At 37.2% G+C, this 57,671-nt stretch carries 52 protein-coding genes (2 of these 52 cut by a window edge); 31 read left to right on the top strand and 21 right to left on the bottom strand.

The features are described from left to right. Positions 1–1,725, bottom strand: the 5' portion of a protein-coding gene (gene leuS / locus M030_RS0122445) for a leucine--tRNA ligase (protein ID WP_027375463.1). It extends 1,089 nt beyond the left edge of the window; the window shows 1,725 of its 2,814 coding nt (coding positions 1–1,725); its start codon is at positions 1,723–1,725; its stop codon lies beyond the left edge, outside the window. Positions 1,726–1,906: 181 nt separating this feature from the next. Then, positions 1,907–2,389 carry a lipocalin family protein gene (locus M030_RS0122440; protein ID WP_027375462.1) on the bottom strand — a complete coding sequence of 161 codons (483 nt, stop codon included), beginning with the start codon at positions 2,387–2,389 and terminating at the stop codon, positions 1,907–1,909. Positions 2,390–2,587: 198 nt separating this feature from the next. On the opposite strand from M030_RS0122440, the gene M030_RS0122435 reads away from it, so the two are divergent. From M030_RS0122435 to M030_RS0122425, 3 genes are read left to right on the top strand one after another with little or no spacing between them, the layout of a single operon-like run. Then, positions 2,588–3,565 (top strand): acyltransferase family protein, encoded by a 978-nt coding sequence (locus tag M030_RS0122435; protein WP_027375461.1) that lies wholly within the window; start codon positions 2,588–2,590, stop codon positions 3,563–3,565. A 24-nt stretch (positions 3,566–3,589) separates the two neighbouring features. Then, positions 3,590–4,345, top strand: a complete 756-nt coding sequence (locus M030_RS0122430) for a glycosyltransferase family 2 protein (RefSeq protein WP_027375460.1) — start codon at positions 3,590–3,592, stop codon at positions 4,343–4,345. Beyond that, positions 4,345–4,971: a hypothetical protein gene (locus M030_RS0122425; protein WP_027375459.1), complete on the top strand. Its 627-nt coding sequence runs from the start codon at positions 4,345–4,347 to the stop codon at positions 4,969–4,971. Before M030_RS0122430 ends, M030_RS0122425 begins: the two co-directional genes overlap by 1 nt. Here M030_RS0122425 and M030_RS0122420 read toward each other — a convergent pair. The 5 genes from M030_RS0122420 to M030_RS0122400 form a co-directional block, all read right to left on the bottom strand. Then, complete coding sequence (locus M030_RS0122420) at positions 4,963–6,201, bottom strand: 3-deoxy-D-manno-octulosonic acid transferase (protein WP_027375458.1); 1,239 nt, start codon at positions 6,199–6,201, stop codon at positions 4,963–4,965. The two genes, M030_RS0122425 and M030_RS0122420, sit on opposite strands and share 9 nt — an antisense overlap. A gap of 22 nt (positions 6,202–6,223) precedes the next feature. Beyond that, positions 6,224–6,940, bottom strand: a complete 717-nt coding sequence (locus M030_RS0122415) for a C40 family peptidase (RefSeq protein WP_027375457.1) — start codon at positions 6,938–6,940, stop codon at positions 6,224–6,226. An 89-nt stretch (positions 6,941–7,029) separates the two neighbouring features. Continuing rightward, positions 7,030–7,677, bottom strand: a complete 648-nt coding sequence (locus M030_RS0122410; protein WP_027375456.1) for an O-methyltransferase — start codon at positions 7,675–7,677, stop codon at positions 7,030–7,032. Between the two features lie 137 nt (positions 7,678–7,814). Continuing rightward, on the bottom strand, positions 7,815–7,967 hold the full coding sequence (locus M030_RS25680) for a CCPGW family putative bacteriocin (protein ID WP_155857886.1): 153 nt from the start codon (positions 7,965–7,967) through the stop codon (positions 7,815–7,817). A 685-nt stretch (positions 7,968–8,652) separates the two neighbouring features. Beyond that, positions 8,653–9,486 (bottom strand): OmpA family protein, encoded by an 834-nt coding sequence (locus tag M030_RS0122400; RefSeq protein ID WP_027375455.1) that lies wholly within the window; start codon positions 9,484–9,486, stop codon positions 8,653–8,655. A gap of 87 nt (positions 9,487–9,573) precedes the next feature. Between M030_RS0122400 and tilS the strand changes: the two genes are divergently transcribed. The 6 genes from tilS (at position 9,574) to M030_RS0122370 (ending at position 16,340) form a co-directional block, all read left to right on the top strand. Further along, a complete protein-coding gene (tilS, locus tag M030_RS0122395) occupies positions 9,574–10,917 on the top strand; it encodes a tRNA lysidine(34) synthetase TilS (RefSeq protein ID WP_027375454.1) in 1,344 nt (447 codons plus the stop codon). Further along, a complete protein-coding gene (locus tag M030_RS0122390) occupies positions 10,914–12,983 on the top strand; it encodes a protein-disulfide reductase DsbD family protein (protein ID WP_027375453.1) in 2,070 nt (689 codons plus the stop codon). The genes tilS and M030_RS0122390 overlap by 4 nt, the downstream gene beginning before the upstream one ends. Positions 12,984–13,198: 215 nt before the next feature. Beyond that, positions 13,199–13,723, top strand: a complete 525-nt coding sequence (locus tag M030_RS0122385) for a biopolymer transporter ExbD (RefSeq protein WP_027375452.1) — start codon at positions 13,199–13,201, stop codon at positions 13,721–13,723. Between the two features lie 150 nt (positions 13,724–13,873). Beyond that, the gene (locus M030_RS0122380; protein ID WP_027375451.1) at positions 13,874–14,656 is read left to right on the top strand and encodes an alpha/beta fold hydrolase; all 783 of its coding nucleotides are present in this window, start codon (positions 13,874–13,876) and stop codon (positions 14,654–14,656) included. A 6-nt stretch (positions 14,657–14,662) separates the two neighbouring features. Then, complete coding sequence (locus tag M030_RS0122375; protein WP_027375450.1) at positions 14,663–15,478, top strand: hypothetical protein; 816 nt, start codon at positions 14,663–14,665, stop codon at positions 15,476–15,478. 46 nt (positions 15,479–15,524) lie between these two features. Beyond that, entirely contained in the window at positions 15,525–16,340 is an 816-nt protein-coding gene (locus tag M030_RS0122370) for a patatin-like phospholipase family protein (RefSeq protein ID WP_027375449.1), read from the top strand. Positions 16,341–16,381: 41 nt separating this feature from the next. Here the strand turns inward: M030_RS0122370 and M030_RS0122365 are convergent, their stop codons facing one another. Next, entirely contained in the window at positions 16,382–17,386 is a 1,005-nt protein-coding gene (locus M030_RS0122365) for a DHH family phosphoesterase (RefSeq protein ID WP_027375448.1), read from the bottom strand. 234 nt (positions 17,387–17,620) lie between these two features. Between M030_RS0122365 and rpmH the strand changes: the two genes are divergently transcribed. Both rpmH and M030_RS0122360 read left to right on the top strand, forming a co-directional pair. Next, positions 17,621–17,779: a 50S ribosomal protein L34 gene (rpmH, locus tag M030_RS25335; protein WP_034681061.1), complete on the top strand. Its 159-nt coding sequence runs from the start codon at positions 17,621–17,623 to the stop codon at positions 17,777–17,779. Between the two features lie 154 nt (positions 17,780–17,933). Then, positions 17,934–18,644, top strand: coding sequence for a cell division ATP-binding protein FtsE (locus M030_RS0122360; protein WP_027375447.1), 711 nt, complete (start codon positions 17,934–17,936; stop codon positions 18,642–18,644). A 27-nt stretch (positions 18,645–18,671) separates the two neighbouring features. Here the strand turns inward: M030_RS0122360 and M030_RS0122355 are convergent, their stop codons facing one another. From M030_RS0122355 to M030_RS0122345, 3 genes are read right to left on the bottom strand one after another with little or no spacing between them, the layout of a single operon-like run. Beyond that, positions 18,672–19,364 (bottom strand): tRNA1(Val) (adenine(37)-N6)-methyltransferase, encoded by a 693-nt coding sequence (locus M030_RS0122355; protein ID WP_027375446.1) that lies wholly within the window; start codon positions 19,362–19,364, stop codon positions 18,672–18,674. Then, entirely contained in the window at positions 19,364–20,818 is a 1,455-nt protein-coding gene (locus M030_RS0122350; protein ID WP_027375445.1) for a sensor histidine kinase, read from the bottom strand. The genes M030_RS0122355 and M030_RS0122350 overlap by 1 nt, the downstream gene beginning before the upstream one ends. Before the next feature lies 1 nt (position 20,819). After that, a complete protein-coding gene (locus M030_RS0122345) occupies positions 20,820–21,404 on the bottom strand; it encodes a riboflavin synthase (RefSeq protein WP_027375444.1) in 585 nt (194 codons plus the stop codon). Positions 21,405–21,452: 48 nt separating this feature from the next. Between M030_RS0122345 and pdxA the strand changes: the two genes are divergently transcribed. The 7 genes from pdxA to rocD all read left to right on the top strand — a co-directional run bounded on the left by pdxA (position 21,453) and on the right by rocD (position 28,193). Next, positions 21,453–22,544: a 4-hydroxythreonine-4-phosphate dehydrogenase PdxA gene (gene pdxA / locus M030_RS0122340; protein ID WP_027375443.1), complete on the top strand. Its 1,092-nt coding sequence runs from the start codon at positions 21,453–21,455 to the stop codon at positions 22,542–22,544. An 84-nt stretch (positions 22,545–22,628) separates the two neighbouring features. Next, a complete protein-coding gene (locus M030_RS0122335) occupies positions 22,629–23,159 on the top strand; it encodes a YceD family protein (protein ID WP_027375442.1) in 531 nt (176 codons plus the stop codon). 67 nt (positions 23,160–23,226) lie between these two features. After that, positions 23,227–23,430: a 50S ribosomal protein L32 gene (gene rpmF, locus M030_RS0122330; RefSeq protein WP_007843326.1), complete on the top strand. Its 204-nt coding sequence runs from the start codon at positions 23,227–23,229 to the stop codon at positions 23,428–23,430. A gap of 125 nt (positions 23,431–23,555) precedes the next feature. Beyond that, entirely contained in the window at positions 23,556–24,038 is a 483-nt protein-coding gene (gene accB / locus M030_RS0122325) for an acetyl-CoA carboxylase biotin carboxyl carrier protein (protein WP_027375441.1), read from the top strand. Between the two features lie 98 nt (positions 24,039–24,136). Continuing rightward, entirely contained in the window at positions 24,137–25,492 is a 1,356-nt protein-coding gene (accC, locus tag M030_RS0122320) for an acetyl-CoA carboxylase biotin carboxylase subunit (protein WP_027375440.1), read from the top strand. Positions 25,493–25,658: 166 nt separating this feature from the next. After that, complete coding sequence (locus M030_RS0122310; RefSeq protein ID WP_027375439.1) at positions 25,659–26,681, top strand: MAC/perforin domain-containing protein; 1,023 nt, start codon at positions 25,659–25,661, stop codon at positions 26,679–26,681. Positions 26,682–26,942: 261 nt separating this feature from the next. Beyond that, complete coding sequence (gene rocD / locus M030_RS0122305; RefSeq protein ID WP_027375438.1) at positions 26,943–28,193, top strand: ornithine--oxo-acid transaminase; 1,251 nt, start codon at positions 26,943–26,945, stop codon at positions 28,191–28,193. Here the strand turns inward: rocD and M030_RS0122300 are convergent. The 5 genes from M030_RS0122300 to M030_RS0122280 all read right to left on the bottom strand — a co-directional run bounded on the left by M030_RS0122300 (position 28,190) and on the right by M030_RS0122280 (position 34,603). Further along, positions 28,190–29,272: a glycosyltransferase family 4 protein gene (locus tag M030_RS0122300; RefSeq protein WP_027375437.1), complete on the bottom strand. Its 1,083-nt coding sequence runs from the start codon at positions 29,270–29,272 to the stop codon at positions 28,190–28,192. The genes rocD and M030_RS0122300 overlap by 4 nt on opposite strands. 20 nt (positions 29,273–29,292) lie before the next feature. Continuing rightward, positions 29,293–30,450 carry a glycosyltransferase gene (locus tag M030_RS0122295; protein WP_027375436.1) on the bottom strand — a complete coding sequence of 386 codons (1,158 nt, stop codon included), beginning with the start codon at positions 30,448–30,450 and terminating at the stop codon, positions 29,293–29,295. 463 nt (positions 30,451–30,913) lie between these two features. Continuing rightward, entirely contained in the window at positions 30,914–32,122 is a 1,209-nt protein-coding gene (locus M030_RS0122290; RefSeq protein ID WP_088585078.1) for a hypothetical protein, read from the bottom strand. A gap of 396 nt (positions 32,123–32,518) precedes the next feature. Continuing rightward, positions 32,519–33,742: a glycosyltransferase family 4 protein gene (locus M030_RS24745; protein WP_051585217.1), complete on the bottom strand. Its 1,224-nt coding sequence runs from the start codon at positions 33,740–33,742 to the stop codon at positions 32,519–32,521. 36 nt (positions 33,743–33,778) lie between these two features. Further along, positions 33,779–34,603 carry a DUF6492 family protein gene (locus tag M030_RS0122280; RefSeq protein ID WP_027375434.1) on the bottom strand — a complete coding sequence of 275 codons (825 nt, stop codon included), beginning with the start codon at positions 34,601–34,603 and terminating at the stop codon, positions 33,779–33,781. Between the two features lie 214 nt (positions 34,604–34,817). Between M030_RS0122280 and gltX the strand changes: the two genes are divergently transcribed. Both gltX and M030_RS0122270 read left to right on the top strand, forming a co-directional pair. Further along, a complete protein-coding gene (gene gltX, locus M030_RS0122275; protein WP_027375433.1) occupies positions 34,818–36,326 on the top strand; it encodes a glutamate--tRNA ligase in 1,509 nt (502 codons plus the stop codon). A 49-nt stretch (positions 36,327–36,375) separates the two neighbouring features. Continuing rightward, the gene (locus tag M030_RS0122270; protein WP_027375432.1) at positions 36,376–37,332 is read left to right on the top strand and encodes an acetyl-CoA carboxylase carboxyltransferase subunit alpha; all 957 of its coding nucleotides are present in this window, start codon (positions 36,376–36,378) and stop codon (positions 37,330–37,332) included. Positions 37,333–37,388: 56 nt separating this feature from the next. Here the strand turns inward: M030_RS0122270 and M030_RS0122265 are convergent, their stop codons facing one another. Continuing rightward, positions 37,389–38,144, bottom strand: a complete 756-nt coding sequence (locus M030_RS0122265; protein ID WP_027375431.1) for a DUF6759 domain-containing protein — start codon at positions 38,142–38,144, stop codon at positions 37,389–37,391. A 144-nt stretch (positions 38,145–38,288) separates the two neighbouring features. On the opposite strand from M030_RS0122265, the gene tsf reads away from it, so the two are divergent. From tsf to M030_RS0122220, 9 genes are all read left to right on the top strand, one after another. Further along, complete coding sequence (gene tsf / locus M030_RS0122260; RefSeq protein WP_027375430.1) at positions 38,289–39,116, top strand: translation elongation factor Ts; 828 nt, start codon at positions 38,289–38,291, stop codon at positions 39,114–39,116. A 312-nt stretch (positions 39,117–39,428) separates the two neighbouring features. Next, a complete protein-coding gene (locus tag M030_RS0122255; RefSeq protein ID WP_027375429.1) occupies positions 39,429–42,287 on the top strand; it encodes a gliding motility-associated C-terminal domain-containing protein in 2,859 nt (952 codons plus the stop codon). Positions 42,288–42,424: 137 nt separating this feature from the next. After that, a complete protein-coding gene (locus M030_RS0122250) occupies positions 42,425–45,277 on the top strand; it encodes a T9SS type B sorting domain-containing protein (protein WP_027375428.1) in 2,853 nt (950 codons plus the stop codon). Positions 45,278–45,389: 112 nt separating this feature from the next. Continuing rightward, positions 45,390–48,788: a T9SS type B sorting domain-containing protein gene (locus tag M030_RS0122245; protein ID WP_027375427.1), complete on the top strand. Its 3,399-nt coding sequence runs from the start codon at positions 45,390–45,392 to the stop codon at positions 48,786–48,788. 217 nt (positions 48,789–49,005) lie between these two features. Then, positions 49,006–49,797, top strand: a complete 792-nt coding sequence (locus tag M030_RS0122240; RefSeq protein WP_027375426.1) for a hypothetical protein — start codon at positions 49,006–49,008, stop codon at positions 49,795–49,797. A gap of 273 nt (positions 49,798–50,070) precedes the next feature. After that, positions 50,071–50,844 (top strand): DUF6759 domain-containing protein, encoded by a 774-nt coding sequence (locus M030_RS0122235; RefSeq protein ID WP_027375425.1) that lies wholly within the window; start codon positions 50,071–50,073, stop codon positions 50,842–50,844. A gap of 97 nt (positions 50,845–50,941) precedes the next feature. Beyond that, a complete protein-coding gene (gene trmB / locus M030_RS0122230; RefSeq protein WP_027375424.1) occupies positions 50,942–51,619 on the top strand; it encodes a tRNA (guanosine(46)-N7)-methyltransferase TrmB in 678 nt (225 codons plus the stop codon). Between the two features lie 17 nt (positions 51,620–51,636). Continuing rightward, a complete protein-coding gene (locus M030_RS0122225; RefSeq protein ID WP_027375423.1) occupies positions 51,637–52,326 on the top strand; it encodes a DUF6759 domain-containing protein in 690 nt (229 codons plus the stop codon). Positions 52,327–52,333: 7 nt separating this feature from the next. Further along, positions 52,334–52,768, top strand: coding sequence for a DUF6759 domain-containing protein (locus tag M030_RS0122220; RefSeq protein ID WP_027375422.1), 435 nt, complete (start codon positions 52,334–52,336; stop codon positions 52,766–52,768). A 160-nt stretch (positions 52,769–52,928) separates the two neighbouring features. Here M030_RS0122220 and rpsB read toward each other — a convergent pair whose 3' ends face one another. The 3 genes from rpsB to rplM all read right to left on the bottom strand — a co-directional run bounded on the left by rpsB (position 52,929) and on the right by rplM (position 54,724). Next, positions 52,929–53,690, bottom strand: a complete 762-nt coding sequence (gene rpsB / locus M030_RS0122215; RefSeq protein ID WP_027375421.1) for a 30S ribosomal protein S2 — start codon at positions 53,688–53,690, stop codon at positions 52,929–52,931. Between the two features lie 185 nt (positions 53,691–53,875). Further along, the gene (rpsI, locus tag M030_RS0122210; protein WP_007843277.1) at positions 53,876–54,262 is read right to left on the bottom strand and encodes a 30S ribosomal protein S9; all 387 of its coding nucleotides are present in this window, start codon (positions 54,260–54,262) and stop codon (positions 53,876–53,878) included. A gap of 6 nt (positions 54,263–54,268) precedes the next feature. After that, entirely contained in the window at positions 54,269–54,724 is a 456-nt protein-coding gene (gene rplM, locus M030_RS0122205; RefSeq protein ID WP_027375420.1) for a 50S ribosomal protein L13, read from the bottom strand. 347 nt (positions 54,725–55,071) lie between these two features. On the opposite strand from rplM, the gene M030_RS0122200 reads away from it, so the two are divergent. After that, positions 55,072–56,175: a DUF3667 domain-containing protein gene (locus tag M030_RS0122200; RefSeq protein ID WP_027375419.1), complete on the top strand. Its 1,104-nt coding sequence runs from the start codon at positions 55,072–55,074 to the stop codon at positions 56,173–56,175. Between the two features lie 38 nt (positions 56,176–56,213). On the opposite strand, the gene M030_RS0122195 is transcribed toward M030_RS0122200, so the two are convergent. Further along, entirely contained in the window at positions 56,214–56,546 is a 333-nt protein-coding gene (locus M030_RS0122195) for a hypothetical protein (protein WP_027375418.1), read from the bottom strand. A gap of 255 nt (positions 56,547–56,801) precedes the next feature. Between M030_RS0122195 and M030_RS0122190 the strand changes: the two genes are divergently transcribed. Further along, a protein-coding gene (locus M030_RS0122190) for a methylmalonyl-CoA mutase family protein (protein ID WP_027375417.1) crosses the window boundary here: on the top strand, positions 56,802–57,671 show its 5' portion. The gene runs 2,478 nt beyond the window's last position; 870 of the gene's 3,348 nt are visible here — the first part of the coding sequence; the start codon lies at positions 56,802–56,804; its stop codon lies off the right edge, out of view.

The raw sequence follows: 57,671 nt of genomic DNA, 5'->3' as shown, positions 1-57,671 counted from the left end.
ATTATGGGGATCCATATATCTAAGGAAATACCATGAGCTTCCGGCCCATCCTGGCATTGTAGACAATTCCAATGGGAATATGGTCTGGTCATCAATTAAATCTGTAGCCACTACTTTTTGATTCGCTTCATCCCATGCAAATGTTTTTGCATTTCCTAATGGCGGATCTCCATCTTCTGTTGGCAGATATTTTTCAACTTCCGGAAGTTCCAATGGCAACGCAGAAGTTGGTAATGTGTATGGCATCCCATCCTTATAATATATAGGAACAGGTTCTCCCCAATATCTTTGTCTTGAGAAAATCGCATCACGTTGTCTGTAGTTCGTCGTTCCGTGTCCAATACCTTTGGTTTCGATCTCGGAAATTATTTTTGATTTTGCATCGTTATAATTTAATCCGTTTAAGAAATCAGAATTTACACAAACAGAATCTTTAGAATCAAAAGATTTTTCCTGAACATCTTCTTCGGTTTCTACTACTTTTTTAATTTCTAAATTAAATTTCTTCGCAAATCTATGATCACGCTCGTCATGTGCCGGAACAGCCATCACAGCTCCTGTTCCGTATCCCATCAACACATAGTCTGAAATATAGATTGGCATTTTCTCACCACTGAACGGATTGATTGCATAGCTTCCGGTGAACGCTCCGCTCACGTTTTTCACGTCGGACATTCTGTCTCTTTCGGTTTTTTTGGAAGTTTCTTCTATATATGTATCGACTTCTGCCTTTTGGGCATCTGTAGTGATTGTATCTACCAAAGGGTTTTCAGGAGCCAGTACCATAAATGTAGCTCCAAAAATAGTATCAGGTCTTGTGGTAAATACTTCAACGATTTCGTCATGTCCTTCTACGTCGAACTGAACCTGTGCTCCCTGAGATTTTCCGATCCAATACTCCTGAGAATCTTTCAAAGGCTGTGGCCAATCCAGTGTAGCAAGTCCCTGTAATAATCTTTCTGAATAAGCAGAGATTCTCATGCTCCACTGCATCATTTTTTTCTGAAATACAGGAAATCCTCCTCTTTCAGATTTCCCGTCTTTTACCTCATCATTGGCTAATACAGTTCCTAATGCAGGGCACCAGTTTACGGTAGTTTCGGCTCTGTAGGCAAGACGGTAATTCAATAAGATATCTTCTTTATCAATTTCGGAAGCACTTTTCCACTCTTCAGCGGTAAAGTTTAATTCGTCATTCTGATTGGCATTCAATCCTTCGGTCCCTTTTTGTTCAAAATGCTGAATCAGGGTATCGATAGGTTCTGCCTTATCCGTATTTTTATTATACCACGAATGATACAACTGAATAAAAATCCATTGTGTCCACTTGTAATAGGAAGCATCAGAAGTTCTTACTTCCCTGCTCCAGTCAAATGAAAATCCGATTTTTCTCAATTGCTCTTCGTATCTGTTGATGTTTTGCTCTGTAGTGATTGCCGGATGCTGTCCTGTCTGGATGGCATACTGCTCAGCAGGAAGTCCAAAACTGTCATATCCTACAGGGTGGAGCACGTTAAACCCCTGATGTCTTTTATATCTCGCATAAATATCTGATGCAATGTATCCCAGCGGGTGACCTACGTGAAGTCCGGCCCCGGATGGGTACGGGAACATATCGAGTACATAAAATTTAGGTTTATCGGTATTATCGGAGGTTTTATAGGTTTGATTTTCCTCCCAGTATTTCTGCCACTTTTTTTCTATCTGCTGATGATCGTAAAACACTTTATATATATGTTATATGTTAGACTTTAAATATTGGATTTTTTTATCCCGTAAACAAGATTCACAAAAATAATGATTTTAAAAGAAATAGAAATTTAAATTATGATGAATTCCAAATCTCTGGTCATAAAAAAATCTCATCCGGGGATGAGATCTGTTTTTATATCTTGAATTACACTTATTATTTCTGAGGGTTTACTCTCGTAAAAGTATATGTCCTTGTTTTAAATACAGTCGGATCCTGAGTCTCTTCTCTTACTGCCAGGTTGAGAGTCGTATCGTTCAGAGTCACCACCTTTGCTGAAACAGGTTCTACAATTCCCTGAAATTTCATGATAACCGTCTTCGCCCCTTTTTCATAGGTGTAGGTAAAGTTTTTGTCCGGCAAAATATTACATGTGCCACCAGCAGTAGTAGGCTCCGTTACATCTATTTTTTTCCCATTGGTTTCAGTGCTGAACCACCATCTGGATAGCTTCTGGCAATCGGTATAAGTAATCTGATCTGAAATCGGTTGTTCTCCCGTCTCTACTGTAGTAACCACTTCTTTTAACGGTTGCCAAAGCCCTACAAGCGGTGCTTCCCTAACATTATCATTATCGTTATTACATCCGGTAGCCACCAATAATGACACCCCTGCAAATAGTAGTAGTAATTTCTTCATAGATTAATTTTTTCAATCGCTAAAATTATAATTTTTTTGATTTATATAACGATTTTTTATCAAAAATTATTTCATCAACCTTTATTTATATATATTTAAAAACAGGAAACCTCAAAAAAGCCTTTATTTAACAAATATTGAACATGCGATAGTCTTCACGTTCTATTAAAAAAGTTATTTTTGTAAGAAAAATAGCAAATGCAGGATATAACGAAAAACAATTTTGACTTTATACGTGTTCTCCTTGCTTTCATTGTCTTCGTTGGGCATTTGGGAGCATTAAGCCAATCCGCTTCACTTAAAATCCTTGAATATAGCCCAGTAGAAGTCGCAGTTTTCTCGTTTTTCATTGTCAGTGGTTTTTTAATTGCAAGAAGCTATGAAAGATCTTCGAGCCTGAAAAGCTATGCGAAGAAGAGGTTCAACAGGATTGTTCCCGCTTATTTGTTGGTGGTTTTCCTTTGTACCATTTTATTAAGTTTGGTAAGCACTCTGTCTTTTTCTGAATATTTCGGCAACGCTCAGGTGTATAAATATGCATTCTGGAATTCTCTTTTTATGAATTTCAAAGCCCCATGGCTTCCCGGAGTATTTGGCAACCAGGCGGTAAACGGGGCACTCTGGACCCTTAAAATAGAAATGTGTTTTTATATTGCTGTTCCGTTCATGTTTTTATTGTTTGGAAAGAATAATAAGTTTAGAAATATCAGTCTCATCATATTATATTTTTTGTCATTGGTATTCCTGAATTATTTTGAGATGACGGGCAGACCTGCGATCTCAAGACAGCTTCCCGGCTCACTATGCTATTTCATCGGAGGAATGCTTATCTATTTTAATTTTAACAAATTCATTCAGTATAAAAATACGCTCTTCATCATTGCCATCCTGACAGTATGGATAGACCTTATTTTTAAAATAAAGCTTTTCTCGCCTATCATGATCAGTATTATTGTCCTGTATATTGCTTATTCTTTTAAATTTCTGAATAATTTCGGAAAATACGGAGACTTCACGTATGGAATATATATCTTCCACTTCCCTATTATCAGGGTCTTTCAGACGTTAGGCCTTTTTGAAGATTACAATCCTTATATGATGAGTATTGTTTGTATGCTTGTAGTTATCGGGGTGGGTATTACCTCATGGCATCTGTATGAAAAAAGATTTTTATAATTTTACATCTATTTTATTGCACAAATGAAAGACCTTGTCTCCATTATCACTCCCTGTTACAATTCCGCAGAATTCATTGAGGAAACGATACAATCAGTTCTTAATCAAACCAACCCGAATTGGGAATGGCTGATCACGGATGACCTTTCCAAGGATAATACTGTAGAAATTATCAGAAAGTATAATGACCCCAGAATAAAACTTCAGGTTTTAGAGAAAAACGGTGGTGCCGGCAACGCAAGAAACAACAGCCTTGAAAGAGCTCAGGGAAGGTATATAGCATTTCTTGATTCTGATGATTACTGGTATCCGGAATACCTTGAAACGATGACAGATTATATGCAGGAGCACCATGCTGAGCTCGTCTACTGCAATTATTCCAGATGTGACGAACAGCTACAGCCTATCCTCAAAGATTTCATGGCCGATACTATAGTTACTTTTTCTAATTTATTAAAGACCTGCAGACTGGCTCCGGTTTCTACGATGTACGACACCAAAAGAGTCGGAAAATTCATGTTCCCTGTAAAAAGCAAGCGTGAAGATCATGTGATGTGGCTTAACCTTTTAAAGGTTATCCCCGAAGGAATGCCTATCAACAAGACAATGGCCAAATACAGAATGCGCGAAAACAGTGTTTCCCGGAAAAAGAAAAATATCATTAAAGATCAGTATCTGGTGTATAAGGATTTCATGGGATTTTCTACCGTAAAATCATTATATTATACTGCAAACTGGGCACTAAACGGTTTTCTCAAATATTCAAAAATTTTCAACTGATGGAGTATTCGAAAGAGTTTAAAGCTGCATTGAGTGCCTTTTCCAGCCAGGAGAAAGACAAGCTTATTTTCAGATTGCTGAGAAAAGATAAATTGCTGTCAAAAAAGCTGTATTTCGAGCTAATCGATCCTGAGAACACGGATGATAAGAGAAATGCTATGGAAGAACAGGTAGAGGAAAAAATTCTTTTGGCTTCAAAATACATTGGAAATGCCAAGTACTTCCTGACCATTATCCGGAAAATAAGTGCTGAAATCACCGAACATGTTAAGATTACAACAGACAAATTCGGGGAAGTCTCGTTGAATTTACTGATGGTCAGCAAAATTTTAGATTATAACAACGATCTCAGCAGGCAAAGGTTTGACAACGTGTACAAACTGTATATTTATATAATCAATAAGGTATTCAAATCACTTGTTGTAGTCAAAAAACTGGACGAAGATTATTGGATGGAAGTTGATGAATACCTCCGCGATATCCAGACAAAAATTTCAGAAAATCATTATCTGCAGAAACTTTGTATCAATAATAATCTTGACTTTAAATGGTTTGTATGTGATGACATTCCCGACAACATAGATCAGATCATGAAAGACATAAAAAAACAGGGATTCTTAAGATAGAATTTTTTCGATGATCATTGTGGTAGAATCGGGTTTATCGCTGATAAATCTCCTGGCATTTTGAGACATCGTTTTCAATTCTTCCTGATTGTCTTCATTGGTAAGGAATAAAACAAATTCTGAAGCTCCGTATTCGTCTTTAAAAGACTTTCCTCCTTCTGCTGCAATAAGATCGTCAGCTTCAGGATTCTTTTTATAGTGATTACCAAAAATAACGGGAATCCCAAAAGTGGCCGCTTCCAGAATATTGTGTAATCCAGCATCATGAAAGCCTCCGCCCACAACTGCTACATCAGCATACGAATATAGTTTTGACAGTAGCCCGATACTGTCTATAATCAGAACCTGAGAGACAAAATCCAAATGTTGTGACTGGCTGATCTGACTGTACAATACAGCATCAGGGAAAATACTTTTCAAATGTTCTACCCTTTTCAGATCATGAGGGGCAATAATCATCTTCACTGTCCTGTTTTTCCTTGAAATCATTTCTGCCATTTTCTCTTCTGCCTGCCAGGAGCTTCCAAAAACAATTGCCTTATCATTTCCGATGAAGTCTGTAATATGGTCGACATGGTTGTCTCTTTCTCTGAGCTGTTTTACTCTGTCAAAGCGGGTATCTCCCGTTACCGAAGACTGCAACAATCCTATACTTTTTGCCAAAGCGATCGAAAACTGAGTCTGATGAAAAAACCAGTCGACATTCTTCTTAAGCTGCTTTACAAACCACTTTCCGTAAGAAGTGAAAAAGGACTGCCTTTCATAAAATAAGGCAGAAATAACATAAATCTTTGTATTCCTGTTTTTAAGAGCTGCTAGAAGATTATACCAGTAATCATACTTCACCGTAAAAAATAGTTCAGCATTGAATTGTGTTATAAATTCGTTTATTATACTCTTTTTATCAAAAGGTAAATAGCAGATAACATCTGCAATATGTTTTTTCTTAACAACATTTTCATATCCTGAAGGAGAAAAGAAAGTAACAAGAATTTTATGCTCCGGAAAATGATCTTTCAGCCTTTCCAGCACAGGTAATCCCTGCTCGTATTCTCCGAGACTGGCTGCATGCATCCAAATTACCCTGTCTTTTTGAGTAAATACTGCTTTAACCTTCTCTAAAGACCGCTCTCTCCCTTCAACTCCTTTTTTAGTTTTATCATTAAATAATGAAAAAACCTTCATCCCGAAGATAAGGAGAGTAACAAACAGATTGTAGATAAAAGCCATTGCGGGAACTATTAAATCAGAATTACAGAACGCTTTTTAACACCCTAAGCTTGTGGGTATGCTTATTCATCTCTTTGTTGAAAATACCTGTTGAATCCAGCGTATCGATTCTTACTTTTCCCGATGCATGAATAATTTTCTGATTCTCCAACATAATACCCACGTGGATAATCTTACCGTCTGCATTTTCAAAGAAAGCCAGATCTCCTGGTTTGGTTTCTTCTACAAAAGTAAGTGCCTCCCCTACCTCAGCCTGTTGAGAAGCATCTCTGGGAATTTTAATATCATGAACTTTATACACCAATTGAGTGAAACCGGAGCAGTCTACAGCAAAAAAACTTTTACCACCCCATAAATAAGGCACGTTAAGGAATTCTTTTGCAGTGAGAGCAATACTTTCACGGATATCATGACTCCTCTTCGAAGCTACGACCGGAAATTCTACTTCAGAGCCTATTGAAAGCAGGGTTTTACCGTCATTCATTAGTACTGAAGAAAAATCTTCTGTCACTACCGTTACTTTTCTCCTGGCTAGTTCTTCATCAGTTACTGGCTTCAGCTGTTTGGTATCCATCCATCCTTCATAGCCGTCATAATGCATTTTTATTTTGGTCCAGTTTTTATCTACTTCCAGAATATCTGCGCTTTCTCCAAACAATATTTCCGTAACGATTTCTGCCCGGTCAGAATTTTCTGCACGGACCGGCGCTACTGTAACTATACAAATTCCTTTATTCATCAACTCTAAATTTAATGATTGAATAATTTAAAGATTAAAAATTGAAAACTGTGAAATGCTTTCATCGTTTTAATCTCTGAATATTTTAATTACTTCCTTCGAAGGAAGTTTACTCCATCACGCAAAGGTAAAATAAGATTTTCAAAATCTTCATCTTTTGCCGCTAAATCGTTTAGCTCCTTAATCGACTGTGTAGATTTTAATTTGGGATTTTCTTCCAGTATTTTCCCATACCATAAAACATTATCAAAAAGAATCACGGATCCAGATTTTGTTCTCGGTTTTATCAGTTTGAAATATTCCGCATAATTTTCTTTATCTGCATCTACAAAAATGAGGTCAAAGAACTCATCAGTTTCTTTTAAAAATTCTTTAGCATCCTGCAACTTAAAATCAATTTGACTGGCATATTCGCTGGTCTCAAAATATTTTTTCGGAAGATAGGCGAGATCCTCATTGACGTCAAGGGTGGTAATTTTGCCGTCCTTTGATAAGCCTGAAGCAAGACATAAAGTGGCATATCCTGTAAATGTTCCTATTTCAAGAACATTTTTGGGCTGCATCATCTGGGAAATAATCGTCAGCAATCTCCCCTGCTGATATCCCGAAATCATATGGGGTTGTGTGGTTTTTTGGTAAGTTTCCCTTCTCAGCTTTTTCAGAATATCTGATTCTGAAGAAGCATGTGCTTCCAAATATCTATCCATTTCAGGATTCTTTTCTTCAAAAAAGCTCATACAATTTTAATTTAAACAAATTTACGGATTTTAAAACTTCTTTTTAAACATGCGGTTTCCGTCCTGCAATAGGATAAAAAAAAGAGAGAAATGAATCTCTCTCTTCCTGAATCTATTTATTCTGATGCAAACCATCATTATATAGCAATACAATACTGCCCTCTTCCAGGACACGCCCATCCCGGGCAACAATCAGTTCTCTTCTGACAAATAATAACGGGATTACATTCCAATGCTGCACCCTGAACATTTTTCATTGCTGTTCTGGAAAGTTTTTTTAGATTTTTCATAATTATTTTGATTTAGTATTAATTTCCTACTCTTTAAGATTTTCGGATACCTCTTTGTTGATATTTCCTTTTACGGAGACTTAAATATACACATTCTTTTATTAATCAACGAATTATATTCACAATAAACTAGCAATATAACGTACCGTATTTTCCCGATATAAAATACCGTGAAAATACGGATGGTATTTTTGTGGTATTAGGGATAATTTTGCAACAGAAACAGGGTAAAAACACTAGGAAAACTAAAATGATTGCAGGAGAAAAGCAAACTAACCGTGAGAATCAAAAAAAGAATGTACCGAAAGGTCATATACTTTCTCCTGCGCCTAAAAACAAGACAGAAATATCCAATTCATTTTTACAAAGAATTATTTCTCTCTTGAGAAAGGAAGAATTAATCTGATTAAAAATAAATCCCGAATCTCCTTGGGATTTATTTTTTTTATTCATTGAACCTCCTTTAAGCAATCTCAAGAATAGGAAGTCCGGAATATTTCTCAGGGACAGGCATTTAGATCACCTTTCGATTGGGTTTGCTTTAATGCATCTACTTCATTTTCTAAAATCTTATTAGTTCTATATTGAATATAGAGAACTTTTTCTAAAATTTACAAAACAGATCATTATAAAAAAAGATCCCGAAAAATCGGGATCTTTTCTACCATATTAAAGTATACAGTATTTATTTTTTAGGAGCAATGTCCATCAGTTTCATAAACTCATCAAGTTTAGGCATTATGATGATTTCTGTTCTTCTGTTTTCCGCTCTACCTGAAACGCTCATATTAGTCGCTTTAGGATTGTATTCTGAACGACCACCTGCTGTAATTCTCGCAGGATCTACTCCAAATTGAGTCTGAAGAACTTTAGCAACAGATGTACCTCTCAATGCAGAAAGATCCCAGTTGTCTCTCGGAAGATTTACAGAATTTAAAGGTGCGTTATCTGTGTTACCTTCAATCAATACGGAGTATTTATCGTAATCGTTGATCACTTTTGCTACTTTACCCAGAACTTCCTGAGCAGCAGGCAGGATGTTATAATCTCCGGTTTTGTACAACATTTTATCAGAAAGAGAGATCATTACCACTCCTTTTAATACTTTTATCTGTACATCCTCATCAGAGACATTATCTAAAGATCTCTTCAGCTTATTAGACAAAGCAAGATTCAAGCTATCGTTTTTAGCATTGCTGGAGATCAATTGTTTGATATATGAATTCGAAGCATTGATTTCTCCTACCAATTTATCAATATTAGCAGAACTTTTCCCCGTATTTGAAAGACAGGCATCAAGTGATGATTTTAAAGCATCGTGCTGACTTTTTAATAAATTGTTCTCACCCGCCAATGCAGAGTTTTGAGATTTCAAATCCTGGATTTCTCTTTGTCTTTCACCAATGTTTTCGATACACTGCTTATAGTTTGTGCTCAATGCATCATATTGCTTCTTGCTCACACAAGATGTCATTCCTAACGCCATTGCAGAAACTGCTAAAATTTTTAAAATCTTCATAAATAATCATTTTTAGACCAATCAAAGTTAGGAAAATTCAATTGAATTATATAGGTTATCTTTGCATAAAAGAAATTCTCAACATCGATGTTGGAAAAATCAAGCTTTATCAATCAACTAAAAAATCTCATTCACCAGCCGGAAAAACAAAGATTTCTTCTGGCGGTAAGCGGCGGGGCAGACTCTATGGTTTTAGCCTCTCTCTTTAAGGATTCAAGAGATGAAATGCAAGGTGCCGGATACGAATTTCAGGTCGCCCATATCAATTATAAACTTCGTGGCGAAGATTCGGATCTTGACCAGAAAGTTGTGGAGGATTTCTGTGAGAAAAATCATCTAAAATTTCATCTCTATGAAGTTTCAGAAAAGGATAAAAAACCGGAAAATTCCATTCAGCTCTGGGCAAGAGAACTTCGGTATGCATTTTTTAAAGAAATTCAGGAAAAGGAAAATTTGCCTTTTCTGGTTACCGCGCACCATCTCAATGACCAATTGGAAACGTTCATTATAAACTTATCCAAAGCTGCAGGAATACATGGTTTGAGTGGCATTCCTTCTCATGAAAACAATATCCTCAGACCGCTTTTGCCTTTTTCAAAGGAAGACATCTACAGGTTTGCAGAGAGTAACCAAATTCTGTTCAGAGAGGATCTTTCGAATAAAAAAAGTGATTATCTACGGAATAAGATCAGAAATGAGATCGTACCCAAGCTGCTGGAAACAAACGGTCATTTTCTGGAAAACTTTAAAAAAAGCACAGAATACCTGAATCAAACCAAAGATTTTGTTCAAAAACAAATGCTGGAAGTAGAAAAAAGGCTTACCCTATTTAACCCTGGCCATAAAATCTTATCAAAGGAAAAGCTGGATCAGGAAAGTGATTTCGTCAAATTTGAGATTTTTAAAAAATACGGGTTCAACCGGGAAGAAGAAATTCCTAAAATTTTCAAGGCTGAAAATAACAGTTCTTTTTTTTCCAAAGACTATCGATTGATTGTCAATAGGGATGAGTTAATCTTTACTGAAAGAGAAATGACTCAGAATGCGGAGAACGAAATTATTCTGATCGACCAGTTTGATTTTTCTGAGATCGGGATTAATGTCAATCTTCGAGACTCTATTGAACACATTGAAGGAATCAATAAGGAGTTTGAATGGAATTTTGATGCTGAAAAACTACACTTCCCCTTGCGTTTAAGAAAGCAACAGGATGGAGATGAATTTTATCCTGCAGGTTTTTCAGGGAAAAAGAAAGTTTCTAAGTTTTTTAGGGACGAAAAATTATCTATTTTAGCGAGGCAAAAAATCTGGATACTGTCTGACAGTCATAATTCCGTTCTTGGCGTTATCCCTCTCAGACAAGACAGAAGATATACAAAGGATGAGAAGACAAAATGGAATCTCAAAATTTTTAATGAAACGAAAAAATGAAATTTAGAAATTGGTTTTTATTAATTCTACTATTTTTAGCGACAGGAATTAATGCACAGATAAAAAATCCTGTAAAATTTAAATTCACGGTGAACGACCTGGGAAACAACCAGTATGAAGCTGTTTTGAATGCCACCATGGAAAGCGGCTGGCATATTTATTCTAAAGATCTTCCGGAAGATACAGGAATCCCTACGGAATATAAAGTTTCCGGGAAAAATATTGAACTGATCGGAAAGTTTACAGAGGTTGGTAAAAAACATGAGGAATTTTCCGAAGCATTTGGAGGAACCATTGTTTTCTATTCTAATACGGCAGGCTTTAAACAAAAATTCAAACTAAAAGATCCGACAAAACCTGCGGACGTCACTTCTGAAATCACCTACCAGACCTGTGATGACAGAGTATGCCTGGCTCCCAATACACTGGAGTTCAATCAAAAAGTGACGCCAAAAGGGGCTACAGAAGAAGCCACGACTGATGAAAAAACAGAACCTGCAAAGGATTCTGCTAAAGCCGTTGAAACTGTTAGCGAAAATCCTGTAAAGCAAGAAATTACAGTAGCAGAAGGATCAAAACTTGACCCTAAACAACTGAAAATTCAAACGATAGATTTCAAAAACCCGTTAACCGACTGTGGTACCGCTTCTGCTAAAGTGGAAGAAAACTACTGGACCTACTTGTTTTTAGGTTTTATCGGAGGGCTGATCGCCTTATTAACACCTTGCGTTTTCCCGATGATTCCGTTAACGGTTTCTTTCTTTACCAAAGGAAGTAAAGACAAGGCAAAAGGAAAGAGAGATGCTCTTATCTATGGCTTCTTCATCCTTCTTATTTTCGTTCTGCTAAGTATTCCGTTCCACATTATTGACGGGATTGCCGGAAATATTTTCAACGAGATTTCCACCAGTGTCTGGCTGAATATTGCTTTCTTTATCATATTCATTTTCTTCGCCGGAAGTTTCTTCGGATATTACGATATTACACTCCCCAGTTCAATTGCCAATAAATCCTCAAAAGCAGAGGAAGCAGGCGGGATCATCGGAATCTTCTTTATGGCATTGACTCTGGTAATCGTTTCCTTCTCTTGTACGGGGCCTATCCTGGGAAGTTTATTAGGAAGTGCTGTTACTGGATCATCCAATGTTCCGATGTTATTAACGTTTGCTTTAGCAGGTTTCGGGTTGGCATGGGCAATTGTTTTCGGACTTTTGGCATTATTCCCTCAGGCGCTACAGAGTCTTCCAAAATCAGGAGGATGGATGAATACGGTAAAAGTTGTATTAGGGTTCGTGGAATTGGCACTAGCCTTAAAATTCTTATCAAAAGCAGATCTTGTATCAAAAACATTCTTCTTAAAAAGAGAGCTTTTCATTGCAATCTGGATCATTATTGCACTGGGATTGGCTTTATACTTATTCGGGGTGATCAGATTCCCGCATGATGATAAAAAACCTAAAATTTCAATCACCAGAAAAATACTGGGTGTACTTGGATTTGGTTTTGTGATTTATCTGATTCAGGGATTAATTCCTTCAGACCGTCCGAAACTTCAGTTACTAAGCGGAATTCTCCCTCCTTTGAACGTAAGTTATTTCCATGATGAGAAAGACGGTATTCTCGGAATGCATCCTGAGCACGATTTCTTCACAGCGATTGAGCTGGCAAAAAAAGAAAACAAACCTATTCTTATCGACTTTACGGGGTACGGGTGTGAAAACTGCAGAAAGATGGAAGAATTTGTATGGAGCGAAGCGGATATCCTGCCGATTCTTCAGAATGACATTGTATTAGCTTCCTTATATGTAGATGACAAGGAAGAGCTTCCGGAAGATCAGAAAACAAAAATAGACCTTGGGGAAGGACAGATTAAAAAGGTTAAAACGATTGGTGACCGATGGAGTTTATTCCAACAGGTTAACTTTAACAATAACTCACAACCTCACTATGTTTTAATAACTCCGGATGGAAAAGTAATCAATACACCGGTTTCCGGCTACATGCCTAAAGAGGATTTCAAAAAATTCTTAGAATGTGGTGTGAATTATTACAAGAAAAACAAATAAAATATTTACTTCAAAATAAGAAAGCCTTATCACTCAGTTGATAAGGCTTTTTTCTTATAGCTATTTAACACTATTTAAGGTTAACGTAATAATAAAAACAACAAATTATTACCATTTAACAACTTTAGGTACAAACTTTGTATCAATTCCTCAAAACTGCGATCGGGTTTTTATATTTTCATCGAATACCGTTTAACCATTTAAAAACATTAATCATGGCAGAAGTAATTGCACAAGAAAAGCAAGGGGGCAGACAAAAAAAGAAACTTATCAGAATCGATATGACCCCTATGGTAGACCTGGGATTTCTACTTATCACTTTCTTTATGTTTACCACTAATTTTACAAAACCTAATGTAATGGACCTAGGGCTTCCGGCAAAAAATCCCGACTCTAAAGTAATTAATGAAAACGTCATTAAGGATAAAAACCAGGTAACCTTTATCCTGGGAAAAGACAATCGTATATTTTATCATCAAAGCAACGCTAAAGATTTAAATACAGGCAATCTCAACGAAACTGATTTCAGTGGGATAAAAGTTTCCAAAATCATTTCTGAAGCCTACCAAAATGCTCCGAACAAGGAAATTTTCACAATAATCATTAAACCTACAGATGAATCCAACTACAAAAATTTTGTGGATATGCTGGATGATATAGCGATTGCCAAAAAGGAACGCTATGGAGTCACTGATATCAAACCCTGGGAAACAAAAATTTATAAAGAGTTAGTTCAATAAAGGAAGGCCTTCTCAATTTTGAGAGGGCTTTTTTGTATAATTTTCCTGCTGGGAAGTATTCCTCTTTTTTGTTTACATTTGAAAGGAGAATTCCGGACATCTTATTTTATTGGTACGGGATTCTCTTAACCTTCTATAAAAATTGAAATTATGCTAAATTTTGAGAGAACAGGAAACGGACGAGAAACATTGGTATTGCTTCATGGTTTTATGGAAAACCTATCCATCTGGAGTGATATGGAACATCATCTTTCCAAAGATTTTAGCCTTTTAAAAATTGACCTTCCCGGTCATGGTCAATCTGAAATTTTCGGAGAAGTTCATACCATGGAACTGATGGCAGAAGAAGTTAAAAAAGTTTTAGACAGCCAACATTTGCAAAAAATACATCTGCTGGGCCATTCTATGGGAGGCTACGTATCCCTGGCATTTGCTGAAAAATATCCTGATACGTTAAAAAGCCTTACCTTATTTTTCTCAACCTATTTTCCGGATGATGAGGAAAAGAAGCAGCAACGTATCAAAAGCTACAGAATCATCAAAGATGCTTTTGCCCACTATGCCAGAGCCGGAATTCCCAACCTATTTAACCCCAACGAAAGAGATATCCTGGAAGGAAAAATTGAAACAGCACTGGAAACAGCACTTTCCACAAACAATATGGGAGCATTAGCTTGTGTAAAAGGAATGGTAGAAAGAACTGACAAGCAGCATATCATGCAAAATCTGGAAGCTAAGATTTTAGTAATGGCAGGAAAACACGATAATGCAGTGAAAACAGATGTCACGATCAAAAATTTACCAGACAGAACAAACATCAAATCATATATTTTAGACTGCGGACATAACGGGCATTGGGAAAAACCGGGCATCTGTGCCGAAATTATCAACACTGAGCTTTTGCATAATCTCCCTAAAAAACTGGTACTTTAGAAAATTATGAGAATTACGATATCTTCACTACTATTACTCGCGTTTCTAAGCTGTAAGAAAGAAAGTAATCCGACAGCCGGTTCGATCCAGACAGATACGGTTGCCTCAAAAGCAATCGTAACGGCGGATACTGTGAAATCCAATACTCCTAAAGAAGAGATATTTCATTTTGTTACGGAGCTGTGCGATAACAAAGGGCATTATGATGCCAATACATATTCAAGAGAAGAAATTGAAGGCACTTATGCTCTCTGGTATACTCTGAGTGGCACTTTACTGGATACCCCTTCCGTTTTTGATCTTAATAACTTACAGTTGGTAAGACGTGATAAAGACAAAATCCTTGCAAAACTTGATAAAGATTTCAGCGATAAGAAAAAGCTTATTCAGAACCTGAAGGTAGTAAATGTTCCGTACTGGCAAAATATAAAAAAGATGAAGTACGAAGCCCTCCTCCAGCAATATGCCATGGAAAAAATGCAGGTTTCAGCTTATTCCGATCCTGCTGTGCTTCTTACAGGCAAAAACTGCCAGAACTTTTCGAAGGCTTTAAATTCAGGTGACGATGAGATGGTTCGAGAATGGAGAAAGCTCCGGGAGGAAATGAGCAGACAAAATTCTAATCCGCAACGTATTATGAATGAATTTAACAATCATTTGAATTCGCCGGATAAAAGAGACTATGCCATTATTGACCTTATTACTTTTGGCTGGGGAAATTGTGCCAATGACGAGATTCCCAATCCTCTTCACGATGAAAAGATGAGCAAGGAATTTGAAAACCTTTTCTTAAAAATCGATGCTGAATGTGATGAGCCATAGCCGTTTGTAACAAATCCAGTATATTAGTCAAGGATTATTTTAAAAAATGGGTTTATTTTCGTTCAAAAAAAAGCAACCAAAGGTTATCGGGCTGACACTTTCAGGCGGAGGAATGCGTGGAATTGCCCATATTGCTGTACTGAAAGCTTTGGAGGAATATAATCTTAAGCCTCAGATTATTTCAGGAACAAGCGCAGGTTCTATTATTGGCGCTTTCTATTCGTTTGGGAAAACGCCGGATGAAATGATGGAAATCGTGAAGGAAACTTCTTTTTTCTCAAGATCAGCATTAAAATTATCCAAAAACGGAATTTTCAGCTCCAGTTTTATTTTAAAACTTTTCAAAGACTATTTTCCTGAGGATAATTTTAATATTCTTAAAATCCCTGTTTACGTAACGGCCACGGAAATGACGCATGGTATTGTAGATTTCTTTTCCGAGGGCGAACTTTTTGCCCCATTACTGGCATCATCAAGTGTTCCATTCATTCTTCCTCCGGTAAGGATGGGAGACAAAATATATGTAGACGGAGGTGTTTTAGATAATTTACCCATTGAGCCTATCATTGACAAATGTGATTTCCTGATCGCATCTCATGTCAATTCCATCAGTTATGATGAATTAAACAAAATGAGCCTGATGAAGGAATTCGACAGAATCCTCCACTTGGCGATTGCAAAATCAGTATATTCAAAAGTAAAATACTGCGATCTGTTTCTTGATCCGCCAAAAATGACCAAATTCAGCCTTTTCAACAAGAAATACATGGACGAGATGTTTCAGCAGGTGTATGAGTACACTTGTGCAGAGCTGGAGCATAAAGGATATCGTAGAAGTTCCGGAACTGAAGCCTCAGAGTAGTAAAATCAATGTACAAAACATCAATTCAATCTCATTTGCTTTTATAATTTTTCGTCAGCTAATCTGTTTTTGAAAACTTCGATAGTTCCCGTCAAAGAATCATTGGATTTTCCTCCTGCCGCATTGATGTGGCCTCCTCCGTTAAAATATTTTCTGGAGAATTGGTTTACATCCACATCATCTTTACTTCTGAACGAAATTTTAACAAAATCTTCATACAGATCTTCCATAAAGAAGGCAGACATTTTGACTCCCGCAATACTCAAACCATAATTGACAAAGCCTTCTGTATCTCCTTTCTGGAAACCAAACTCTTTAAGTTCATTCCTTGTGAGGCTTAATATCGCTACCGTCCCCTCATTCACCACTTCAATTCTTCCCAACACTAAGGCCAGAAGATGAAGTCTTGAAACAGTATTGGTATCCCAGGTATTGGAAGTGATCATGGCAGGATCAGCTCCATTTTCAATAAGGTTGGCAATTATTCTGTGGGTAGTGGCACTGGTAGAACGAAAACGGAAACCTCCGGTATCTGTCATAATACCGGTATAAAGACATTCTGCAATATCCTGATTTACCAATTTTTCATCTTCCAACGCTTCAATGAAATGGTATATCATCTGCGATGTAGCAGGAATTACCGTATCGGAATACACAAAATCAAATTTTTCCGGCTGCTGATGGTGATCAATAAGAATTTTCTTCCCTGATGCCTTTACCAACCAGTCTCCCAACAATCCGATCCTTGACGGAGAATTAAAATCCAAACAGAAAATCACATCTGCAGCAGCAATCATATCGGCAGCCAGCTTTCTTTTGTATTCGGCAATGATTACCTTTTTAGATTCCGGCATCCATTTCAGAAATTTAGGAAAATCATTCGGGACAATGACTTCTGCAAAGATTCCTTTTGCTTTCAGATAATGTTTTAATCCCAGACTGGAACCGATAGCATCCCCATCCGGATTATAATGGGTAAGAATAACTATTTTGTTTTCCGGTGTAAGTAATGTATTGATATCTAAAAGTTCTGCTGGTGTAAACATCTTGTGTTCCTTTTCGTTAAAATTTAAGTTTTCAAAGATAGAGCTTTTATATAAATCATTTACATATTATTTTTGCACAGAGAATTGGGTTTCTCATCAGGGTTTTAAAATGTTTGGTTAAAAAACATTTCAAATATTTTCAAAAAAAGATAATTAAAGTTTGTATCTTATAAAAAATTCTATATCTTTGCAACCTGAAAATTAATAGATTAATTACGATTTAAACATATAGTAATGAGTAAAAGAACATTCCAGCCATCAGAAAGAAAGAGAAGAAACAAACACGGTTTCAGAGAAAGAATGTCTACGCCAAATGGAAGAAGAGTTTTGGCTGCGAGAAGAGCTAAAGGCAGAAAGAGTTTAACTATTAGTGCAGCACGCGCTAAGAGATAATCTTTTTATTATCATATACAAATCATGCTTGAGAAGTTGCTTTTCAAGCATTTTTTGTTGTTAAAATTTACTAAAATTTAGGTTGTATAGGCATCTTTTTTCTATTTTTAAAATTTGAAAAATTTTTGTTAGAAACAGCCTTTAAAATTAAATTATGCCACATACAAATATCTCCGGTGACAATATTATAAGTTTACAACACGCTAAAATTGCACAAAAAAACTTTACTGTTCTTTCTGATGTGAATCTAAATATTAAAAAAGGTAGATTCTGCTATCTTATCGGAAAAACAGGTTCCGGAAAAAGCTCCCTTCTGAAGACGCTTTACGGGCATATTCCTTTAGCATCAGGACATGGAGCCGTTGTAGGGTTTGACCTGGCAAAACTTAAACCTTCGGATATTCCCAATCTCCGAAGAAAACTGGGGATTGTATTTCAGGATTTCCAGTTGCTTTCAGACAGAACTGTTGAAAAAAACCTAAAGTTTGTGCTTGAAGCAACCGGATGGAGCGACAAAGTGAAAATGGAAGACCGCATCAATGAAGTTCTGGGAAGTGTGAACATGAAAAGCAAAAAGCACAAAATGCCGCACGAACTTTCAGGGGGAGAACAACAGCGTATTGCCATCGCAAGAGCACTGCTTAATCATCCTGACCTTATTCTGGCAGATGAGCCGACAGGAAATCTTGACCCTGAAACATCCAACGAAATTATGACGCTATTAAAGCAGGTTGCCCTTGAAAACGGAGCTGCAGTAGTAATGGCAACACATGATTATCACATGATTCAAAATTTCCCGGGGGAAGCGATCAGATGTGAGGATGGAAAGGTATCTGTGCTGGATACTGCCGAACTATTTGAATAAAAAAGTGACCTAAAACTGATCACCTGTCTATTTAAAAACATGAAACTCTTTTGTGAGTTCAAGATATGGGTCCGAGTATTGTCTCGGACTTTTTTCTATAATAAACTCAGCTTCTTCCAACATTCTTTCTTTCAACGAAAATTCCAGAACAAGTCTTTTAACCTTAGAGTTTTCAATTCCGGTGATATTAATTCTGCGATGTAAAAACAGGCCGTGTTTTTCAGCCAACGAAATAAAGACCTCTCCGGCTTCAGCCGGAATAATAACGGAAAGAATTCCTTTTACTGATAAAAACCGGACAGCCGTGCTTATTAACTGCTCGAAATTGAGCTCTACAGTCTGCCTGGCCACTTTATCTTTTTCAGAGCCCGATTCTTCAAAATAAGGAGGATTGGAAACAATCACATCAAACCTTTCTTCAGTTGTAAAAGTTTTAAAATCCTGAAAGATATTTTTCAGCCTGCTATGAAACGGTGAATTTTCGAAATTAACTTTAGTAAGAGCTACAGCTTCCTCATTAATATCCAATCCTAAAAAGTCAGCACGAGAATTCCGCTGCGCCAGCATCAATGAAATCAATCCTGTTCCGGTACCCACTTCCAATACTTTAAAAGCTTCGGATACATCACACATTGCACCAAGCAATACCCCGTCTGTTCCTACCCGGAAGACGTCTTTAGACTGCCGGATTTCGAATTGTTTAAATGTAAAAGGTTTCACTATAAATTGGTGGGTAATGTAATGATAAATGTGGATCCCTTCCCCAGTTCTGATTTCACAGAAATTTCCCCTTTATAATCTTCAATCATTTTTCTTACCATGGATAATCCAAGGCCCATCCCACTGTTTTTGGAGGTAAAATTGGGTTCAAAGATTCTTTCGTACATATTTTCAGCAATACCGATACCGTTGTCCTGAACAGAGATAATCACCCTTCTCTGATGTTGTTCCACATCTACATTGATGATCAGTTTTCTTTCATCGCTTTCTGCCTGCTTAGCATTGGTCACAAGATTAGTAATGATTCTGGAGAGATAAATCCTATCCATATTAATCATAATATTGCTCTTGTTAGCATGCATAAAAATACTGTCATCATTAAAAACGCGCAGAATATCCTCAACCTCTGTATTCAGGTTAATCACTTCGTTATTTTTTTCAGTAAGCTTTGCAAATTCTGAAAACGCCGAGGCTACGGTGGCAATCAGATCAATCTGGTCTACCATTGTTTTACTCATCAGCTTAACTCTTTCTTTGATATTCGGATCTTCGGGATCAAATTTCCTTTCAAAGTTCTGAATCGTCAGCTTCATAGGAGTAAGTGGATTTTTCACCTCGTGGGCAACCTGTTTGGCCATTTCTCTCCAGGCTTCTTCCGACGCTTTAAACCTAAGTCTTTCTTTCTGATCCTGAATCTGAAGAATCATTCGGTTGTAAGCTCTTGCCAGAGCATTCAGCTCGTCATTCTTATAATATCTGATCGGACGCATTTCATTTTCAAATAATGTAATACGGGTTATCATATCAGAAAATTTGGTAATAGTTTTTGCCAGGCTGTTCGAGGTTACCCAACTGATCCAGACACTGAATAGAATAAGGAATATATCAACTAACAGAATATATTTAACATACTGATGAAGAACCTCCAAATAAGCAGATTCGTTATGATATAAAGGAATATAAACAACTCCTATCGGCTCGAGCTCATTATTTTTCAAAAGCAGATAAGAGGAAGTAAGTTTGGCATCTTTACGAGCATCATACCGGGTCATATCTACCCTTGCATCGGTAGCCAGAATCCTGTTGATAATATCTAAAGGGATTGTTTTCTGATCAATGAGACTCTCATCTTTATTAGAAAGAAGGTAATTCCCTTTTAAATCATAAATGACAATATCATGCTGGTTGATATCTGCTATTTCGAAAATTTTATTTCCCAAAACTTTCGGCAGGTCTTCTGTTTTCACCAATGTACGGCTGACTGCATAATCCAGATACCTCATAACGGCATTGGTTTTTTCCTGCATTTCGATATTGCTTTGCTGTAGTGAATTGTTCCTCAAAACAAAATAAGGAACAAGCGATGTGGCAACAACACTCAAAAAGCAAACTAACAGAAAGCCAAAAAAGACGCGGTTTCTTAAACTATATCCTTTATATTTATTAATCGACATCCTACTTTTTAATTAACCTAGCAATATACTTACCAATGATGTCAAATTCTAAATTTACTTTATCACCAATTTTCAAATGTTTCATATTGGTAAATTCCCATGTATAAGGAATGATTGCCACTGAAAACTGAGCGTCTTCGCTTTTCGCCACTGTAAGGCTGATTCCGTTTACGGTAATTGATCCCTGAGGAACGGTCACAAAATTGCCGTCAGCTTCATATTTCATGGTAATAAAATAGCTTCCGTCTTTATTTTCAATCCCAACAACCTCTCCGGTCTTATCAACATGTCCCTGAACGATATGGCCATCTAATCTTCCATCCATTTTCATACAACGCTCAAGATTTACAACGCTACCCAACTCCCATTTTCCGAGATTTGTTTTTTCTAACGTTTCATTGATCGCCGTCACTACATATTGGTTTTCTTTAATCTCAACAACAGTAAGACAACAACCGTTGTGGGCAAGGCTCTGATCAATTTTTAGTTCGTTGGTAAAAGGGCATGTTAAGGTAAAATCTATATTGCTTCCTTTCTCTTCAATCTTCTCAATAACGCCAACTGCTTCAATAATTCCTGTGAACATATTATTTTTTGCTAAATTTGTAAATTATAATCTTCAAAGATAATCAAAATGAGCCCAAAAAACCATAAAGTACGAGTAGGAATTTCAATTGGTGATTTCAATGGCATCGGTCCGGAGATCATTATGAAGTCTCTGAAAGACAAAACTATTACGGATTTTTTCACGCCTGTAATTTTTGGTTCGGGAAAGTTATTCACTTATCAGAAAAATATTTTCAAACTGAATCTTAACTTCAACTACGTTAACGAGGCTTCGCAAGCGCAGGCAGGAAAGCTTAATATGGTGAACCTTACTAAAGAAAACGTTAATGTAGAACTGGGAGTTCCTACGGAAGAATCTACAAAAATGGCGATTGATTCTCTGGAAGCTGCTACAGAAGCTTTAATAAAAGGAGATATTGATGTTCTTGTAACCGCACCCATCAATAAAGATGAAATGGTAAAAATGGGATTCAAACATGCAGGACACACCGGCTATTTTGAAGAAAAGTTCAATAAAAAAGGATTGATGTTCCTGGTAACTGAAGAACTTAAGGTGGCCGTTTCTACTCATCATATCCCTATTGCACAGGTTGCAGAAAATATTTCTAAAGAAAAGATCAAGAAACAGATCAGGGTACTGAATCAGACTCTAATTGAAGATTTCTGTATTCAAAAACCCAAGATAGCCGTATTGGGATTAAATCCACACGCAGGAGACGGTGGAGTAATCGGAAATGAAGAAATTGAAATTATTTCTCCGGCTATTAAAGAGCTTTCCGACAACGGGATCCTGACTTTCGGGCCATTCCCGGCAGATAGTTTCTTCCAACCGGGTAAGTATAAAAATTTCGATGCTGTATTGGCGATGTACCATGACCAGGGATTGGCACCATTCAAAACACTGGCTTATGAAGAAGGAGTAAATTATACAGCAGGACTTCCTTTTATCAGAACTTCTCCGGATCACGGAGTTGCCTATGACATTGCGGGGAAAAACATTGCTGATGAGCAGAGTTTTACAGAAGCTATTTTCACGGCTATTAAAGTTTTCAGAAACAGAAGTGAATATAACGATCTGATGATCAATCGTCTTCAACCAAGAAAAATGGCTGTAGACAACGGAATAGATGAAGATCTACCGGAGGAAACTGAAGCATAAATCTTTAAAACAAATTTAAATTTAATTTGTTGCAGATTTTATTTGTTATTATAAAAAAAATGCATATTTTTGCACACTCATTTTATGGACAAGTTAAGAAACTATGACGTAAGCTTTTCCGGACTTAAAAACGGAAAACACGAGTTCAAGTTTGAGATAGATAAAACGTTCTTTCAATTATTTGACACTGAGCAGGAATTTACAAATCCTAGAATAGAAGTGGCTGTTTTACTTGATAAACACACTACGTTCTTAGAATTTGAGATTAAAATAAAAGGAGATGTTGAATTGGTTTGTGATATTACAAATGAAAACTTCGACTATCCTATTGAGAATGAAATTAAGATTCTGGTGAATTTCGGGGAAGAATATGATGACAGCAATGAAGATGTTATTACGATTCCGACCAGTGATCACGCTTTCAATGTGGCCCATTTGATTTATGAGAATGTAATGCTATCCATTCCCATGAAAAAGATTTCACCGAATGTAAGCGATGAAGATCTTAAAATCCTTGATCAGTTCAGCCCTCAGGAAATTGAGGAAGAGGAAGAAAGAGAACATGAAAGTGACCCGAGATGGGATGCTTTGAGAAAATTAAAAGACAATAATTAAATAAAATAATTTAAATATGATGAGATGATGAATCTCATCGCTCATCAATTAAAAAAGTTATTACAAAATGGCACATCCAAAGAGAAGACAGTCGTCTACAAGAAGAGATAAGAGAAGAACTCACTACAAAGCTGTAGTTCCTCAATTAGCTAAAGATGCAACAACTGGTGAACTTCACCTTTACCACAGAGCTCACTGGCATGAAGGAAAACTTTACTACAGAGGTAAAGTAGTATTGGAAAAAGAAGTAGCAACTACTGAAGAAAACTAAGCGAGGAATTTTCAAAAAAACCTCATTTTAATACAAAAACCGTCCAAAATTGTTAAATTTGGACGGTTTTTTATTGTTTTTTACGTTTTTTTGGTATCTTTGACCCAAAATCAAATATCAAATTTATGGACATTAAAGACATACAAAATCTTATTAAGTTTGTATCTAAGGCTGAAGTATCAGAGGTGAAGTACAAAACTAAAGATTTCGAAATCACTATTAAAACTCCATTAGCTGGAAGCGATGCTGTTTACGCACAACCTGCAGTATACCACACTGCTCCTCAGGCAGCTGCTGCTCCGGCACCTGTTGCTACTCCTGCAGCTGTACCTGCTGAAAAGGCTGAAGCAGCATCTGATGATAGCAAATATGTAACTATCAAATCACCAATGATCGGTACTTTCTACAGAAAGCCATCTCCGGACAAGGATGTATTTGTAAATGTAGGGGACGAAGTTTCAGTAGGCAAAGTAGTTTGCGTAATTGAAGCGATGAAATTATTCAACCAGATTGAATCTGAAATCAGCGGAAAAATCGTTAAAATTTTAGTGGACGATGCTACTCCTGTAGAATACGACCAACCATTATTCTTAGTAGATCCATCTTAATTTAGAAGTTAGATGTTAGACATTAGATGTTAGATTAAATTCTACATTAAAATAACATTATCTAATTTTCAAATTATCTAATTTTCAAATTGAAGAAGATGTTCAAAAAAATATTAATAGCCAATCGTGGCGAAATTGCAATGCGTATTTTACGTACTTGTAAAGAAATGGGAATCAAAACCGTTGCGGTATATTCTACTGCAGATAAAGACAGTCTTCATGTAAGATTTGCTGATGAGGCGGTTTGTATTGGTCCTGCTATGAGTAAAGACTCATACCTTAAAATTCCTAACATTATTGCTGCTGCAGAAATCACCAATGCTGATGCCATTCACCCTGGTTACGGATTCTTATCTGAGAATGCTAATTTCTCAAGAATCTGCCAGAAAAACGGGATCAAATTTATCGGTGCTTCTCCTGAGCAGATCGAAAAAATGGGAGACAAGGCCAATGCCAAAGCTACCATGAAAGCAGCAGGAGTACCTTGCGTACCGGGTTCTGACGGGTTGATCGAATCTTACGAACATGCAGTAAAAGTTGCTGAAGAAACCGGATATCCGGTAATGATTAAGGCAACTGCCGGTGGTGGTGGTAAAGGGATGAGAGCAGTTTGGAAAGCTGAAGACCTTAAAGACCACTGGGAGTCTGCTATCCAGGAAGCCGTAGCTGCCTTTGGGAACGGAGGTATGTATATGGAAAAACTGATTGAAGAACCAAGACACATCGAGATTCAGGTTGCCGGTGACCAATTCGGTAAAGCCTGCCACCTTTCTGAAAGAGACTGTTCTGTACAGAGAAGAAATCAGAAATTAACCGAAGAAACACCTTCTCCTTTCATGACAGATGAACTTCGTGAAAAAATGGGTGAAGCAGCTGTAAAAGCAGCAGAATTCATTGGATACGAAGGTGTAGGAACGATCGAATTCCTTGTAGACAAGCACAGAAATTTCTATTTCATGGAAATGAATACAAGAATCCAGGTAGAGCACCCTATTACTGAGCAGGTAATTGATTATGACCTGATCAGAGAACAAATTCTTCTTGCTGCGGGAACTCCTATTTCAGGAATCAACTATTACCCGAAATTACATTCAATCGAGTGTAGAATCAATGCAGAAGATCCTTATGCAGACTTCAGACCGTCTCCGGGAAAAATCACAGGATTAAATATCCCTGGAGGACACGGAATCAGAGTAGATACTCACGTTTATTCCGGATATACAATCCCTTCCAACTACGACTCTATGATTGCTAAGCTTATCACTACGGCCCAGACCCGTGAGGAAGCCATTGCAAAAATGAGACGTGCGCTTGAGGAATTTTATATTGAAGGAGTAAAAACTACTATTCCTTTCCACAGACAACTGATGGATAATGAAGATTATCTTGCAGGAAACTACACTACAAAATTCATGGAGGATTTTGTAATGGACAGAAAATATGATAATCACTAGAATTATCCTTAAAAATACCATTAAAACTGCTTCAGCAATGAAGCAGTTTTTTTTTGCCATACCATAGCACCCGCACAGTAACTCTGATTTTTATCACATCTCTTTACTTTCACGGTTTTTGATTTAATATTATTTTTAATCATTATTTCGAAAAACTAATAAACCTATGAAAAAACAAGTTTTGTTAGGCATGAGTGCCGTACTTATGATTTCTATGTCTTCATGCTCAAATGATGACACCCTGGATCCTCCAGCACCTGAAACTGAAAATCCCATACAACCTGAAACGAACAGAGAATTCGGGACTTATAACGCATTAGGATACGGATACGATGTGACCGGAGAATATGCCAACGCCAACTATGCAGGATCTAAGGTTATTAATATTGATAAATTTAAAACGGAAAACAGTTCAAGACTATTGGATGAAACCGTTGGTTCTTATGAAAACATCGAGGAATACGGTGCAGATGCTGCCGCCTATTCAAAGGTGCTGTCAGGAAAGGTTAATACCGGTTATGAGTCTCCATTGTATGGTAAAACGATATCAAATCCTTTCAAAGGATCACTTGCCGCAAATACGAATGCTTTCGACTCTCAATATATTTATGGGAGCTACAATACAATCATCAAGCAGAAAAGATACAGAGTGAACGCAACCTCAGAGTTGCTGGCCAACTATTTGACTCCTGAGTTTATAAAGGATATAGAGACCAGAAGTCCTCAACAAATTGTAGAGAACTATGGTACCCACGTTGCTAAAGATATTTACATCGGAGCCAAAATAGATGTTGTATTCCAGGCTAAAACTACAAATAATGATCGTCAGCTTGCTGCAAGAGTGGGTGTTATAACTGCTGTCAATACTTTAAGCTCGCAGGTATCAAGTGAGGAAGATCTTAAAGAAGCGACAAAAAATTATGACAAAAAATTATTCTACAGAACGATAGGAGGTGATAAATCAAAAGGTTTTGCTCAAATCATTAACCTTGAAAACACTTCACCAAAGGCCAACATCGGCGCCTGGCAAAGTACCGTCACTAAGGACAATTCCGTTTTAGTAGATTTTGGCCCTAACGGTTTGATGCTCATTTATGATCTGGTAAATGATCCTGCTAAAAAAGCTGAGCTTAAAGCTTATGTTGATCAGTATATCAACACGCATAAAGTAGTTTTGGCTTCCAACTGATTGTATATACATCTTCATTTACATAAAATTCCGTCTTGCGTAAAGGCGGATTTTTTATGCAAAAAAATAATGAAAAGTTAATCCGGAGAAAAACTTTTCCATAAAGATATATTACCTATAACGCTTCATTAACAAAGAAAATATTTTGTTTTACGAGTTTATTAAGCCTCAAAATTTACTTCAATTCTATCAGTTGACCTCATTAGGTTTTGGTTCAATCATCTCATTAATATTGCTTAAATTTGTGAAAAATCAAAACATATGTCAACAGCAGAAACAACAAAAAACTCACAGTATTTTATTGACCTTGAAGACAAACACGGCGCACACAACTACCACCCTCTTCCAGTAGTTCTGGATCGTGGAGAAGGTGTTTTCGTGTGGGATGTAGAGGGCAAAAGGTATTATGATTTTCTTTCAGCATATTCTGCTGTAAACCAGGGGCATTCTCACCCTAAAATTGTTGGTGCATTGGTAGAGCAGGCACAGAAGCTGGCTTTAACGTCAAGAGCTTTCTACAACTCTAAATTAGGGGAATACGAACAAAAAATCACCACTCTTTTCGGGTTTGATAAAGTTTTACCGATGAACTCCGGGGCTGAGGCTGTGGAAACGGCAGTAAAACTTGCCAGAAAATGGAGCTATGAAGTAAAAGGAATTTCTGAAAACGCAGCGAAAATCATTGTTTGTGAAAACAACTTCCATGGAAGAACCACGACTATCGTTTCTTTCTCTAATGATCCGGATGCCAACCAGAATTACGGACCTTTCACTCCCGGATTTATTAAAATTCCTTATAATGACATTGCAGCATTGGAAGAAGTTCTGAACAGAGAAGCAGGAAATATTGCAGCATTCTTAGTAGAGCCTATTCAAGGGGAAGCCGGAGTATATGTTCCGGATGAAAACTTCCTTAAAAATGCTTCCGAACTATGTAAAAAACATAACGTCCTTTTCATTGCTGATGAAGTACAGACAGGTATTGCAAGAACGGGAAGACTGATCGCTTGTCATCATGAAGATGTACAGCCGGATATTTTGATCTTGGGGAAAGCCCTTTCAGGAGGAATGTATCCTGTATCTGCAGTTTTGGCCAATGATTCTATTATGAATGTAATTAAGCCCGGACAACATGGTTCTACGTTTGGAGGAAACCCTATTGCCTGTGCTGTAGCGGTAGCTGCTCTGGATGTCGTAGCTGATGAAAAATTATCTGAAAGAGCAGAAGAACTGGGGCAGTTATTCAGAAGTGAAGTTGAAAAGCTTATGGCCAAGACAGATCTTATTACCAAAGTAAGAGGAAAAGGCCTTTTAAATGCCATTCTCATCAATGATACTCCGGAAAGCTCTACGGCATGGAATCTTTGTTTACAACTGAAAGAAAACGGTCTTCTGGCTAAGCCGACGCATGGTAATATCATCAGACTGGCACCACCATTGGTCATCACAGAGGAGCAACTTCTTGATTGTATAAAAATTATTGAAAAAACGTTCCTGGAATATAAAAATTAATTTCTTCCAAGAACTTTTTCGTAAAACCTAAGATAATTATTGGACATCTCGGTATAGCTATACTGTTTTGTCCAATTTTTTATTTCCAGACTCATTTCTTTTTTATGAGTATTATACAGGGCCATCTTTTCTTTAAATAAATCCGCCATTTCTTTGGGATCAAAACTGTTAAAATAAAATGCCTTATCACCGCCGATTTCCGGAAGGCTTGTATATTTTGAAAGAAAAACAGGTTTTCCGAAAGCCATTGCTTCAATAGGCGGAATTCCAAAACCTTCTGCTATGGATGGATGACACATGGCATCAGCATGCTGAATTACAGCATATTTTTCTTCCTCGGAAAGATTCTTCAGAATATGAACTCTTTGTTCAAGGTTTAATTCTTTAATCCTATCCCGGACCTCATCTGCATAAGGCTGTTTTTCATCCGATGCAATCAGTACAAGATCATCCTCGATATAAGGTAACATTTCAACAAGAGTCAATTGATTCTTTTTATTGAACAGCACTCCGATGTTGAGTATATATTTTTTATTTTTTAGAAAGCTGTATTTTCCTAAATGATATTCTCTGTTGTCAGGAAGGTGTATTCCGTTGTGAATAACGACTACATCTTTCAGCTTATTAAGTGTAAAAAGGTCTTTATTCTGAATCAGGTTCTCTTTTGCATACTCTGAAATACAGACAATATAATCTGCATTTTTCACATTATTCCTTACTTTCCCGAGCATTCTCCTTTTTTTGGATTCTGTAAGATTTTCATGTAAAAAATTCAGATCGTGAAGAGTCACAACTTTTATGGTATTCTTATAATTTCGATGAAAATATGAAGAAAGCTGATGACTTACATGAATAAGGTCAAACTCTCCACTAAAACGTTCGAAGAAACGGTGTGTTTTACTCCAGAAGACACATTTTGCTTCAGATCCAAACTTTTCAAGCTGTTCTTTATCTCCGAAATAAGATATTTCAAACTTAGAATTATTTTCCTGCAAACCCTTAGCGAGGTTTCGAAAGACATTTGCAATTCCTGAGTTGGGGTATCTGAGACGTTCAAGATCAATTAAGATTTTTACCATATACTAATAACGGAAAATTTTTAAGAAAATTTGTTTTTAAAGAAAACGGTTTCTTTTTCTAGACTGTGGTTATTTTTAACGAATTCATGGGCTTTCTGCCTTAGATCATCATACAGCTCATCATTTTTCAAAAGGATTTCTATATATTCAGCGAATTCTTTTGCATCATCAGTTACCAGACAACCGTTGTCATTTTTCTGTGAAAGACCGTCTACACCGCGGGTATTGGTCACAACAGGTAAATTATTACTCAAAGACTCCAGGACTTTAATTTTTACACCTGTTCCACTTAACATCGGGCAGATTGTTATTCTTGCATTGTCATAAAACTCCTGCAAGTCGTCAACCATTCCATGTATAATCACGTTAGGATATTCTTTTTTAATTTCCTTTCCTACCTTGCCAATAACATGAATTTTAATATTATCTTTTAAATAAGGTAAAACTTTTTCTAAAAACCAATTAATGCTATTGACATTATGCGGGTTATTACTGGCAACATAGACTACATCGTATTTATAATCCTGCTTCAGCGGATTTAACGCTTTTTGAGGAAAAGATACGGGTATATGAACAACCTTACTATCGGTAAACTGCTCAAAAATATATCTTTCTTCTACCGAGAAAGTCCAGATTTCATCAAACTTTCTCATGGCTTTTACTTCAGACTGGAAAAGCTTTCCGATTCTGTTGATTTTATTCCGGGACTGAGCAGTAATAAAATCGTGAGAATCCAGTATCAGATAACTTTTGTACGCCAATCTGTCAACCAGGCTGCTCCACGATGCATAGCTGATAATAATTTTATCATACTTTTTGGCATTCAGAATTTTAGTCACTTTCTTATTCAGAAAAGGGTTGGAGATATCAATCGTAATTCCTCTTAATAATTTGGGTAAGAAGTTGGGAATTTTATAGAAAAAAACAGATTTTACAGGGTGCTTTTTCTTATCAATTTTTCTGTTGGTAAGGATAAGATTAATGTTTGGATACAGGTCATGAAAAGCCTTTGTGGAAGTGGGTGTCCATGTTCCCCAATCACTGACAGATAAGAAATCAACTTCATTATATTCAGAAGAATCATTCAAAAATTCTAACATTTGTATGCACCTGGTAATATTCCCTGCCTTCCCTTCTGTAGGACAGTCGGGCATAAAGTACAAAATCTTCTTTTTCAAGTTTTTTATCGTTTAGTCTAAATTATTTAATCTCTTTCCGGGACGAAATCAGCTTCATCAGAATCCTTCAATTTTTTTACATGATGGTGTGTAAAATCTATTAAAAGTCTTTTCCATGTAATACCTCCTGCTTTCTTTTAGTCATTCAAAATCCGATCCAATATCCCAAAATTACGACTCAGATTTTGAAAATATACCACTTAAGCCGGCGAAAATATGACCTTTATTTACGATTACTTATAGCTCATCATAAGAGATGCAATATTAATAATTTTAAATTAATCCATATCCACCTGATGATCAACGAGATATTTTTATTGAGATGAACGAGATAAATAAAAAATGCTGAATATTTTTCTAATGAAATAATCAGGTAACCGGATTGATGGTTTCTGATACAGGAGATTTTGATATTGCTGCACAATATCAGGTATAATAGCGAAAACCGGATATAGAAAATATTTTATTTTGCGAGGAAGGCTTCTAATTTTGGTTTGCTCAACTGAAATTCCCTGTAGGTAAACACTCCGTTTTTAAATCCGACAACAGCCCCGAAATTGATCGCTTCACTTGTTGTAGTCATAGGAAAAACACTGGATCTGTATACATTTTTCTCTACCATAGCCTTTGGAAATGTTTTAAAATTAATTCCGTCTTTAGATACCGCTAAGAAAAGAGCTTCTGAGGTAAACTTTCTCACATTACCGGCAGCGATACATAAGAAATAATATCCGTCAACATAAGCAGCCTGAATATGCCATGGTGCATAAACCGGATCGATGTCCGTCCACGGTTTATTCATAAAATTAACGACTTTACTCTTTTTGAAGTTTGAAAAATCCAGTCCGTTATCCGATGTCCTCATAATAATGTAAGAGGCATCATTTCCCGGAAAATTAGGGCTGATGTTATTTTCCACTTCATAGCTTACATAGTTTTTTCCCGTGTAGACAAAGCTTGGGGAAAGAATATGGTTGTTGTTCGGTGAATGAGGTGCATTACTTGTATAAGCAACTTCAAGGGGAGTCCAGGAAATACCATCGGTAGAAGTTTGTCTTACAATAGCTCTTTGCGGCGTTTTTGTAAGTTTTTTAAAATTATTCTGACTTTTCGCTCCTCTTGCTTTTAAGGCTTTAGCTTTCATAAAACTTCCTCTGTAGTACAATAAGAACTTCCCGTTTTCATACATCCAGTCTACATCAGACCAGAAGCCCTGTATAGGTTCATTTGCATTTTCGGGAGTACTTTCTGTATTGGTTGGTGTTCGCTGGATAGGGTTTGAAATACCAGCCGGAGGTCTCCAGGTCAGCCCGTCATTTGATACTACAACGGTAGGATTTTCATATCTTTTGGAATCTACATTAGCCCCAACTGCTCCGTTATAAGGAGTGAAAACCATCCAATATTTATACCCGTTAAATCCGTTGGGAAAATACTGCACGTCCGGATGACAATATCCGAAGTTCGGCGCACTGATATCTTTTATAAATTTGGGATTATTTTGTCCCGGATAATTACCGTTTGCCAGTACAGCGATATTGATCGTCCCGATATCTGTGAGATAATCTGTGGGACCGGTATAGTTTTTATTATTATTGGGAACTGAATTTACATTTTCAGCAAATAAACCGTCTTCTTGTCTGGAACAGGAAAATGTAACAAGTGTAAGCATAAGCAATAAAAGACCCGGCTTACTGATATAATTTAACATCCTTAGTGTAAAATATTATTGGTGATTATTTTTTTGTATCGTCTTAATTTCATCATATTATTAAAAAGACAATAGTTTTAAAAAGATCTTTCACCATTCGTTACCATATACGTGAAAAATTTTTGCGAATGTACTTAAAATACCATTTCAAAACCATAATTAATATTAAAATTTTATTAATTTAGGGAATAAATCATTTTTCTTTGCAACTCATTTATAGTAATTTATGAGTATCATGAACTATTTAACTCTACTTTTACGCTTTGCTCCTGCCAGGAGTTTAAAAATAAAACCGTCCCACCATTGACGATGAGACGGAGATTTATTTTGGATTAAAACGTACACTTTATTAAAGGTTTATCCGCTGATAATTTTATTATAAATTTCTGTATGCTCTTTTGCACATTTTTCCCATGAAAACTGCTGAGACCTTTCTAATCCTTTGCGCGCATAATGCTGTCGCAAATCATCATCATAATACAAGTCTTTCATGGTTTGCACCAACCCCTTTTCATCCCGCGGATCAAGGGTAATTCCGGCATCCCCTACAACTTCAGGTAAAGAAGACGTATTGGACGTTACGGTAGCCAACCCACATTGCATTGCTTCCAACGGAGGCAATCCGAATCCTTCATACAAAGACATATAGTAGAATGAGTGAGCGTTGCTGTACAAGCTTGCCAATTCATCGTCTGCTACTCGTCCTGTTATAATAATTTTATCTTTCAGCTCTTCTGCATTTTCGTACTCCTGGAATATTTTATTATAATCCCATCCTGCAGAACCAACCAGGACAAGGCTCAGATCATTTACATGATTTTCTTTGATCATCTTTAAGAATGAACGGATAATGTGATCTACATTCTTGCGCGGCTCCAGAGTCCCCAGGCAAAGAAAATATTTCTCAGGAATCTTATATTTTGCCTGAATCGTTTTAAATTTCTCCACATCTCTGCAAGGATAGAATATTTCCGGTGACGCAGCCAATAAACAGACGAAAACACGGTCCGGACTTATTTGCGGAGCATAGGCAAGCAAATCCTTTTTCGTGTTTTCAGATACACAGATCACATATCCTGTGTCTCCCACACTTTGAATAATACGTTCTATGAACTCTGAAGTAAAATGCAATTCCGGAAACAAAACAGGGATAAGGTCGTGGATGGTCACGATTGTTTTCAGGTTGGGATATTTTTTTACCCTGTCATCAATAGGATAATAAAAAGAATGAAAAACCTGAGAAGATCTGATCACCTTTTCATCATACTTATTTTTAAAATTAAAAATCCCAAATTTATTGTAAAGTTTTTTAAAAAGCTTCTCTTTTCTCAGGGGCAAAAATTTTCTTCTTGCTCTGGTATTAGCGCCTTTGATCTGAATTGAATTATCCTGAAAGAAACGGTCTACCTCCTCCGTGGTAGTTTCAAGATTGAGCAAACTAAAATGGGCATAATGAAGTTCTATCTCCTTACTTTTTCCCAGTTTCTTAAACAGCTCAAAGGCTACCCGGAAAATTCCCGTTCTGTTGTCCTTGTAAAAATCTGCGATAATATCAGCGTCTAAAATTACTTTCGCTTTCATATAATAATTCAAAATGTTAATTCCGGGAATCAGGTTCTAAAGTTCTACTCTTTTCTGATACCACTTTAAATCCCTGTTCCAGTTGGACTGTAATACAATCCCCATATAATTCTCTTTGATTGATTCTCTTGTATGGCCTTCTTTTACAAAATCGTGAAACTGTTTTTTGTAATGAAACACTTTAAACAGAGGCTCCTTCGGCAAAACCGGAATAACGTTTGATTTCAGCAACCACTCTCCGTACCATGTAAATTCGCTCGGATATTCTTTTATCAAGTCGATATAATCGATCTGGTTGGCATCCAGATAATTTTCCTGAAATGATTTCCATACTTTATTAGACCAGATCGTGGGTGAAGGACCATAATCATAGCATATCCCCGACCGCCCCAGCTGTGACATCACTCTTCTGCTGATATTTTCAAAATATTCTTTAGGATCATCCTTAAAATGCCTGCGGTTGATACTCAGCCACGAAAAAAGCTCTTTCTGCTGATGAATAATGGTAAACGGAATATCTCCCTGCATAAAATCAGAAATATAAAAGTCCTTAATGAAATAAGAATCCGAGTCCAGACACACATAATTTTCTGTGATTTCAATTCTATGGAGCTGCGATTTTATGATTTGCTGATACTGCCACGGATTTGATTGTACCATATCACACTGGATAATATCACTATCTTTAATAACCTGAAAGTCTGTGGGAATGTTATTTTTAAAATAATCATAATCACCGTCATTTACAGAGATCAGGACTTTAATTCCGTCTTTATTATGCTTCGTAATAGAGTCCAGCAATCTTTTGCATTGGTTAAAATCAGGCTTATATGTTTTAATGAAAAGAAGAATTTTTTCCATAGTTTCTTTTTATAGCGTCAATAAGATACAGGTTTACAAGAATATTATTATGTATTTTCTCTCTTCCTGATACAATCTTTGCACAAAAGTATAGATTAAGTTCAAACAAGCCAACTTCTGTTTACAAATCATTATTAAGTTCATCATTCACAAAGAAAAAACAGAGATTTTTTAGCATAATTTTAAGTAAATTTGCACCAAAATTTAAATTGAAATGGAGAAAGTAAGAGTACGTTTTGCTCCAAGTCCTACAGGACCTTTACACTTGGGAGGCGTAAGAACCGCATTATATGATTATCTTTTTGCTAAAAATCAAGGGGGTGAATTTGTATTGAGAATTGAAGATACAGATACTGCCAGATATGTAGAAGGTGCTGAAGAATACATTGAGGAAGCTTTAGAATGGTGTGGAATCATCCCTGATGAAAGTCCTAAGAAAGGAGGAAAATTTGCCCCTTACAGACAATCTGAAAGAAGAGACATCTACGACAGATATACAGAACAGATTTTAAAAACAGACTATGCTTACCTGGCTTTTGACACTCCGGAAGAATTGGATGCCATACGTGCCGAATTTGAAGCAAAAGGTGATGTTTTTTCTTATGACAATAAAACCAGAAACCGTTTAAGAAACAGTCTTGCCCTTTCTGAGGAAGAAGTACAGCAATTACTGGACGTAAAAACACCTTATGTGGTAAGGTTTAAAATGCCTGTTGACAGAATATTAAATCTGGAAGACATAATCCGAGGAAAATTTTCTGTCAATACCAATACTTTGGATGATAAAGTTCTGGTAAAAAACGATGGAATGCCAACCTATCATTTCGCCAACATCGTTGATGACCACGAAATGGAAATTTCTCACGTGATCCGTGGTGAAGAATGGTTGCCTTCGCTGGGACTACACACTTTATTATATGAAGCCATGGGCTGGGAAGCTCCGCAGTTTGCTCACCTTTCTTTGATTTTAAAACCTGAAGGAAAAGGTAAATTAAGTAAAAGAGACGGAGATAAATTCGGGTTCCCGGTATTCCCGCTTGATTTCAAAGATCCTGCGACAGGAATTGTTTCAAAAGGATACAGAGAAAACGGATATCTTCCTGATGCATTCATTAATATGGTTGCGTTATTGGGATGGTCTCCGGCTGATGATAAAGAAATCCTTTCTTTAGAAGAGATGATTAAAGAATTTGATCTTCATAAGGTACACAAGGCAGGTGCAAGGTTCAGCAAAGAAAAATCCGAATGGTTTAATCACCAGTATATCCAAATGAAGTCTGATGAAGAGCTTCTTCAGATTCTTAAAAATACAGATTTAGACCTTTCTGCAACTTCTGATGAAAAGCTTTTAAAAGTAATTCATCTGATGAAAGAAAGAGCTACTTTCCCGAAAGATATTTACGAAAACGGAAAATTTTTCTTCGAAGCTCCCACATCTTATGATGAAAAGGCATCGAAAAAAGCGTGGAATGATGAAACTTCTGCCATTTTAGGAGAACTGGCTTCAGTATTCGGTTCTACAGATTTTGTTGCGGAGACGCTAAAACAAACAATGCATGATTTTGCCGAAAATAAAGGGCTGGGAATGGGTAAAGTAATGATGCCGCTTCGTTTATCTTTGGTAGGAGAACTGAAAGGACCTGACGTTCCTGATATCCTGGAAATCATTGGAAAAGAGGAAAGTATCGCCAGAATAAGCAATGCTATAAATAATTTTAAATAGAATTACCATAATTTTTCATACATTTGAAAGATTTAATTTACTTCAAGAAATGGAATATTTAAGTTTCGAACTTCCTATCAAAGAATTGATGGATCAATACCAGACCTGTTCTTTAGTAGGAGAAGAAAGTGGTGTTGATGTAAAATTAGCATGCAGCCAGATTGAGGATAAGATTTTAGAGAAGAAAAAAGAAATCTACGGAAATCTTACACCTTGGCAAAGAGTACAACTGTCTCGTCACCCGGATCGTCCTTATACATTGGACTATATCAACGGAATGGCAGACAAAGGCAGTTTCTTAGAACTTCATGGAGACAGAAATTTCGCTGATGACCCGGCAATGATTGGAGGATTGATTACCCTGGATGGCCAACGAGTAATGATCATAGGGACTCAAAAAGGAAGAACAACCAAAGAAAGACAGTACAGAAGATTTGGAATGCCAAATCCTGAAGGATACAGAAAAGCTTTAAGATTGATGAAGCTTGCTGAGAAATTCAATATTCCTGTAGTAACTTTAGTAGATACACCGGGGGCTTATCCTGGATTGGAAGCTGAAGAAAGAGGGCAAGGAGAAGCTATTGCAAGAAACATTTTTGAAATGGTTCAGCTTAAAACTCCGATCTTCACTTATATTATTGGTGAAGGAGCCAGTGGTGGAGCATTAGGAATCGGTGTCGGAAACAAAGTATATATGTTGGAAAACACCTGGTATACTGTAATTGCACCGGAAAGCTGCTCTTCTATCTTATGGAGAAACTGGGATCATAAAGAAGATGCAGCCAATGCATTAAACCTTACTCCACAGGACGCTTTAAGAGAAAAGTTTATCGACGGAATCATTGAAGAACCGCTTGGTGGTGCTCAATATGACCAGGAGACTACTTATTTGAATTTAAAAAACTCTATTCTACAGAATATCAAAGCTTTTTCCAAATTCTCAGGACAGGAGCTTGAAACCCAAAGACAAGACAAGTTCATTGCAATGGGTCAGTTTAAAGGATAAAAAAATAAAAGGTTAAGAATTTTTTCTTAACCTTTTTTCTTTAGTTTTCTTCTGTTTTAATCAGCAACATTAAGAGCAATCTCAATATCCTGACTGATTTTCTTTAATGAAGAATATTTCGCGTCGCATACCATTGTGGTCAGCACATATTCTCCCTTATCTATTAAAATAAAATTCTCCCCTTTTGCAGGGACACTTAAATTATAATATTTCTTACCGCTTATCTTTACGATCAGGTTACAACCGGACCTGTTTTTAATATTGACATAAGCTTCATTCTTATTAATATCGTTGCTGAAAATATGGGTCAGCATTGCAGCGGTCTTTTTATTTGTTTCACTGGGCTCTGCTTTTGAAACTCCGGCAGTTTTAGCAGATCCTGCCGAGGCATAATCCGATCTTATCTCCTCTTTTAATGCATTAATAGCATCATTTACTTTATCTGTATTCTTATTAGCAGCTGCTGTTTTATTCACAGCAACTACTTTACCGCTGTTCAGCTCATTATTTTTAACAATATTCTCTATTTTCTCTTTACTGATAGGCTTTATGGTAGGCTTAGCTTCCGGAGAATTATCTGCCATGATCATAGCGATCAGCTTTCTTTTAAAGTAATCTGTTTTTTCGTGTCCCGGGTTTTGCTTCAGAAATCCTGCAATCACCCTTGCTTCTTTTGAAGACTCCGCATCCTGCTCTGTATATATGATGATCGTTTCTTTCTCTACAACAGCTTTAGATTTTGATTTTTTCTTTTTTTGAGAAAAACCAATCGAAAAAATGCATATAAATAGAAGGAGGAAGATTTTTTTCATTAATCAAATCTTTAAAATAGTATTAAATATATTAATAACGTGAAAAGTCATTTTTTAGTTTATCATTAAAATCATTATCTTTGCACTGCTCTAAAAATAAGCTTATAATTAATACTAATTTTAAATAAAAAAATAATACATATTATGTCTTATACACCAGTTGCTGCAGACGTAGCTAAATTAAGAAACCAAACAGGTGCAGGTATGATGGACTGCAAGAAAGCTCTAGTTGAAGCTGAAGGAGACTTCGAAAAAGCGGTAGATATCCTTAGAAAAAAAGGACAAAAAGTTGCTGCTAACAGAGCTGACAGAGAATCTGCTGAAGGTGCAGTGATCGCTAGAGTAAACGAAGACAACACTTTAGGTGTAGTAATCTCTCTAAACTGTGAAACTGACTTCGTTGCTAAAAATGAAGCTTTCATTGAACTAGCTTACGAAATCGCTGAAATGGCAATTTTTGCTGCAACTAAGGAAGAACTTTTAGCTACAGATTTCCACGGAGTTACTGTTGCTGAAAAATTAGTTGAGCAAACAGGTGTTATTGGTGAGAAAATTGAAATCGGATCTTTCGAAAGAATCCAGGGAGATTACCTAGGAGCTTACATCCACGCTGGAAACAAAATCGCTGCTATCTCTTCTCTTTCTGCTAAAGTAGACGGAGCTGACGAAGCTGCTAAAGCTGTTTCTATGCAGGTTGCTGCTATGAATCCTATCGCTTTGGATGAAACAAGAGTTTCTCAGGAGACTATCGATAAAGAATTAGAGATCGAAAGACACAAACTTACTGAAGAAGGTAAGCCTGCAAACATTATCGATAACATTCTTAAAGGTAAAATGCAGAGATTCTATAAAGACAACACATTGGTACACCAGGACTTCATTAAGGACGGAAGTATCTCAGTTGCTGATTACGTAAAATCTGTAAATCCAGATTTAAAAGTAACAGGATTTGTAAGAGTAAGCCTAGCTTAATTCATCTTTCAAAAAAATATATAATCCCGGTGAAATTCATCGGGATTTTTTTGTGCTATTCTTTATCAATAATCGTGCTGCACATTTACGGATACTCTTTAAAAATTACCCAATGCTATTCAAGTAAGAAATCTTGCGACACCAGCTTCTTCGTACATCATTCGATAAACTGATCCCGGCACTCATTTATAAGTTTCACATTCAGGAAGGTTATTAGTTAGAAATTGAGAATAAATTTGCGCTTTTATTTTCAATTTACTAAATGTATTTCATTTTTTATTTTAATTTTGTAGAAATCCTAATTCCATACACATGAAAAGATTTCTACTCAGTTTAGTATTAGTTTTCTTGACAATTAATACGCTCTTTGCCCAAAGGGATACTGAACACTGGATTGCCCCCTACTATGACAGCTATGGAGGCTATGTTAATATGCTCTATCTTTCCACTGATTCAATCACTCCTTTTGATGTCACTGTATACAACAATAATGCGGTTGTTACCACCGTAACAATCAGCAAGGGTAACCCTCAAACTTATAAACTCAACAATAGTCAGATTTCTACAGGAACAGCCAGTGAGGCATTTGTTGTAGGAACAAAAGGACTTTATTTAAAAGCCACTAAACCCTTTTATTGCAGTTTAAGACTTGCCCAGGATATTCATGGGGAAATCATTACCAGTAAAGGAAGAGCGGGAATAGGAAAAACATTTTTTGTAGCAGCAAGCCCCAATAAAAATTTAACCAGTATCCATAATTTTACAGCGGGAGTTCTCGCTACTGAAGACAATACCACCGTCACTGTTTCCTGGAATATTCCTCCCGTTACGAATCCTGTTACACCTCCGGTATCTTTTATCAATGGTTCGCCTACCGGTAATACCCATACCTTTACATTACAAAAGGGACAGTCTTTTATTCTCGCAGGATCAGGTGCCCAGGAGGGAAACCGCGAAGGTTTTATTGGTGCAAAAGTAGTTGCTGATAAACCGGTAACACTTACCAACGGAAGCTGTAATGCAAATTTTTCTTTTATTAACTTTGCAACCGGAAGTGATCCGGTTCTTGACCAGTCTGTACCTGTAGACAAACTTGGAAATACATTTGCTATGGTAAAAACAAGATCGACCGTTCCTTCGCTGAACATGGAAGGCGGACTTATCATAGCCACGGAAGACAATACCGAGGTATATATCAATGGGGCAACAACTCCGATTGCCACGTTAAATGCAGGAAAATTCTACAGAATTGACGAAACCAACTATGCTACTCAAACTACGCCTGGCGGTACGCACTCCAATATGTTTATCTCTACCACCAAAAATGTTTATCTGTATCAGTTTATAGGAGTAGGAGCAAGTGATGCTACTAACGGATTCAATTACATCCCACCGTTAAACTGCTTCCTGCCGAGAAAAATTGATGAGGTCGGAAAGATCAATGAAATGCCTCTTGGTTCCGGAGGGGCCAGCATAACAAAAAGTGACTTAGTTGTAAAATTAAATATATTAACAGAAGCCGGAGCCACCGTTCTTGTTAACAACAATCCACCTCTTCCGTCAGAAGGACCTTTTCCACTGACCGGAAATACCAATTGGGTGACTTATGGTATTCCGAGTGTTACCGGAAATATCACCATCACTTCTACAAAGGCAGTAACTGCAGGTATTAACGGAGGATACAGCTCCGCAGGCTATGGGGGCTATTTTGCAGGATTTTCTTCGATCCCTTTCATTTCGAAAAAAACAGGTGAATGTGTTCCCGGAATCGTCCTGGAATTGGATGACGGATATGAGACCTACCAATGGTTCCGTAACGGTACTGCTGTAGCAGGAGCTACCGCAAATACATATACTCCTACCCAATCCGGAAACTATACGGTAAAAATAACTATGGGAACATGTCCTCCGGTGACAACACCGATTTACAAAGTACAGACATGTTTAAAGCTTACCACACAGGCAATCAATGCATGTTCGGCAAAGGTGATTACACCGGCATTTACTTCCTCAACCCAATCGCCGGTTACCAGCACGTTACAAATCCTTACACCTCCTACCAAAGGAACGGCAGTAATAAACCCGAACGGTACAATAACATACACTCCTAATCCCGGATATTTAGGACCGGATACTATTGTGTATAAATTCTGCGGAGATAATGCGGAATTTACAGACTGCGAACAAATAACGTTAAACCTTACGGTAGTACCGTTTATAGTAAAGGATGCTACAATAACGGCTTGTTGGTATGATGTAGCCCCTTATGCTTATTTTGATCTGACCAAAGCGAAAGTAAGTGATTATGATCCGGTAACAAAAAAATATTACCGTACATTGGCTGATCTTAATGCCGGTATAAACGAGATAACAACTCCTGACAACTTTCCGTCTACAGGAGGAACAGTATATGTAAAAATAACTACAGCCGAAGGATGTACAGCGAATGCTAAAATCACCCTAGTTCCGATCCCTATCAAAAAATCCCCGGTTCTCATAGATCAGTATATCTGTATGGATGCCAGAACAGATCTTGATGCAGGCCCCGGATATGACTCGTACCAGTGGAGTACCGGAGCGACTACATCGGGAATCAGAAATGTAGGAGTAGGTGAATATTCTGTAATACTTGGTAAAAACGGATGTTTCCTGACACAGATTGTAAAAGTGAAAAAAGCAGATGATCCCGTAATTCAAAGTATTGAAATTAATAACAACAACGCAACCGTGACAGCGACCGGCGGCAAGCCTCCTTATAAATATGCTGTTGACGGAACTGCTAACTGGCAGGACTCCAACACATTTACCGGATTAACCAGAGGTCAGCATACATTCTATATCAAGGATGCGTATAACTGTACTCCCGTTGCAGTAGAAATTACTGTTCCTAATCTATTGAATGCCATCACTCCTAACGGGGATAATATAAATGATTTTATTGATTACAGTGAATTGGCATATAAAGAAAACCTTACATTCTCTATATACGACCGATACGGCAACACCATTTTCACAGGAAATAAATTCAATAACTTCAAATGGGACGGAAAACATTTTGACAAAAAGATTGTTACAGGAACTTATTGGTACCATATTACCTGGAATGAGTCCAATAAAAATAAAACTCCTATCAAGTATACCGGATGGATTCTCGTAAAAAACAGAGAATAACCGATAAAATATAATGAAAATAAGCCGCGGTCAGATGATTGCGGCTTATTTTATTAATGTACTAATGAAAATAAAAAAATATTTTCAATATCAATCATTTATTCTGTTATTTTTGTAGAAAATCTAATTCTTTATCTATGAAAAAAATTCTATCAGTTATTCTGTTATTATTTGCGGCAATCAATATGTTGTTTGCACAAAGGGATACAGAACATTGGTTTGCTCCCATGGCAGCCAGATCGGGGAAGGTGGTCACCCCAAAGCAGGCTCTGTATTTTTCTACAGACTCTGTCACACCTTTTGATGTGGAGATTTACAGCAATAATGCCCTGCTGGGAACCGTGACCATCAGCAAGGGCTCACCACAAACATTTGACATTCCTATAAACAGAATGGTTGCCAGCACCAATGGTGAACTTTTCACTCCGGGAAATAAAGGATTATATACCAAAGGAACAAAACCCTATTTTGTAACCTACAGATTCTCGGTAAGTCAACACGGAGAAATATTAACATCTAAAGGGAAAGCAGGTATTGGTACAAAATTCTATGCCGTTACAGCTCCTATTGAAGAGCTCAACAGTGAATACAACTTTACGACCGGAATACTGGCCACAGAAGATAACACTACAGTGACGGTATCCGATTACTCTCCCAATATTATCTTTACAAACGGATGGACAGGAGCTACAAACCCAACCCTTACCTTTACTTTAAACAAAGGACAATCTTATATTATTGAAGGTATGGGCGATAAAACGCTCAACAAAGAAGCTTTTATAGGAGCAAAGATAGAAGCTGACAAACCCATATCTGTTACCAATGGAAACTTTAACGGTCAGTTTGCTATGGCTGCCGGAGGATTTTATGATGGTTCCGATATTATTATGGACCAATCTGTACCTGTAGACCGTTTAGGAAATGAATTTGTTGTAGTGAAAGGGAACGGAAATATTTCCAAATATATGGAAGACGCCTTAATTGTTGCAACAGAAGGTGGCACCCAGGTATACATCAACAACGGAACTACACCAGTAGCCACACTGGCTGAGGGCGAAAGCTATAGAGTTAATAAAGTAAACAACACCAACTATATCAACCAGGGAAATAATCACTACAACATGTACATAAGAACCACAAAAAATGTATATGTGTACCAGCTGATGGCAGGAGTTTCTACCAGTAATGCCACATTAGGATTTAACTACATTCCGCCATTGAACTGTTATTTACCAAGAAAAATTGATGAAATAGGAAAAATTAAAGATCTTCCTTATCAGGGAACTCTTTCCGGACATATTGTAAAATTAAACATCCTTACAGAAGCAGGGGCTGCAGTTACCATAAACGGTGTTGCTCCACCGGCAGCACAAGGTCCGTATCCGGTACTGGGAACAGCTAACTGGGTTTCTTATTCCGTTCCTGATATTACAGGAAATGTTACCATAACCTCCACAAAAGCTGTTACCGCAGGTATTTCCGGAGGAAGTGGTGTGGTTGGTTACGGAGGATATTTCGCTGGGTTCTCTTCCATTCCCGTTATTGCAAAACAGAACGGAGAATGTATCCCGGGAATCACTCTTGAAGTAGGTGACAGTTTTGACTCGTACCAATGGTATCGGGACAATACCCCGATCCCAGGAGCAACAGCCAACTCATACGTTCCGACACAATCAGGGAATTATACCGTAAAAATTACGGTGGGAACCTGTCCGCCGGTAGTGACTCCGGTATATAAAGTATACACCTGTCTTAAGAAAACAACCATCAACGATACAGTATGTGACGGGGTAAAACAATTTGTGCCTACATTCTCAAATTCTACCCAAACAGTAGTTCCCGGAACAGTTACAATCGTGACCCCTCCAGCCAATGGTAATGCAGTTATTGATCCTGCAACAGGAGTCATCAGCTATGCTCCGGCTTTTAATTATTTTGGCCCGGACACTTTCGTCTACAGGTTCTGTGGAAACAACCCCGACTTTACGGATTGCGAAGAGGTTACCATGAAATTAACGATATCCGAAAGCCCTATAGTAAACGATGCTTTAATAAGAACCTGCTTCTTAGAAGCAAATCCTGCAACCGGATTATTTAACCTTGCCAATGCAAGTGTGACAACAGCTACCGGTATTACGAAAAAATACTACCCGTCTCTTGCAGATGCCCATGCCGGTACTAATGAAATTTTAAATGCTACTAATTATATCGCTCCGAATGGCGTTGTTTACATAAAGGTAATCAATGCTAATGGCTGCTACAGGGTTGCAACAGTTACTTTAGCGGTACTTCCTCCGGTAAAATCTGATATTTTGGTTGACAAAATCATCTGTATGGAAGAGAAGACCACTCTGGACGCCGGACCAGGATTTAAAAGCTATGAATGGAGCACCGGAGCAACCACACAAGTGATTAAAAATGTAGGAGTAGGAACTTATTGGGTAAAGCTTAAAACCGGTGAATGTATTACCACCCAAACAGTGAAAGTATATGCTTCGGAACAGCCTGTCATCTCTAATATTGACATATCCACCAACACAATAACCGTTTATGCAATAGGTGGTACTCCACCATATAAATACTCTATTGACAATATAACCTGGCAGGACTCCAATGTATTTACAAATATGGCCAGGGGTGAAATAAGCGTCTATGTAAAAGATGACTACAACTGTACTCCGATAAAGGTAGATGTCACAATTCCAAATCTTATTAATGTAATTACCCCTAATGAAGACGGAGTGAATGATTCGATAGATTATTCTTTACTGGCCGGTAAAAACAATCTTGTCTTTAATATTTTTGACAGATATGGAGCCAAAATCTTCCAGGCTGATAAGTCTAACGGGTACAAATGGAACGGAACTTCAGGCGGAAGCAAAAAGGTTCCTACCGGAAATTACTGGTATGAAATAGGATGGAACGAGCCTAACGGCAGACAGACTGCCATTAAATACACAGGTTGGATTCTGGTGAAAAACAGAGAATAAACCTTGACAAATAAAAATTTTAAAACCATGATTTGAAATCATGGTTTTTTTATTATCTTTTCAATCATTCAATACTTTTTATTGTTAAATTTGTGATAAATACTAATACTGAATGAAGAAAACTCTATCTTTTTTATTTATACTTTGCATTTTCACCTCTGTTTTTGCTCAGTTGGACAGAGAACATTGGTTTGCTCCGATGGTAGACAGATCAGGCGCCCCCAATCCTTATCAGAATCTGTACTTATCTACCAACAGAACAACACCCTTCCCTGTGAACATCTATAATAATAATATACTTATCGGGACGGTCACAATAAGCAAAGGCAATCCCCAAAAATTTGATGTTTTAAGAAATTATATCATTACTACCCAGCAGACGGATCTATTTACCCCTATTACCAAGGGATTATATGTGAAAGCGGAATTCCCTTTCTATGCCAACTTAAGGTTCTCCGTGTTCAATCATGCGGAAATTATTACTTCCAAGGGGATACCCTCTACCGGAAAGAGCTTTTTGGCTGCCTCTGCACCTATTACGGTGAGCAATAATATTCTCAACTTCATGACCAGTATTCTGGCAACTGAAGATAATACCACCGTTACCATCACCGGATACAAACCTACCGTGCAATTTTCAAATGGTACAACGGGTGCCGGTAATCCTACGATGACATTCAGTCTCAACAAAGGGCAATCCTACATCATTGACGGGATCGGAAATATCACAGGAAACTTTGACGGATTCATCGGTGCGAAGATTACCTCCAACAAACCGGTCAACGTTACCAATGGTAATTTTAACGGCCAGTATGCGGGAAATTTTCCTTCCAGCTCTGATATTTTAATGGATCAGGCAGTACCTGTCAACCGGCTCGGAAATGAATTTGCCCTGGTAAAAGGCAATGGAAATATAGGAGCCAATATGGAAGGTGCTGTCGTTATTGCAACAGAAGACAATACCCAGATTTTTGTCAACGATGAACCCATTGCCATAGCTACGATCAATACAGGAAGTTATTTTGTTATTCCTGATACAAAATACAGCTTACAGGGTGGTGCCCATTATAATTTGTACATCAGAACCTCAAAAAACGCCTATGTGTATCAGATTCTGGCAGGAGATTCCAATACAGGAAATGAAACAGCTACAGGTGGATTCAACTTTATTCCTGCGTTAAACTGTTATCTTCCTAAACAGATCAATGAATTAGGACTCATTAATGAAAATTTCGTTCATTCTAACGCCAATATAGGAGGAATTCTCAATATACCTACCAAGTTGAATATTATCACTCAAAGAGGTGCCAATATTTCAGTAAACGGCAGTATACCGCCTGCTTCAACAGGCCCTTATAATATGACCGGAACCAATAACTGGGTTACATACGGGATTCCGAATGTGACGGGAACGATTACAGTGGTTTCTGACAAAGCTGTGACTGCCGGAATTACAGCCGGAAGTGATGCCGTAGGATATGGTGGATTTTTTGCCGGATTTCCTACCCAACCGGTTATTTTAGTTTCAGGGGGAAGCTGTGCTCCGGGTACCGTTCTTACTGTAGATCCTATCATTTATGATACTTATCAATGGTACAGAAATGGAGTACCCATCACCAATGCGACTAATTCTACATTCAATCCCACTCAATCCGGATATTATACCTGCTCGGTGACTATGGGAAGCTGTGCTCCTTTAGTAACAGAACAATTTAAAGTTTTAAACTGTGTAAAACTAACCACAACGTCTTATGATGTATGCAGCACGAAAACTATTACTCCGGCTTTCAGCAACTCAACACAGACTCCCGTTCCTTCTACCGTTGCCATCACGACGCCACCGGCATCAGGCACAGCAGTTATTGATCCAGCAACAGGGATTATCACTTATACTGTTACGACACCGGGTACCGTAGGCAATGACACATTTACGTATACATTCTGCGGCAATGACCCAGATTTTCCGGATTGCGAAACAGTAACCGTAAACATCAATATTCAGGCTCTCACCGTTATGAATGTCACAATAAAGGCCTGTGATATCAATGGACAGGGTACCTTTAATCTTACGACAGCTAATGTCACCTCCAACTCGCCCGTTACGATTACTTATTATCCTACATTAACAGATGCCCAGACTGAGAATGCAGCGGCAATTATAACAAATCCCAACGTTTATCCGGCACCCAACGGCACAATTGTATATGCTGTAGTAAAGAATAGCGTAGGCTGTAAAAGTATTGCTCAAATCACACTTTCCCTTTACAATAAAGCTATAGTACTGGATAACTACAATGGTATTTTCTGTGACGATAATCTGGATGGAACTGTTACGGTTATGCTTTCAAACATTACCGGGATTGTGCTCAATAATCCTGTGTATTTTACAAACGTAAGATATTATGCCAATCTTGCAGATGCCAATGCCGGAAACGCCAGCACGCTTCCTGATAACTTCAGCTATACTGCAACCACAACAATTTTTATACGCGTAGATTCTCCGGATGGTTGTGCATCAGTCATCAAGCCCTTACAGTTTAGTATCGGCGCAAGACTGCCACTACTAAAAACAACAGCTACCGAAAGTGTATGTGATGATGATTTAGATGGTGTGAAGACAGTTGATGCAGCACAATTTATTCCTCAGTTTACTACAGATCCCAATGTAACCTTTACATTCTATGGCAGCTTGTCTGATGCTCAAAACAATATCAATCAGATTTCCGCTACCCTGAACCTAAGTTTTACCCAGACCATTTATGTCCGGTTTCAAAAAAATGGAGTATGCCCTGAGGTCGCCTCTATTACCATTACTATAAAGGTTCCCAAGAAATCAGATCTGCTAAAAGATCAGGCTATCTGTCCCAAAACAACGACTACACTGGATGCCGGTCCCGGATTTGAAAGATATCTTTGGAGCACCGGAGCCTCTACTCCATCTATTACCAATGTTCCTGTAGGAAGCTATTGGGTGGACCTTACTTCAAATGGCTGTGTTTACAGACAACACGTCACTGTGACAGAACTACCGATGCCTATGATTACATCTATTGAGATCGACGGAACGACTGTAAAAATAGGAGTAAGCGGGGGAACACCTCCTTATGAATATTCCCTGGACGGGGTTGTTTGGCAGGGTTCCAATGTTTTTTATAATGTACCCAGAGGAGGGCATACCGTTTTTGTAAGAGATTCAAAATTATGTGCAGAGGTGCAAAAGCCTTTTGCCATTATTGATCTGATCAATACCATTACTCCAAATGGTGACGGCTATAATGAGGAGGTTGACTATTCTGCTTTGATGGCTAATGATAATCTGGTTTTCCGGATCTTCGACAGATACGGGGCTGAAGTATTCCGTGGCACCCCTCAAAACAAATATACGTGGGATGGAAGAATAGGAGGCAGATTCGTGCCAACTGCAACATACTGGTACTTTATCACCTGGACAGAATATGGATCTGGTATATCCATAAAATATTCAAGTTGGCTGTTAGTAAGGCATCGCTAAAAAGCATCCACCTGCATCGAAACAACAAATAAAAATATGAGATATGTTCTGCCTGTTTTTTCAGGTTTTTTGAATTATAATGTCAATTTTAACAGGTTTAGAACCGCTTTATAACAGTCCTTAACAGTTTAATGCTAAAGTTTAATATAACTTTAACCACTATTAATCATCTAATAAAGTACAAATTGCCCTATTTCTATGTAATTTTGCCAATTATATGAAGAAACTTTTTACGCTACTACTATTGGTTTTTCTTGCAAAAATCAATGCTCAGATATATTCCGGTGAGGTATTTTTACGAGACAATTCTATTTTGTATCTCAACCAGGTCTATGTTACCAATCTGAATACCCAAAAGACTGTTCTTACAGATTACAACGGTAATTTTACTATTCCTGCCAATACCGGAGACGTTATCCGCTTCACCTCTATTGTTACTGAGAGAAAAGATATTAAACTTACTCCTCAGCTTATGGGGCAAAAAAATCTTGTGGAACTTAAGATTGCGTATTATGAAATCCAGGAAATTGTCCTGAGCAGATTCAAGCCTACCGGAAACCTTCGGTATGACGTAAACTCTTTACGAAAAGAAGATAAAGCTCTGGCTATTAAAAAAGTAATCGGGCTTCCGGAACCCAAGGGAGACGGTACTCCTCCCGAACTTCCTGTTGCAGGACTACGGGATGGCGGACTAACCTTTAGCCTGGAAAGCATCTATGACATTCTTTCCGGAGAAAGAAAGAAAAAACAGCGTTACCAGGCGTTTGAAAGAATGAATTCTTCTGTTACCCAGATCAAAAACTATTTAGGTAAAGATTATTTCGTCAAATTCAAAATCCCTGAAAACCTGATCGATAACTTCCTTCAGTTCGTGTATACTTCCGAAAACATTCAGCCTTATGTATTGGCTGGGAACTTTGAAGCGATCAAGATACCTATTGAAAAATATCTTCCTATCTACCAGAGAAGACTGAGAAATTCTCACCTTCAGGAAGTTGTTAAGGAATAAAAAAACAGCAGATTCATACCTATAGAAATCCATGTAAAATTACATGGATTTTTTTGCACCCCATTTTCTAAAATTAAGACGGCGCATTACGTTGTGTTTATGAAGATTAAAAATTATTTTAAATAAGTTTTCTCAAATATTCAAAAATATATTTAATTTTATATCACAATCACGTGTTTAAAATAAAAACAATAGTATTTCGTTATTATTCAAAGACTAATACCATCAGACACAAATTAAGGAAAGTACCAAATCATAACTTAATCTATATTAATGAAAAAAATACTTTTACTTCTTGGAACGTTACTGTTTTTTAGTCTTTCAGCTCAGAAAAGAGGAAAGGATTATAGTGAAATTCTGAAAAGCAATAATATCTATGAAATCAATGCCTTTCTGAGAGACGCTCATCCCGACGATCCTCGCAGGTCTGTTCTGAAACCACGGGTTATGGAAATGATGAAAGAATATATCAAAGATGCCCACCCGGAAGATCAGAAAGTAAAAGATATGCAGGAAATGCTGGCACTGCTGAGAAGAAGACCTTCCACAAAGATTACCTTCGATGAAATGAATGCGATCATCAAGCAAAAGCAAATCGCTAAATATAAAGCTGAACTGGCAGCCAAAAAATCAACGACGGTTTATACTCCGAGTACTCCCCAAAACACTTTTGTTATCAATACCAGCACCAATGCTGCTGTTCCCAATGCCGAAGCAGAAGAATTCAATATGCTGATGGCCGTTACACCGGTTGAGCACCAGAACAGAACAGTAAAGATCCTTAATTCTTTATTTGATAACGACCCCAATACCAAAGAATGCATTGTGATGATCCAAAACAAATCGGATTGTAATATAATTGTAAGAATGGAGGGAGTTGGTACCACTAAGTACAGACTTGCTGTGCCTGCAAAAGGGGAAGGCTCTATAGTCATAGATAAGGGACAATATCTTTTCACGAGTCTTGTCTGTGGTGCAGAATATGCTTCCCAGAAAACCGTTCAGAGACCTATCATCGTCGCCCTTGGAAGTACAGCAGCCCAGTAATCAGCAGAATAAACTTATTTCTGAAATACCTTTTAGTCTTAAAAAGGCAAAAAGTCTATGCAAATTTTACTATTTTTGCAGTCATTTTAAATGACTCATGGGCAAGAATAAATTAGCAAGATTTGCAGAAAATAAGATATTACCAAATGTAATCCAACCTACAAGAGAAGATGCTTTGCAAGGTTTTGATTTAAAGGGAAAATGGAGAGAAAATTTCTTTAAAAATGACAATCCCATTGTACTGGAATTAGGTTGTGGTAAAGGAGAATATTCTGTGGGACTTGCCAAAACATTTCCTGAAAAAAACTTTATCGGGATTGATATTAAAGGAGCAAGATTCTGGTTTGGTGCTAAAGAAGCTGTAGACAACAACATGACTAATGTGGCTTTTTTAAGATCACAAATTGAACTTGTTGATCATTTTTTTGCTGAGAACGAAGTAGACGAAATCTGGATTACATTCCCTGATCCACAGATTAAATATAAAAGAACAAAACACAGATTAACCCATCCGGATTTTTTAAACCGATATAAAAAGTTCCTGAAACCAGGTGGTATCGTTCATCTGAAAACTGATTCAGAGTTTTTACATGGCTATACCCTGGGATATCTACAGGGAGCCGGCTACGAAATCATTACTGCCCATCATGACATCTATGGGGCACCGGAATATGATCCTAATACGCCGCATCTGAGAGATATCAGGACGTATTATGAAGAACTATTCTCGGCTAAAGGAAAGACCATAACCTATATCAAATTCCGGATAAGCTGATGAAATAAACTTAATTGATGAAAAAAAAATTTTTAACGGTTGTATTCTTCACATTCCTGATCCAGGGCTTTACATACGCACAAAAACGTAATAAAGACATTTTAAAAAGCACAAATATTCAGGAAATTGAAGAATACCTTAAGAACGCACACCCTGACGATCCCAAAAAAAGCGTCCTGAAGCCCAAGCTTATCGCTTTAAAGAATGCAGAATGGACTAAAGGGGCAAAAGATGCCCAACCTATGGAAGCAAGGCCTATTATTTCCGATATTCCCAACAGCCTTATGAGAAACCCTACCTCAGAGGAAGCAGAAGAATTTAAACGTCTTATTACAGAATCCTCTGTTGAGCATAAAAAAAAGGCTGTACAACTCCTTAATGGAATGCTTAATGAAGACCTTAGCAGAAAAGAAGCTATTCTTTTGTTTAAAAACAATTCAGATTGCAATATTGTACTCAGAATTGAAGGAAAAGACTTCTACAACCTTGCTGTTCCTGCTCATGGAGAGAACTTTATTGTAGTAAATAAGGGTCTGTATACATTGAACAGTAACGTTTGCGATGCAAAATATACTTCTCAGAAGAGTATAAAAAAAAGTATATTTGTAACGATTGGTAACCCGGTACAGTCGGGTACAGAACGTTCTTCTGCTCAGAAAAGTACAGAACCGGAGAAAAAACCTTTAAAAAGAAAAGACAAAAAGTAAAACAGGTATGAAAAGACTGTTAATTATCATAGGGGCTTCATTGGTTCTTACCAGCTGTAATGTCAATTACGGAGGTTACCCGATAAGAAATCCCTATCCTTCCAATAATTCCGGAAATGCAGCTAATACCGCAAGAGAATATAATGAACTGATAAAAACGTATAAACCGGAGACAGCGGAGGTACTGAATGACCTTCTAAATAATGATGATCCGGGTAATCCCAGAACATCTCTTTCAGTAACCAATAACTCCTCCTGTAATATGGTACTTACGGTAAGTGGAAATAATTTCTTTAAAAAAATTCCTATTGCTGCCGGGAAAATCGGATATACGATGGTCCCGAAAAATCAAAATTACAGTTTATCAGGTTTTGTTTGCAATTCAAGATATCAATCTAATAAATACATCACAAGCTCCTATTCTATAACGCTCAGGAACTAAATAAAAAACTCCACAGGATGTTGTGGAGTTTTTTTTATATTTCTTTCTGTTCCCGGAAAAGCTCAGCTACAATCCTTATATTGAAGTAATAAGTATATCTATCAAAAAAACGCCGGATATAAAATCCGGCGTTTTTCCTATATTAAAGTAAAATCTTTACTTATTCTGCATCGAAATCAGCATCTGTATCAGCAGATACCTTTTCTCCTTCTTCTTTAGATTTTTCTTTATCAGCTTTTCTTTGAGACTGACCTTCTTTGATAGATTCAGAAACTACGCTAAGGATCATATCAATAGACTTAGAAGCATCATCGTTTCCTGGGATAACGAAGTCAACTTTTCTAGGGTCAGAGTTTGTATCAACGATACCGAAAACTGGAATACCTAGTTTCTTAGCTTCAGTTACCGCGATGTGTTCTCTTAAGATATCAACTACAAATACAGCAGACGGAAGTCTCACCATGTCAGCGATAGAACCTAAGTTCTTCTCTAAGTTAGCTCTTTGTCTGTCAACTTGTAATCTTTCTTTTTTAGATAAAGTTTCGAACGTACCGTCTTTTTTCATTTTGTCGATAGAGTTCATCTTCTTTACCGCCTTTCTGATCGTAACGAAGTTCGTTAACATACCTCCAGGCCATCTTTCTGTAATATAAGGCATATTAAGTTCAGAAGCGTGTTTTGCAACAACTTCTTTCGCTTGCTTCTTAGTAGCTACGAAAAGAACTTTTTTACCTGCAGAAGTTAATTTTTCTAAAGCGTTGCAAGCTTCATCCAATTTAACTGCTGTTTTATGTAAGTCTACAATGTGAATACCGTTTTTCTCCATAAAAATGTATGGAGCCATATTTGGGTTCCACTTTCTTGTCATGTGACCGAAGTGTACACCAGCCTCTAAAAGGTCTTTTACATTTGCTTTTGCCATGTTTTCTGTTTTTGTTAGTTTACTTTCCGTCTTTTAAACAATCAACAACTTCTTTAGATGGGAGAAGCGTTTGGATGCTAAACGTAACGGGCAATTTTAAGTTTAGATTAATAGATTTCAGATATAAGATACCAGACAAAAAAGGTCTGAAATCTGACATCTCCAATCTGATGTCTGAAAAAAAATTAACGTTTTGAGAATTGGAATCTCTTTCTTGCTTTTTTCTGACCTGGCTTCTTTCTTTCCACCATTCTTGCGTCTCTTGTAAGTAAACCAGCTGGCTTTAATGCTAATCTGAACTCAGCGTTGATTTCGCATAAAGCTCTTGAAATACCTAATCTGATAGCCTCTGCCTGACCTGTATTACCACCACCGAATACGTTTACGGTAACGTCATACTGACCAACAGTCTCAGAAAGGATGAACGGTTGGTTTAACTTGTAAACCATCACGTCTGTAGAGAAATATTCTTTAGCATCTTTACCGTTTACTGTAATGTTTCCAGAACCTGGTTTTACATAAACTCTAGCTACAGAAGTTTTTCTTCTTCCGATTTTGTGAACTATAGACATAATTAATTATTTAAATTCGTTAACATTAATTGTTTTAGGCTGTTGAGCTTCATGTTTGTGCTCAGTTCCTTCATATAAATAAAGGTTCTTAAGGATAGCAGCACCTAATCTGTTTTTTGGTAACATACCTTTTACAGACTTCTCTAATACCTTTAAAGAATCTTTCTTTTGAAGTTCAGCCGCAGTCATAGACTTCTGCCCTCCAGGATATCCTGTATGCCAGATATAAGTCTTATCAGCCCACTTGTTTCCGGAAAGTGTAATTTTCCCAGCATTCAAAACGATCACGTTATCACCACAATCTACGTGAGGTGTAAAGTTCGTCTTGTGCTTACCTCTCAAAATCTTTGCAACCGTAGAAGCTAATCTACCTAACGGCTGTCCTTCAGCGTCTACCACAACCCATTCTTTATTCGCAGTAGCTTTGTTCGCTGAAACAGTTTTGTAACTTAATGTATTCACACGTTTTAGTTAAAGATTAAACATAATTTACCCCTAAAAGGGTGTGCAAAGGTACAAATTATTTTTGTAACGCAAAAACATATTTTATTTAATCTGGATAATATCTGCTACTCAGTCTCCTAACAATAGATTTTAACATTTTCTTATGCTTTGGCACAAATCTTGTAAATTGTTCGGCGATGAAAAACCCGTTGAAAAGATTCTGAAAACACGCTTGATAAAGCAAAGAGTTTATTCCCTCAGCTCTTTCTTTATTAACTTCTCTTAAAGATTTCCGTAAAAAATTAACAATATATTTATTGTATTAACGAAATATTTATATTTGCGGCAATCATATCCATGAATCCATGAGCCACGGAAAAATAAGAGAAAATAAAAACTGCCTGAACTGCGGGCAACACGTCGAAGAAAGGTTCTGCCCTCATTGCGGACAGGAAAATATTGAAAGCCGGCATCCCTTTTATTACCTCTTCACTCATTTTATAGAAGACTTTACCCATTATGACGGACAGTTTTGGGGAACATTAAAAAACCTGATGTTTAAACCAGGGGCTCTTACCAATACTTACCTTGAAGGAAAGAGACAAAAATTCGTACCTCCTGTAAAACTCTATATTTTCGTAAGTTTTATCACTTTTTTTGTATTTGCTCTTTTTCCAATGAATATAAATTCTCACAACACAAAGGAGAAGGAGAAGGAAGCCAAAGCCAGTATTTTTGACAAAATGAAGGCGATCAATGCCCGGAAAATAGCAGATAGTATACAAGCCAAACCGGTGCTGACAAAAGAAGACTCTGTAACCATCAAAAGCCTGAACATTGTACCGGATTCTGCTAAAATAGATGACCTGGAAGAGGCTTTTGAAATGGATAAGAAAATAGATGATAAAGTACAGTATGGCGGATATAATACGAGAAAATCTTATGATTCGGCCAGGGCTAAAAATCCGTCAATGCTTGATTTTATCCAAATACCGGTAGCACATAAATTCTTTGAACTTAAAGAAAAAGGAGTTACAAAAGCTGAGATTGCACAAAGCCTGGCAGAGACCTCTTTTCACAATCTGCCGAAGGCTCTCTTTATATACCTTCCGCTATTTGCTTTCTTTTTATGGATTTTCCATAATAAAAAAAGATGGTGGTACTTTGATCATGGAATCTTCACCCTGCATTACTTCTCATTCCTTTTACTGAATGTGCTGCTTGTGTTCCTTATCGTAAAACTAGCATCACTTACAGATATCGGAATTTTAGATACCATCCTGTATATGGTATTATCTGTTTTGCTGATATACATTATTGCCTACTTTTTCATTGCCCACAGACGGGTGTATCATACCCATGGCATCGTAAGCTTTTTCATAGGCGGTATTTTATTTACCCTGAATTTCTTCGCATTTATGATTTTAGTCGTGGTACTTGCACTGGTAAGTTTCCTGATGATCCATTAAAATATAATGAAGCTGTCTTTAGATAGCTTCATTTCTTTTTATTTTCTCAGTGATTTACTCCCTCTGAAACTGGCAAATAAATAATAGGCTACAAAGACTGTAGAAAATTTTAAAATAGAAGGTATTGCCAGCTTAAGGTCAAAAATTAAAGTTCCTATCACAACCAAAATTCCCATAGCTACAAAAGACAACCCTAATTTTTGAGGTAAAGTAAAATTCGGGGTATCCAGATAATAAGCAATTCCCCAGGCTGAACCAAAAGCAATGGCATAGTAAATATCCAGTCCGATATTCTCTGAGCTTAAAAAGAAATAATTGATAAGGAAACTTACTGCTGTTCCTAAGGCGAAATATAGTAAGGCTTTTTGCATGTCTGTAAAATATGGTGCAAAAGTAGAGATTTTAATCTGAGAATTCTAAAATGTATGATTTTACATTGAAATCCTGTAACTCATTTTAATTCTGTAACTACCGAACTTTAGCTGTCTCAAATTTCCTGACCTTAAATTGGGGAGATATAATTAAATAATACTGATTAATCAAATGAAAATCAACGATATAAAATCAAACACAAGGTTCTTTATTTATTATTATATTTGAGAACTTAGAAACTTTCTAGAATTTTTATGGAAACCCAAAAATATACTCCAACCAACAAGGTAAGAATCGTAACAGCGGCCTCATTATTTGACGGACATGATGCTGCGATCAATATTATGCGTCGTGTCATTCAGGGAACAGGATGCGAAGTCATCCATCTCGGACATGACAAATCAGCAGAAGAAGTTGTAAATACAGCGATCCAGGAAGATGCCAATGCTATTGCTTTGACTTCCTATCAGGGAGGTCACAATGAATATTTTAAATACATCTACGACCTTTTAAGAGAAAAAAATTCACCACAGATCAAAATTTTCGGTGGCGGCGGTGGTGTAATCCTGCCGGAAGAAATCAAAGAGCTCATGTCTTATGGTATCGACAGAATCTACTCTCCGGACGATGGCCGCGAGCTAGGGCTACAAGGCATGATTGATGACCTGGTACACCGATCTGATTTTGCAACCGGAAAAGATGTTACCGCAGAAGATCTGGATGCAATCAGCTTTGAAAACTCAACAAGTATTGCCAGAATTATCTCTGCCGTAGAGAACTTTTCAGATGAAAAACCTGAGCTCGTACAAGCCATTGACGAAAAGTCAAAAGGCCTTACAATCCCGATCATCGGTATCACAGGCACAGGAGGAGCGGGAAAATCATCATTAACAGATGAATTGGTAAGACGTTTCCTTCGTTCTAATACTGATAAGAAAATTGCTATTATCTCTATTGACCCTTCTAAGAAAAAAACGGGAGGAGCTTTACTGGGGGACCGAATCCGTATGAACGCCATCAATGACCCAAGAGTTTATATGCGTTCTATGGCTACGAGAGAAAACAACGTATCCGTTTCTCCTTTCATCCATTCCGCATTGAATGTATTGAAACTGGCCCATCCC

This window comes from Chryseobacterium sp. UNC8MFCol (assembly GCF_000482305.1).
In the GTDB taxonomy this organism is placed as follows: domain Bacteria; phylum Bacteroidota; class Bacteroidia; order Flavobacteriales; family Weeksellaceae; genus Chryseobacterium; species Chryseobacterium indologenes.
Note: the sequence above shows the minus strand (reverse complement) of the source record. Positions and strands in the feature narration are given on the sequence as shown.

Excerpts from the sequence above, each read along its gene's own strand:
- M030_RS0122440 (WP_027375462.1), bottom strand. The coding sequence starts at position 2,389 with ATGAAGAAATTACTACTACTATTTGCAGGGGTGTCATTATTGGTGGCT.
- M030_RS0122435 (WP_027375461.1), top strand. The coding sequence starts at position 2,588 with ATGCAGGATATAACGAAAAACAATTTTGACTTTATACGTGTTCTCCTT.
- M030_RS0122430 (WP_027375460.1), top strand. The coding sequence starts at position 3,590 with ATGAAAGACCTTGTCTCCATTATCACTCCCTGTTACAATTCCGCAGAA.
- M030_RS0122425 (WP_027375459.1), top strand. The coding sequence starts at position 4,345 with ATGGAGTATTCGAAAGAGTTTAAAGCTGCATTGAGTGCCTTTTCCAGC.
- M030_RS0122420 (WP_027375458.1), bottom strand. The coding sequence starts at position 6,201 with ATGGCTTTTATCTACAATCTGTTTGTTACTCTCCTTATCTTCGGGATG.
- M030_RS0122415 (WP_027375457.1), bottom strand. The coding sequence starts at position 6,940 with ATGAATAAAGGAATTTGTATAGTTACAGTAGCGCCGGTCCGTGCAGAA.
- M030_RS0122410 (WP_027375456.1), bottom strand. The coding sequence starts at position 7,677 with ATGAGCTTTTTTGAAGAAAAGAATCCTGAAATGGATAGATATTTGGAA.
- M030_RS25680 (WP_155857886.1), bottom strand. The coding sequence starts at position 7,967 with ATGAAAAATCTAAAAAAACTTTCCAGAACAGCAATGAAAAATGTTCAG.
- M030_RS0122400 (WP_027375455.1), bottom strand. The coding sequence starts at position 9,486 with ATGAAGATTTTAAAAATTTTAGCAGTTTCTGCAATGGCGTTAGGAATG.
- tilS (WP_027375454.1), top strand. The coding sequence starts at position 9,574 with ATGTTGGAAAAATCAAGCTTTATCAATCAACTAAAAAATCTCATTCAC.
- M030_RS0122390 (WP_027375453.1), top strand. The coding sequence starts at position 10,914 with ATGAAATTTAGAAATTGGTTTTTATTAATTCTACTATTTTTAGCGACA.
- M030_RS0122385 (WP_027375452.1), top strand. The coding sequence starts at position 13,199 with ATGGCAGAAGTAATTGCACAAGAAAAGCAAGGGGGCAGACAAAAAAAG.
- M030_RS0122380 (WP_027375451.1), top strand. The coding sequence starts at position 13,874 with ATGCTAAATTTTGAGAGAACAGGAAACGGACGAGAAACATTGGTATTG.
- M030_RS0122375 (WP_027375450.1), top strand. The coding sequence starts at position 14,663 with ATGAGAATTACGATATCTTCACTACTATTACTCGCGTTTCTAAGCTGT.
- M030_RS0122370 (WP_027375449.1), top strand. The coding sequence starts at position 15,525 with ATGGGTTTATTTTCGTTCAAAAAAAAGCAACCAAAGGTTATCGGGCTG.
- M030_RS0122365 (WP_027375448.1), bottom strand. The coding sequence starts at position 17,386 with ATGTTTACACCAGCAGAACTTTTAGATATCAATACATTACTTACACCG.
- rpmH (WP_034681061.1), top strand. The coding sequence starts at position 17,621 with ATGAGTAAAAGAACATTCCAGCCATCAGAAAGAAAGAGAAGAAACAAA.
- M030_RS0122360 (WP_027375447.1), top strand. The coding sequence starts at position 17,934 with ATGCCACATACAAATATCTCCGGTGACAATATTATAAGTTTACAACAC.
- M030_RS0122350 (WP_027375445.1), bottom strand. The coding sequence starts at position 20,818 with ATGTCGATTAATAAATATAAAGGATATAGTTTAAGAAACCGCGTCTTT.
- M030_RS0122345 (WP_027375444.1), bottom strand. The coding sequence starts at position 21,404 with ATGTTCACAGGAATTATTGAAGCAGTTGGCGTTATTGAGAAGATTGAA.
- pdxA (WP_027375443.1), top strand. The coding sequence starts at position 21,453 with ATGAGCCCAAAAAACCATAAAGTACGAGTAGGAATTTCAATTGGTGAT.
- M030_RS0122335 (WP_027375442.1), top strand. The coding sequence starts at position 22,629 with ATGGACAAGTTAAGAAACTATGACGTAAGCTTTTCCGGACTTAAAAAC.
- rpmF (WP_007843326.1), top strand. The coding sequence starts at position 23,227 with ATGGCACATCCAAAGAGAAGACAGTCGTCTACAAGAAGAGATAAGAGA.
- accB (WP_027375441.1), top strand. The coding sequence starts at position 23,556 with ATGGACATTAAAGACATACAAAATCTTATTAAGTTTGTATCTAAGGCT.
- accC (WP_027375440.1), top strand. The coding sequence starts at position 24,137 with ATGTTCAAAAAAATATTAATAGCCAATCGTGGCGAAATTGCAATGCGT.
- M030_RS0122310 (WP_027375439.1), top strand. The coding sequence starts at position 25,659 with ATGAAAAAACAAGTTTTGTTAGGCATGAGTGCCGTACTTATGATTTCT.
- rocD (WP_027375438.1), top strand. The coding sequence starts at position 26,943 with ATGTCAACAGCAGAAACAACAAAAAACTCACAGTATTTTATTGACCTT.
- M030_RS0122300 (WP_027375437.1), bottom strand. The coding sequence starts at position 29,272 with ATGGTAAAAATCTTAATTGATCTTGAACGTCTCAGATACCCCAACTCA.
- M030_RS0122290 (WP_088585078.1), bottom strand. The coding sequence starts at position 32,122 with ATGCTTACACTTGTTACATTTTCCTGTTCCAGACAAGAAGACGGTTTA.
- M030_RS24745 (WP_051585217.1), bottom strand. The coding sequence starts at position 33,742 with ATGAAAGCGAAAGTAATTTTAGACGCTGATATTATCGCAGATTTTTAC.
- M030_RS0122280 (WP_027375434.1), bottom strand. The coding sequence starts at position 34,603 with ATGGAAAAAATTCTTCTTTTCATTAAAACATATAAGCCTGATTTTAAC.
- gltX (WP_027375433.1), top strand. The coding sequence starts at position 34,818 with ATGGAGAAAGTAAGAGTACGTTTTGCTCCAAGTCCTACAGGACCTTTA.
- M030_RS0122270 (WP_027375432.1), top strand. The coding sequence starts at position 36,376 with ATGGAATATTTAAGTTTCGAACTTCCTATCAAAGAATTGATGGATCAA.
- M030_RS0122265 (WP_027375431.1), bottom strand. The coding sequence starts at position 38,144 with ATGAAAAAAATCTTCCTCCTTCTATTTATATGCATTTTTTCGATTGGT.
- tsf (WP_027375430.1), top strand. The coding sequence starts at position 38,289 with ATGTCTTATACACCAGTTGCTGCAGACGTAGCTAAATTAAGAAACCAA.
- M030_RS0122255 (WP_027375429.1), top strand. The coding sequence starts at position 39,429 with ATGAAAAGATTTCTACTCAGTTTAGTATTAGTTTTCTTGACAATTAAT.
- M030_RS0122250 (WP_027375428.1), top strand. The coding sequence starts at position 42,425 with ATGAAAAAAATTCTATCAGTTATTCTGTTATTATTTGCGGCAATCAAT.
- M030_RS0122245 (WP_027375427.1), top strand. The coding sequence starts at position 45,390 with ATGAAGAAAACTCTATCTTTTTTATTTATACTTTGCATTTTCACCTCT.
- M030_RS0122240 (WP_027375426.1), top strand. The coding sequence starts at position 49,006 with ATGAAGAAACTTTTTACGCTACTACTATTGGTTTTTCTTGCAAAAATC.
- M030_RS0122235 (WP_027375425.1), top strand. The coding sequence starts at position 50,071 with ATGAAAAAAATACTTTTACTTCTTGGAACGTTACTGTTTTTTAGTCTT.
- trmB (WP_027375424.1), top strand. The coding sequence starts at position 50,942 with ATGGGCAAGAATAAATTAGCAAGATTTGCAGAAAATAAGATATTACCA.
- M030_RS0122225 (WP_027375423.1), top strand. The coding sequence starts at position 51,637 with ATGAAAAAAAAATTTTTAACGGTTGTATTCTTCACATTCCTGATCCAG.
- M030_RS0122220 (WP_027375422.1), top strand. The coding sequence starts at position 52,334 with ATGAAAAGACTGTTAATTATCATAGGGGCTTCATTGGTTCTTACCAGC.
- rpsB (WP_027375421.1), bottom strand. The coding sequence starts at position 53,690 with ATGGCAAAAGCAAATGTAAAAGACCTTTTAGAGGCTGGTGTACACTTC.
- rpsI (WP_007843277.1), bottom strand. The coding sequence starts at position 54,262 with ATGTCTATAGTTCACAAAATCGGAAGAAGAAAAACTTCTGTAGCTAGA.
- M030_RS0122200 (WP_027375419.1), top strand. The coding sequence starts at position 55,072 with ATGAGCCACGGAAAAATAAGAGAAAATAAAAACTGCCTGAACTGCGGG.
- M030_RS0122195 (WP_027375418.1), bottom strand. The coding sequence starts at position 56,546 with ATGCAAAAAGCCTTACTATATTTCGCCTTAGGAACAGCAGTAAGTTTC.